Annotated in this window: 49 protein-coding genes and 4 tRNA genes (1 of these 53 running past the window's edge); 34 read left to right on the top strand and 19 right to left on the bottom strand. The window is 64.1% G+C overall.

Going from position 1 to position 56,108, the window contains the following annotated elements:
- Together uraD and puuE are read right to left on the bottom strand one after the other, a co-directional pair.
- Window positions 1-388, bottom strand: the 5' portion of a protein-coding gene (gene uraD / locus NGM28_RS20290) for a 2-oxo-4-hydroxy-4-carboxy-5-ureidoimidazoline decarboxylase (RefSeq protein ID WP_011532944.1). 128 nt of this gene lie to the left of the window's left edge; the window shows 388 of its 516 coding nt (coding positions 1-388); its start codon is at window positions 386-388; the stop codon falls past the left edge of the window.
- Complete coding sequence (puuE, locus tag NGM28_RS20285; protein WP_252091235.1) at window positions 388-1,314, bottom strand: allantoinase PuuE; 927 nt, start codon at window positions 1,312-1,314, stop codon at window positions 388-390. Before puuE ends, uraD begins: the two co-directional genes overlap by 1 nt.
- Before the next feature lie 400 nt (window positions 1,315-1,714).
- Between puuE and uraH the strand changes: the two genes are divergently transcribed.
- The 17 genes from uraH (at window position 1,715) to NGM28_RS20200 (ending at window position 17,242) form a co-directional block, all read left to right on the top strand.
- Window positions 1,715-2,068, top strand: a complete 354-nt coding sequence (uraH, locus tag NGM28_RS20280; protein ID WP_252091234.1) for a hydroxyisourate hydrolase — start codon at window positions 1,715-1,717, stop codon at window positions 2,066-2,068.
- A gap of 449 nt (window positions 2,069-2,517) precedes the next feature.
- Window positions 2,518-3,522, top strand: coding sequence for an aspartate-semialdehyde dehydrogenase (locus tag NGM28_RS20275; RefSeq protein WP_252091233.1), 1,005 nt, complete (start codon window positions 2,518-2,520; stop codon window positions 3,520-3,522).
- A gap of 71 nt (window positions 3,523-3,593) precedes the next feature.
- Window positions 3,594-6,263 (top strand): motility hub landmark protein FimV, encoded by a 2,670-nt coding sequence (locus NGM28_RS20270; RefSeq protein ID WP_252091232.1) that lies wholly within the window; start codon window positions 3,594-3,596, stop codon window positions 6,261-6,263.
- A 144-nt stretch (window positions 6,264-6,407) separates the two neighbouring features.
- A complete protein-coding gene (truA, locus tag NGM28_RS20265; RefSeq protein ID WP_252091231.1) occupies window positions 6,408-7,262 on the top strand; it encodes a tRNA pseudouridine(38-40) synthase TruA in 855 nt (284 codons plus the stop codon).
- 60 nt (window positions 7,263-7,322) lie between these two features.
- Window positions 7,323-7,943 carry a phosphoribosylanthranilate isomerase gene (locus NGM28_RS20260; RefSeq protein ID WP_240065163.1) on the top strand — a complete coding sequence of 207 codons (621 nt, stop codon included), beginning with the start codon at window positions 7,323-7,325 and terminating at the stop codon, window positions 7,941-7,943.
- Window positions 7,944-8,169: 226 nt separating this feature from the next.
- Window positions 8,170-9,063: an acetyl-CoA carboxylase, carboxyltransferase subunit beta gene (accD, locus tag NGM28_RS20255; protein ID WP_240065164.1), complete on the top strand. Its 894-nt coding sequence runs from the start codon at window positions 8,170-8,172 to the stop codon at window positions 9,061-9,063.
- Window positions 9,063-10,370, top strand: coding sequence for a bifunctional tetrahydrofolate synthase/dihydrofolate synthase (gene folC, locus NGM28_RS20250; RefSeq protein WP_252091230.1), 1,308 nt, complete (start codon window positions 9,063-9,065; stop codon window positions 10,368-10,370). Before accD ends, folC begins: the two co-directional genes overlap by 1 nt.
- The gene (locus NGM28_RS20245; RefSeq protein WP_252091229.1) at window positions 10,354-11,034 is read left to right on the top strand and encodes an SPOR domain-containing protein; all 681 of its coding nucleotides are present in this window, start codon (window positions 10,354-10,356) and stop codon (window positions 11,032-11,034) included. Before folC ends, NGM28_RS20245 begins: the two co-directional genes overlap by 17 nt.
- A 259-nt stretch (window positions 11,035-11,293) precedes the next feature.
- A complete protein-coding gene (locus tag NGM28_RS20240) occupies window positions 11,294-11,848 on the top strand; it encodes a CvpA family protein (RefSeq protein ID WP_011532954.1) in 555 nt (184 codons plus the stop codon).
- Window positions 11,849-11,890: 42 nt separating this feature from the next.
- On the top strand, window positions 11,891-13,396 hold the full coding sequence (purF, locus tag NGM28_RS20235) for an amidophosphoribosyltransferase (protein WP_011532955.1): 1,506 nt from the start codon (window positions 11,891-11,893) through the stop codon (window positions 13,394-13,396).
- Between the two features lie 15 nt (window positions 13,397-13,411).
- The gene (locus tag NGM28_RS20230; protein ID WP_240065167.1) at window positions 13,412-14,623 is read left to right on the top strand and encodes an O-succinylhomoserine sulfhydrylase; all 1,212 of its coding nucleotides are present in this window, start codon (window positions 13,412-13,414) and stop codon (window positions 14,621-14,623) included.
- Window positions 14,620-15,393: an SDR family oxidoreductase gene (locus NGM28_RS20225; RefSeq protein ID WP_213660226.1), complete on the top strand. Its 774-nt coding sequence runs from the start codon at window positions 14,620-14,622 to the stop codon at window positions 15,391-15,393. Before NGM28_RS20230 ends, NGM28_RS20225 begins: the two co-directional genes overlap by 4 nt.
- A gap of 235 nt (window positions 15,394-15,628) precedes the next feature.
- A tRNA-Val gene (locus NGM28_RS20220) sits at window positions 15,629-15,704 on the top strand.
- 81 nt (window positions 15,705-15,785) lie between these two features.
- Window positions 15,786-15,862: transfer RNA gene (locus NGM28_RS20215), tRNA-Asp, on the top strand.
- An 84-nt stretch (window positions 15,863-15,946) separates the two neighbouring features.
- Window positions 15,947-16,023: transfer RNA gene (locus NGM28_RS20210), tRNA-Asp, on the top strand.
- Between the two features lie 136 nt (window positions 16,024-16,159).
- Window positions 16,160-16,236 (top strand) — tRNA-Asp (locus tag NGM28_RS20205).
- Between the two features lie 196 nt (window positions 16,237-16,432).
- Complete coding sequence (locus NGM28_RS20200) at window positions 16,433-17,242, top strand: DUF2242 domain-containing protein (RefSeq protein WP_240065168.1); 810 nt, start codon at window positions 16,433-16,435, stop codon at window positions 17,240-17,242.
- 230 nt (window positions 17,243-17,472) lie between these two features.
- Here the strand turns inward: NGM28_RS20200 and NGM28_RS20195 are convergent, their stop codons facing one another.
- Together NGM28_RS20195 and NGM28_RS20190 are read right to left on the bottom strand one after the other, a co-directional pair.
- The gene (locus NGM28_RS20195; RefSeq protein WP_240065169.1) at window positions 17,473-18,513 is read right to left on the bottom strand and encodes an AraC family transcriptional regulator; all 1,041 of its coding nucleotides are present in this window, start codon (window positions 18,511-18,513) and stop codon (window positions 17,473-17,475) included.
- Window positions 18,514-18,517: 4 nt separating this feature from the next.
- Window positions 18,518-19,636, bottom strand: a complete 1,119-nt coding sequence (locus NGM28_RS20190) for a nitrilase-related carbon-nitrogen hydrolase (protein WP_240065170.1) — start codon at window positions 19,634-19,636, stop codon at window positions 18,518-18,520.
- A gap of 194 nt (window positions 19,637-19,830) precedes the next feature.
- Between NGM28_RS20190 and NGM28_RS20185 the strand changes: the two genes are divergently transcribed.
- A complete protein-coding gene (locus tag NGM28_RS20185) occupies window positions 19,831-21,867 on the top strand; it encodes an NADPH-dependent 2,4-dienoyl-CoA reductase (protein ID WP_252091228.1) in 2,037 nt (678 codons plus the stop codon).
- A gap of 173 nt (window positions 21,868-22,040) precedes the next feature.
- Window positions 22,041-22,934 (top strand): 1-aminocyclopropane-1-carboxylate deaminase/D-cysteine desulfhydrase, encoded by an 894-nt coding sequence (locus tag NGM28_RS20180; RefSeq protein WP_252091227.1) that lies wholly within the window; start codon window positions 22,041-22,043, stop codon window positions 22,932-22,934.
- Here the strand turns inward: NGM28_RS20180 and NGM28_RS20175 are convergent.
- A complete protein-coding gene (locus NGM28_RS20175; RefSeq protein ID WP_240065173.1) occupies window positions 22,925-23,470 on the bottom strand; it encodes a cytochrome b in 546 nt (181 codons plus the stop codon). The genes NGM28_RS20180 and NGM28_RS20175 overlap by 10 nt on opposite strands.
- A gap of 174 nt (window positions 23,471-23,644) precedes the next feature.
- On the opposite strand from NGM28_RS20175, the gene NGM28_RS20170 reads away from it, so the two are divergent.
- Complete coding sequence (locus NGM28_RS20170; protein WP_252091226.1) at window positions 23,645-25,264, top strand: WG repeat-containing protein; 1,620 nt, start codon at window positions 23,645-23,647, stop codon at window positions 25,262-25,264.
- Between the two features lie 40 nt (window positions 25,265-25,304).
- On the opposite strand, the gene NGM28_RS20165 is transcribed toward NGM28_RS20170, so the two are convergent.
- A complete protein-coding gene (locus NGM28_RS20165; RefSeq protein WP_252091225.1) occupies window positions 25,305-26,285 on the bottom strand; it encodes a DUF1853 family protein in 981 nt (326 codons plus the stop codon).
- Window positions 26,286-26,329: 44 nt separating this feature from the next.
- Between NGM28_RS20165 and NGM28_RS20160 the strand changes: the two genes are divergently transcribed.
- From NGM28_RS20160 to NGM28_RS20110, 11 genes are all read left to right on the top strand, one after another.
- Window positions 26,330-27,220 carry an NAD(+) kinase gene (locus NGM28_RS20160; protein ID WP_011532967.1) on the top strand — a complete coding sequence of 297 codons (891 nt, stop codon included), beginning with the start codon at window positions 26,330-26,332 and terminating at the stop codon, window positions 27,218-27,220.
- A complete protein-coding gene (locus NGM28_RS20155) occupies window positions 27,220-28,191 on the top strand; it encodes a metallophosphoesterase (protein ID WP_213660235.1) in 972 nt (323 codons plus the stop codon). Before NGM28_RS20160 ends, NGM28_RS20155 begins: the two co-directional genes overlap by 1 nt.
- A complete protein-coding gene (locus tag NGM28_RS20150; RefSeq protein WP_252091224.1) occupies window positions 28,188-29,066 on the top strand; it encodes a rhomboid family intramembrane serine protease in 879 nt (292 codons plus the stop codon). The genes NGM28_RS20155 and NGM28_RS20150 overlap by 4 nt, the downstream gene beginning before the upstream one ends.
- Window positions 29,067-29,079: 13 nt before the next feature.
- Window positions 29,080-29,340: a YeaC family protein gene (locus tag NGM28_RS20145; protein ID WP_011532970.1), complete on the top strand. Its 261-nt coding sequence runs from the start codon at window positions 29,080-29,082 to the stop codon at window positions 29,338-29,340.
- Entirely contained in the window at window positions 29,337-30,167 is an 831-nt protein-coding gene (locus NGM28_RS20140; protein ID WP_252091223.1) for a DUF2797 domain-containing protein, read from the top strand. The genes NGM28_RS20145 and NGM28_RS20140 overlap by 4 nt, the downstream gene beginning before the upstream one ends.
- A 12-nt stretch (window positions 30,168-30,179) precedes the next feature.
- Window positions 30,180-32,837 (top strand): aminopeptidase N, encoded by a 2,658-nt coding sequence (gene pepN, locus NGM28_RS20135; protein WP_252091222.1) that lies wholly within the window; start codon window positions 30,180-30,182, stop codon window positions 32,835-32,837.
- Window positions 32,838-33,114: 277 nt separating this feature from the next.
- A complete protein-coding gene (locus tag NGM28_RS20130) occupies window positions 33,115-34,131 on the top strand; it encodes a WD40/YVTN/BNR-like repeat-containing protein (RefSeq protein ID WP_240065179.1) in 1,017 nt (338 codons plus the stop codon).
- Entirely contained in the window at window positions 34,128-36,530 is a 2,403-nt protein-coding gene (locus NGM28_RS20125) for an efflux RND transporter permease subunit (RefSeq protein ID WP_252091221.1), read from the top strand. Before NGM28_RS20130 ends, NGM28_RS20125 begins: the two co-directional genes overlap by 4 nt.
- A 106-nt stretch (window positions 36,531-36,636) precedes the next feature.
- Window positions 36,637-36,924 carry a DUF5629 family protein gene (locus tag NGM28_RS20120; protein ID WP_252091220.1) on the top strand — a complete coding sequence of 96 codons (288 nt, stop codon included), beginning with the start codon at window positions 36,637-36,639 and terminating at the stop codon, window positions 36,922-36,924.
- A complete protein-coding gene (locus NGM28_RS20115; RefSeq protein WP_252091219.1) occupies window positions 36,890-38,017 on the top strand; it encodes a lactonase family protein in 1,128 nt (375 codons plus the stop codon). The genes NGM28_RS20120 and NGM28_RS20115 overlap by 35 nt, the downstream gene beginning before the upstream one ends.
- A 231-nt stretch (window positions 38,018-38,248) precedes the next feature.
- Window positions 38,249-38,425 carry a hypothetical protein gene (locus tag NGM28_RS20110; protein ID WP_248919334.1) on the top strand — a complete coding sequence of 59 codons (177 nt, stop codon included), beginning with the start codon at window positions 38,249-38,251 and terminating at the stop codon, window positions 38,423-38,425.
- 157 nt (window positions 38,426-38,582) lie between these two features.
- Here the strand turns inward: NGM28_RS20110 and NGM28_RS20105 are convergent, their stop codons facing one another.
- The 3 genes from NGM28_RS20105 to NGM28_RS20095 are packed head-to-tail and all read right to left on the bottom strand — an operon-like array spanning window position 38,583 to window position 44,052.
- Window positions 38,583-39,176: a glutathione S-transferase gene (locus tag NGM28_RS20105; RefSeq protein WP_252091249.1), complete on the bottom strand. Its 594-nt coding sequence runs from the start codon at window positions 39,174-39,176 to the stop codon at window positions 38,583-38,585.
- Entirely contained in the window at window positions 39,173-42,817 is a 3,645-nt protein-coding gene (locus NGM28_RS20100; RefSeq protein ID WP_252091218.1) for an AAA family ATPase, read from the bottom strand. The genes NGM28_RS20105 and NGM28_RS20100 overlap by 4 nt, the downstream gene beginning before the upstream one ends.
- Window positions 42,814-44,052 (bottom strand): exonuclease SbcCD subunit D C-terminal domain-containing protein, encoded by a 1,239-nt coding sequence (locus NGM28_RS20095; protein ID WP_252091217.1) that lies wholly within the window; start codon window positions 44,050-44,052, stop codon window positions 42,814-42,816. Before NGM28_RS20095 ends, NGM28_RS20100 begins: the two co-directional genes overlap by 4 nt.
- 333 nt (window positions 44,053-44,385) lie before the next feature.
- On the opposite strand from NGM28_RS20095, the gene NGM28_RS20090 reads away from it, so the two are divergent.
- The gene (locus tag NGM28_RS20090; protein ID WP_252091216.1) at window positions 44,386-44,805 is read left to right on the top strand and encodes a DUF2628 domain-containing protein; all 420 of its coding nucleotides are present in this window, start codon (window positions 44,386-44,388) and stop codon (window positions 44,803-44,805) included.
- A 71-nt stretch (window positions 44,806-44,876) separates the two neighbouring features.
- Here the strand turns inward: NGM28_RS20090 and NGM28_RS20085 are convergent, their stop codons facing one another.
- From NGM28_RS20085 to NGM28_RS20060, 6 genes are read right to left on the bottom strand one after another with little or no spacing between them, the layout of a single operon-like run.
- Window positions 44,877-46,502 carry a BatD family protein gene (locus NGM28_RS20085; RefSeq protein WP_252091215.1) on the bottom strand — a complete coding sequence of 542 codons (1,626 nt, stop codon included), beginning with the start codon at window positions 46,500-46,502 and terminating at the stop codon, window positions 44,877-44,879.
- Window positions 46,499-48,217, bottom strand: coding sequence for a vWA domain-containing protein (locus NGM28_RS20080; RefSeq protein WP_252091214.1), 1,719 nt, complete (start codon window positions 48,215-48,217; stop codon window positions 46,499-46,501). The genes NGM28_RS20085 and NGM28_RS20080 overlap by 4 nt, the downstream gene beginning before the upstream one ends.
- The gene (locus NGM28_RS20075; protein ID WP_240065189.1) at window positions 48,214-49,290 is read right to left on the bottom strand and encodes a vWA domain-containing protein; all 1,077 of its coding nucleotides are present in this window, start codon (window positions 49,288-49,290) and stop codon (window positions 48,214-48,216) included. Before NGM28_RS20075 ends, NGM28_RS20080 begins: the two co-directional genes overlap by 4 nt.
- Window positions 49,283-49,777, bottom strand: coding sequence for a DUF4381 domain-containing protein (locus NGM28_RS20070; protein ID WP_240065190.1), 495 nt, complete (start codon window positions 49,775-49,777; stop codon window positions 49,283-49,285). Before NGM28_RS20070 ends, NGM28_RS20075 begins: the two co-directional genes overlap by 8 nt.
- A complete protein-coding gene (locus tag NGM28_RS20065; protein ID WP_240065191.1) occupies window positions 49,774-50,718 on the bottom strand; it encodes a DUF58 domain-containing protein in 945 nt (314 codons plus the stop codon). Before NGM28_RS20065 ends, NGM28_RS20070 begins: the two co-directional genes overlap by 4 nt.
- Window positions 50,719-50,723: 5 nt before the next feature.
- A complete protein-coding gene (locus tag NGM28_RS20060) occupies window positions 50,724-51,683 on the bottom strand; it encodes an AAA family ATPase (RefSeq protein WP_011532987.1) in 960 nt (319 codons plus the stop codon).
- A gap of 766 nt (window positions 51,684-52,449) precedes the next feature.
- Between NGM28_RS20060 and NGM28_RS20055 the strand changes: the two genes are divergently transcribed.
- Together NGM28_RS20055 and NGM28_RS20050 are read left to right on the top strand one after the other, a co-directional pair.
- On the top strand, window positions 52,450-52,692 hold the full coding sequence (locus NGM28_RS20055; protein ID WP_252091213.1) for a hypothetical protein: 243 nt from the start codon (window positions 52,450-52,452) through the stop codon (window positions 52,690-52,692).
- 123 nt (window positions 52,693-52,815) lie between these two features.
- The gene (locus NGM28_RS20050) at window positions 52,816-53,085 is read left to right on the top strand and encodes a DUF3077 domain-containing protein (protein ID WP_248918865.1); all 270 of its coding nucleotides are present in this window, start codon (window positions 52,816-52,818) and stop codon (window positions 53,083-53,085) included.
- Window positions 53,086-53,169: 84 nt separating this feature from the next.
- Here the strand turns inward: NGM28_RS20050 and NGM28_RS20045 are convergent, their stop codons facing one another.
- From NGM28_RS20045 to NGM28_RS20030, 4 genes are all read right to left on the bottom strand, one after another.
- On the bottom strand, window positions 53,170-53,445 hold the full coding sequence (locus tag NGM28_RS20045) for an Imm53 family immunity protein (RefSeq protein WP_252091212.1): 276 nt from the start codon (window positions 53,443-53,445) through the stop codon (window positions 53,170-53,172).
- Window positions 53,446-53,732: 287 nt separating this feature from the next.
- Window positions 53,733-54,167: a hypothetical protein gene (locus NGM28_RS20040; RefSeq protein WP_252091211.1), complete on the bottom strand. Its 435-nt coding sequence runs from the start codon at window positions 54,165-54,167 to the stop codon at window positions 53,733-53,735.
- 242 nt (window positions 54,168-54,409) lie between these two features.
- A complete protein-coding gene (locus NGM28_RS20035) occupies window positions 54,410-54,877 on the bottom strand; it encodes a Cdi1I family immunity protein (protein ID WP_252091210.1) in 468 nt (155 codons plus the stop codon).
- A gap of 6 nt (window positions 54,878-54,883) precedes the next feature.
- On the bottom strand, window positions 54,884-56,108 hold a 1,225-nt coding region (locus NGM28_RS20030), incomplete at its 5' end, for an RHS repeat-associated core domain-containing protein (protein WP_252091209.1).

The raw sequence follows: 56,108 nt of genomic DNA, 5'->3' as shown, positions 1-56,108 counted from the left end.
TGACCGCCATGATGAACGGGAACTGGAACTTGGCCTTGTAGGCATCGTTCAGTTCGGTGAAGCGGGCGAATTCTTCGGCGGTGCACTGGTGGATGCCGGCGCCGGCTTGCTCGTTGGTGCTCGACTCGGTCAGCTCGCCCTGGATGGCGGCCTTGCCGGCGAGGTCCGGGTGGGCGTTGATCAGTGCCAACTGATCCGCCTGGTTGGCGCTGAGCAGGATGTCGCTCATGCGCTGGTGCAGCGCCTCGATCTCGTCCAGCTCGGCCAGTTGCCCCAGGTCATAGGCTTTTTCGGCGACCCACGGCGAGTGCTCGTAGATGTCGGCGAAGGCCTCGACGAAGGCGGCGCGGTCCAGGGTGGAGGGCTTGAGGGTGTTGAAGGCGGTCATCAGGCGTTCTCTTTCTTGTACGGGTGAGTGGCGTGCCAGTGGCGGGCGATATCCACGCGACGGGCGAACCAGACCTGCTCGTGGCTCTTGGCATAGTCGACGAAGCGCTTGAGCGCGGCCAGGCGCGCCGGGCGGCCGACCAGGCGGCAGTGCAGGCCGATCGACAGCATTTTCGGGGCGTCGGCACCTTCGGCGTAGAGCACGTCGAAGGCGTCTTTGAGGTATTGGTAGAACTGCTCGCCGCAGTTGAAGCCCTGGACCTGGGTGAAGCGCATGTCGTTGGTGTCCAGGGTGTAGGGGATCACCAGGTGCGGCTTGTCGGTCGGGTTGTTGGGTTCCCAGTAGGGCAGGTCGTCGTCGTAGGTGTCGCTGTCGTAGAGGAAGCCGCCTTCCTCCATCACCAGGCGCCGGGTGTTCGGGCCGGTGCGGCCGGTGTACCAGCCCACTGGGCGCTCGCCGGTGATCTCGGTGAGGATGCGGATGGCCTCGAGCATGTGCTCGCGCTCCTGCGCCTCGTCCATGTTCTGGTAGTCGATCCAGCGGTAGCCGTGGCTGCAGATCTCGTGGCCGGCCTGGGCCATGGCACGGATCACGTCGGGGTGGCGCTGGGCGGCCATGGCCACGGCGAAGATGGTCAGCGGCACGCCGCTGTCCTTGAACAGCTTGAGCAGGCGCCAGACGCCGGCGCGGCTGCCGTACTCGTAGAGCGACTCCATGCTCATGTTGCGCTGGCCCTGGAGCGGCTGGGCGGCGACCATTTCGGAGAGGAAGGCTTCGGATTCCTTGTCGCCGTGCAGGATGTTGCGCTCGCCACCTTCCTCGTAGTTGAGCACGAAGGACAGCGCAATGCGGGCATTCCCCGGCCATTGCGGATGAGGTGGGTTGTTGCCGTAACCGATCAGGTCGCGAGGGTAGTCAGCGCTCACTGCAGTCTTCCTTCTTGTACGTTAATGCGAGTGGTGGGCGGGGCCGCGTCGGGATGTCGCACCACTGGATGGGCTGATTGTATACAACTTCTCAACTCTTTTGTAAGCCTGTTTTTCTGCATTTCTTCCCATTTGTCGCCTTGGAATGGCTTGCAAGAAACTTGCCCGATTGGTCAGTTAATGACAGGGGTGTCGTTACCCTGCCTGAGTTCAAGACTGGTGGGCTTTATATAGGAGGGTGAGCGGAGGCAGGCGGGCGCTCAGGCGGGATGGCTGAAAAAATTGTGTACAATTTATCGCTAAACTGTCTTAATGGCGCCATTCCCGCACGCCGTTGGCCTTGCCGCCCGGTAAGTGCCGTGTATTTTTTGCCCACGCATACGACAAGAGGCGATTACAAATGGGACGTTTGACCACACACGTACTGGATGCCGCTCACGGCTGCCCGGGCAGCTCGATCAAGGTCGAGCTGTACCGCGTCGAAGGCCAGCAGCTGGAGCTGGTGAACACTGCCCTGACCAACAGTGATGGCCGCGTCGACGCGCCACTGTTGCAGGGTGACGATTATCGTACCGGTGTATACCAGCTGCAGTTCAGCGCGGGGGACTACTACCGTGCCCGCGGTGTGAAGCTGCCGGATGCCGCGTTCCTCGACGTCGTCGTGCTGCGTTTTGGTATTGACCAGAACCAGGAGCATTACCACGTGCCGCTGCTGATCTCGCCGTACAGTTACTCGACCTACCGTGGAAGCTAGTTGGTCGCTAGAAGAATCTTCGTAGGTCCTTGCCCGCTCTCACACTGGCGGGCTTTTTTTTGCCTGGGTGTCTGGCTTTTCAAGGTGTTCGACGTTACAGGTCCAGTGCCTATGAGATCGAGCGCCACCCGCGCGGCGCATCGCGGATGAATCTGCTCCTACAGGTTTGTTTCGGGCCAGTTATGCCTGGGCGGGCCCGACGCGGCATTTTTGGCGCAAACCCAGGCAGGCAGCCATGGCCTCACAGGTGCGACACGTTGCAACGAATGTAGGAGCGGATTCATCCGCGATGTGCCGCGCGGGCGGCGCTCGATCTCAAGAGCGCTGCTACTCTCCCGGCGAACACCTTGAAAGCTCCGCGCCTCACCAGAAACCTCTGCCGGGTACCCAGCGCCCTACAATCCAAGTAAAGTGCCGCCCCCGCCGTACCCGCAGAAGGAACCGAAGCCATGACCACCTCCCTTGATATCGCCGTCGTCGGCGCCACCGGCACTGTCGGTGAATCCCTCGTGCAGATCCTCGAGGAGCTGGCGTTCCCGGTGGCGACCCTGCACCTGCTGGCCAGCATGGAGTCAGCCGGCAGCAGTGTCATGTTCGCCGGCAAGAAACTGCGTGTGCGCGAAGTGGACAGTTTCGATTTCACCCAGGTAAAGCTGGTGTTCTTCGCCGCCAGCCCAGCCGTCAGCCGTAGCTTCGCGCCCAAGGCACAAGCAGCTGGCTGCACTGTCATCGATCTGTCGGGTGCCTTGGATGGCGCTCAGGCCGTGGTTCCCGAAGCGAATGGCGAGCGGGTGGCGGACCTGGCGATGCCAGCGCTGATCACCAGCCCCAGCTCGGGTGCCGTGGCCCTGGCCGTGGCGTTGGCACCGCTGAAGGCGTTGCTGGATATCGAGCGGGTACAGGTCAATGCCTGCCTGGCCGTGTCGGCGCAGGGCCGGGAGGCGGTCAGCGAACTGGCGCGCCAGACTGCCGAGCTGCTTAACGCGCGGCCATTGGAGCCACGTTTCTTTGATCGTCAGGTGGCCTTCAATGTGTTGCCCCAAGTGGGCGCGCCCGACGAGCAGGGTCATACGACAGTCGAGCGACGCCTGGTCACGGAGCTGCGCCAACTGCTGGACATGCCGCAATTGAAGATTTCCGTGACCTGCATTCAAGTCCCGGTGTTTTTCGGCGATAGCTTCAGTGTGGCGGTGCAGAGCCTCCGTCCGGTCGATCTGGACGCGGTCAACGCGGCGCTGGAGACGGCCGATGGCCTCGAACTGGTCGAGCCAGGCGATTATCCGACCCCGGTGGGTGACGCAGTGGGCCAGGACGTGGTCTATGTTGGTCGTGTACGCCGTGGCGTCGACGAGGCTGAGCAGCTCAACCTCTGGCTGACCACCGACAATGTGCGCAAGGGTGCGGCGCTGAACGCCGTGCAGGTGGCGCAATTGTTGATTAAACACATGGTGTAAAAGATACTGCGAGCAATTTTGTCCTACACCGCGACTGGGTTTTCGGGACCGTTCATACAAGGGAAGAGTTCATGCTTCGAATTCGCAAACTGGTTCTGGCCATCGCGGCAGCCTCGGCGCTGTCGTCCGGCGTGGCGAATGCCCTGGGGTTGGGGGAGCTGACCCTCAAGTCGGCGCAGAACCAGCCGCTGGATGCCGAGATCGAACTGCTCGATGTGCGCGACCTTACCGCCGCGGAAATGGCGCCCAGCCTGGCCTCGCCGGAAGACTTCGCCAAGGCCGGGGTGCCGCTGCCGGCCTACCTCGAAGACCTCACCTTCACGCCGGTGCTCACGCCAAATGGCAAGAGCGTGCTGCGGGTCACCTCCAGCAAGCCGCTGCCGGAGCCGGTGGTCAAGTTCCTGGTCCAGGTCATGTGGCCGCAGGGGCGCTTGCTGCGCGACTACAGTGTGCTGCTCGACCAGGCGCAAGCCCAGGGTAGCCAGCCGGCCCAGGCCAACATCAACCCGGCCGTGAGCGCGGGCAGCTACACCACCAAGCGCCGCGACACGCTCTGGCAGATCGCTGCCCGCAATACCCATGGCGGCTCGGTCCAGCAAACCATGCTGGCAATCCAGGCGTTGAACCCCGATGCTTTCATCGGCAACAACATCAACCAGCTGAAGATCGGCCAGGTCCTGCGCTTGCCCGACCAGCAGCAGATCCAGAACATTCCACGCCCCGAGGCCAATCGCGAAGTCGCCGAGCAGTACGCTGCCTGGCGCGAAGGACGGCGCCTTGGGCCACGTGCCCGCCAGCTGGATGCCACCCGTCGTGGCGAGGCTGGCGCGGCGCCTGCGCGTATTGCCCAGGGCGACAACCTGCGTCTGGTATCCCCGGGCGGCAAAGGGGCTGCCGGTGACGCCAAGGCGATCAACGACAAGCTGGCCGTGGCCCAGGAAAGCCTGGATACCAGTCGTCGTGACAACGATGAGCTCAAGAGCCGCATGGTCGACCTGCAGAGCCAGCTGGACAAGCTGCAGCGTCTGATCCAGCTGAAGAACGACCAGTTGGCACGCCTCGAGGCGCAGGGTGCGGCGCAGCCCGAGCCGCCCGCCGCCTTGCCTGGCGAGCCAGCCCCGGCCCAGCCGGCGGTAAACGCCCAGTTGACCCCGGCCGAACCAGTGGTCGCCCCGGCACCTGCTGCGGTCGATACCGCGCCGGCGCCAGAGCCAGCCACCGAAGCACCTGTCGCAGAAGAGCCTGGCATGCTCGACCAGTTGCTGGGCAACCCGCTGTTGCTGGGGCTGGTTGCTGGTTCCGCGTTCCTGGTCTTGCTGTTGCTGCTTCTGCTTCTGGCGCGCAAGCGCAAGGCCCAGCAGGAAGCCGAGAAGCACCTGCGCATGGCTCGGGCGTTGTCCGAGGAAGGCGAGCGAGGTCCGGACCTGGATCTGCCGCCAAGCAGTTTCGATGGGCTGGACGTTTCGGCCCCTAGCGTAACCCTGTCGCCTGCCGTCGTGGCCGCCTCGGCCGCAGCCGCCACCGCTGCGGAGAAACCGCTGCCGGCGGTCGCTGCCGAGCCCGCCCAGGATCCGCGTGCTGCGTTGTTCGCCGAGGTCGATGAAAGCATCGCCCGTGGTCGCCTCAACCATGCCGCCGATCTGCTCGAGGCTGCCGTGGCGTCCGAGCCGCAGCGCAGTGACCTGCGCCTGAAACTGATGGAAGTCTATGCCCGCCAGGGCGACCAGACCGCGTTCGTCGATCAGGAGCGCAAGCTGGCGCCCAGCGACGCAAGCCAGGCCGAAGTCGCCTCGCTCAAGGAGCGTTACCCCGGCATGCTGGGGGTAGCGGCCGTGGCCGCAGGCGCCGCTGGCGCGGCAGCCCTGGCCGCGGAGCTGGACGAGCAATATGTCCAGGAACTGCTGCAGGACCAGGAGCCGGCAGCGCCTGTGGCACAGGTCGAGCCAGAGCCGCAGGTTGAGCCTGCTCCGGAGACTGAGCCGGCTGCGTCGCTCGAGCCCGAGTTGGAATCCGAACTGTCCCAGGCGCCCGAACAGGATGACCTTGATAGCGCCTTCGACTTGAGCCTGGGCGACGATCTGCCGGCCGACGAGCCACTCGACCTGCCGGTGCTGGACGACACCGCGCCGCTGGAAGCCGCGCTCGAAGCTGAAGCGGCGCCGGTGGCCGAGACCGATGCCGACGATGATTTCGAAGCGTTGCTGGCACAGGCGCAGTCGGAGCCAGAGCCGCAGAGCGTCGACGACCTCGCCGAGTTCGACCTCGACGTCGGTGAGCCTGCCACCCCGGCCAGCAATGAGGAAGCGCCGGTGGACGTGGCGGCCGAACTGGCGGCCTTCGACGCTATTCCAGAATTCGACCCGATCTCCGAGTTGGAACTGCCGGACGACTTCGACCTGTCGCTGTCCCTGGACGACGATTCGCCGGCGGCGAAGAACTTCGCTTCGGAGCTGGATGACGTCAACGCCGAGCTCGACAAGCTGTCGCAGAACCTCGAGTCGCCGTCACTGGAGCCGCAGTTCACCGCCGAGGACGCGGCCCAGGAGCCGGAGCCGCTGGATGACCTGGACTTCGACTTCTTCTCCGGCTCTGACGAAGTGGCCACCAAGCTCGACCTGGCCCGCGCCTATATCGACATGGGTGACCACCAGGGTGCCCGCGACATCCTCGACGAGGTGGTCAAGGATGGCGACGAAGGTCAGCGCCAGGAAGCCAATGAGATGCTCTCGCGCCTGGTCTGACGGTTGCCTCGTCGCCCGTAGGAGCCGGCTTACCGGCGAAAGGGGCCGATCAGGCGTCGCGTTCCACCCGTAACGGCAGCCCACCAGGGCTGCCGTTGCCTTTATAATCCCGCCACTTTGTCTTACTCCACAGGTTTCAAGCGCTTGGACATCATCGACAACGCCGCCACCGAATCGGCGGCCGAAGGCTACACCCGCATCGCCCTGGGCGTGGAATACAAGGGCTCGCGCTACCGCGGCTGGCAGCGCCAGGCCAGTGGCGTGCCCAGTGTCCAGCAGGCCCTGGAGCAGGCGCTGTCGACGGTGGCCAACGAACCAGTCACGGTGGTGTGCGCGGGGCGCACCGACGCCGGCGTGCACGGTTGCGGGCAGATCGTGCATTTCGACACTCGCGCGGTGCGTGACGAGCGCGCCTGGACCCTGGGCACCAACTTCAACCTGCCCCACGACATCAGTGTGGTCTGGTCCGCGCCCATGCCGGCGCATTTCCACGCCCGCTTCAAGGCCACGGCGCGGCGCTACCGCTATGTGATCTACAACGATCCGATCCGCCCGGCGCATCTGGCTGAAGAGGTGACCTGGAACCACCGGCCACTGGATGTGGCGCGCATGGCCGAAGCTGCGCAGTATTTGCTCGGCACCCATGACTTCAGCGCCTTCCGCGCCAGCCAGTGCCAGGCCAAGTCGCCGATCAAGCATATCCACCACCTGCGCGTCACCCGCCACGGCCAGATGATCGTGCTGGACGTGCGCGCCACTGCGTTCCTGCATCACATGGTGCGTAATATCGCCGGCGTGCTGATGACCATCGGTGCCGGTGAGCGGCCGGTGGAGTGGGCGCGCGAAGTCCTGGAAGGGCGAAACCGCCGGGAAGGCGGGGTGACGGCCCACCCGTACGGCCTGTACCTGGTCCAGGTGGAGTACCCTCAAGAGTACGCGTTGCCGCAGCGTTACATCGGCCCACACTTTCTTACCGGCTACGAGGCCCTGGCAGACTGACGGGCCAAAAGTCATTTGCTAACATCGGGCCTTTCACCGATCACTCAAGGTTCGCCCTCCATGAGCAACGTGCGCAGCAAGATCTGCGGGATTACCCGTCTAGAAGACGCCCTGGCGGCCGTCGAGGCCGGTGCCGATGCCATTGGCTTCGTCTTCTATGCGAAGAGCCCGCGCGCGGTGGATGTGCGCCAGGCGCGGGCGATCATCGCCGAACTGCCGCCGTTCGTGACCACCGTGGGTTTGTTTGTCAATGCCAGCCGTTGCGAGCTCAACGAGATCCTCGAAGTGGTTCCGCTGGACCTGCTACAGTTCCACGGCGATGAAACCCCGGCCGACTGCGAAGGGTATCACCGGCCCTGGATCAAGGCCCTGCGCGTGCGCCCTGGTGACGACCTGCAGGCCGCCTGCAAGCACTACGCCGGTGCCAGCGGCATCCTGCTGGACGCCTATGTGCCGGGCGTGCCGGGAGGAACCGGAGAGTCATTCGACTGGTCATTGATTCCGCAGCGCCTGAGCAAGCCGATCATCCTTGCCGGTGGGCTGTCGGCTGACAACGTCGCCGAGGCCATCCGCCAGGTGCGCCCGTACGCGGTGGATGTCAGTGGCGGTGTGGAGCAGCAAAAGGGCATCAAGGACGCCGCGAAGATCGAGGCTTTCATGCGTGCGGTAAGGCAGGCGTGAGGGCGGATGTGACGGCTGGCTGCGCGCCATCGTCCATAGCTTTCGCAGCCCGATGCTGCCAGGCCATGAGGCCGGCCCAGGCATCGGCGTAAAAATTGGAGATGGGGCGGTGCGTGGCGAATCCATGGCCGGCCCATCGTCGTTTCACAGCAGAATTTGAGCTCAAGGGCAGGGGTGGGGCCGGTAATTCCAGGCCCGCCGCCCGCCGATACTGGAGAGAGAAAGCATGAGCAACTGGTTGGTAGACAAACTGATCCCTTCGATCATGCGTTCCGAGGTGAAGAAGAGCTCGGTGCCCGAAGGCCTGTGGCACAAGTGCCCGTCCTGCGAAGCCGTGCTGTACCGCCCGGAGCTGGAAAAGACCCTCGACGTCTGCCCCAAGTGCAACCACCACATGCGCATCGGCGCACGTGCGCGTATCGACATCTTCCTCGACAAGGACGGCCGCGCTGAACTGGGCGCCGACCTGGAGCCGGTCGACCGCCTGAAGTTCCGTGACGGCAAGAAGTACAAGGACCGCCTGACCGCCGCCCAGAAGCAGACCGGCGAGAAAGACGCGCTGATCTCCATGAGCGGCAACTTGATGGGCCTGCCGGTCGTGGTCAGCGCCTTCGAGTTCTCCTTCATGGGCGGCTCCATGGGCGCCATCGTCGGTGAGCGCTTCGTGCGCGCCGCCAACTACGCCCTGGAAAACCGTTGCCCGATGATCTGCTTCTCCGCCTCCGGCGGTGCGCGCATGCAGGAGGCACTGATCTCGCTGATGCAGATGGCCAAGACCTCGGCCGTGCTGGCGCGCCTGCGCGAAGAAGGCATTCCGTTCATCTCGGTGCTGACCGACCCGGTCTACGGCGGTGTTTCCGCCAGCCTGGCGATGCTCGGCGATGTCATCGTCGGTGAACCCAAGGCACTGATCGGCTTCGCCGGCCCGCGCGTGATCGAGCAGACCGTGCGCGAGAAACTGCCGGAAGGCTTCCAGCGCAGCGAATTCCTGCTGGAGCACGGCGCCATCGACCTGATCATCTCCCGTGAAGAACTGCGTCCGCGCCTGGCTCGCCTGTTGGCACAGATGACTGGCCAACCTACTCCGGAAGAGGCCAAAGAGGTCGCCGCAGTCGCGTGATGAACCAGCGCTCCCTGGGCGAGTGGCTCGCCTACCTCGAACAGCTGCACCCTTCGGCCATCGATATGGGGCTGGAGCGCTCGCGGCAAGTACTGGCGCGCCTGGGACTGGGCAAGCTGGCGCCTCGTGTGGTGACGGTCACCGGCACCAATGGCAAGGGTTCGACCTGCGCCTTCGTGGCTATGCTGTTGCGCGCCCAGGGGCTCAAGGTGGGTGTGTACAGCTCTCCGCACCTGCTGCGTTACAACGAGCGGGTGCTCATCAATGGCGTCGAGGCCAGCGATGAGCAACTGTGCGAGGCCTTCACCGCCGTCGAAGCGGCGCGTGGCGAAATTTCGCTGACCTATTTCGAGATGGGCACCCTCGCGGCGTTCTGGCTGTTCAAGCAGTCCGAGTTGGATGCCGTGGTGCTCGAGGTCGGCCTGGGCGGCCGCCTGGATGCGGTCAACCTGGTGGATGCCGACGTTTCATTGGTCACCAGTATCGGCGTCGATCATGCCGACTATTTGGGAGATACCCGTGAATCGGTCGCTTTCGAAAAGGCCGGTATCTTCCGTCAGGGCAAGCCTGCGTTGTGTGGTGATCTCGACCCGCCGCAACCTTTGCTCGACAAGGTGCGTGAGCTGGCTTGCCCGTTCTTCCTGAGGGGGCGTGATTTCGACCTGGGCAGCACCGACAATCACTGGCAATGGCGAGGCAGCAGGCTGGACGGCTCCGCCGTAGAGTTGCGTGACCTGCCGCTGCTCGACCTGCCCATGGAAAACGCGGCGCTCGCCTTGCAGGCCTTCCTCCTCATGGATCTGCCCTGGGACGAAGCGCGGGTGCGCCAGGCGTTGCTGGATACCCGCATCACCGGGCGTCTCGACAGGCGAGCAGTGCACTTCGCCGGCAAGCGTGTAGAGCTGTTGCTGGATGTTGGTCACAATCCGCATGCCGCCGAGTACCTGGCGCGCCGCTTGGCGGCGCAGCCGCTCAAAGGGCGACGCCTGGCGGTATTTGGCTTGCTTGCCGACAAGGACCTGGACGGAGTGCTTGCGCCGTTGCATGGGCTGGTCGATGAATGGGCGGTGGCACCGCTGGCCACTCCCCGCAGCCGTCCGGCCGCAGAGCTGGCCGACGCCTTGACGAACCTCGGTGCGCCAGTGAAGTCTTACGCCAGCGTCGATGCTGCCCTGGAGGGGCAGTGCACCCAGGCGACGGCGGATGATCAGATCCTGCTGTTCGGTTCGTTTTTCTGCGTCGGCGAGGCCCTGGCCTGGCTCGAACGGCAGGCCCTCGAGGATGGAGTAGATGGCAGTGCTGGATAAAGGGATGAAGCAGCGCATGGTCGGTGCGCTGGTGCTGGTGGCGCTGGCGGTGATCTTCCTGCCGATGTTGTTCACTCGTGAAGACGAGATGCGCCAGGTGCGTGTCGAGGCGCCTGAGGCGCCAGCCATGCCAAGCCTGCCCCTGGTGCAGGTAGAGCCTGTGGCGGTGCCGGAGCCGCAACCGTTGCCGGACCCGGGCGAGCAGTCGCCCGTGGTGGTCAATGAGTCCGCGGCGCCAGTGACTGCGCCAAGCCAGCCAATCGCGCCCGCGCCCGCCGTGCAGCCACTACAGCCTAAACCGCAGACGCCAGTGCCGACTCCCGCGGCGCCGAAGGTTGAACCCCGCCCGGCGCCAGCACCGACAGTGGCGCCTGTCGCACCGGTAGCCAAGCCTGCCGCGCCATCGAAGATCGATGCCAACGGTCTGCCGGTGAGCTGGTCGATCCAGCTGGCCAGTCTGTCGAATCGGGCTGGGGCCGAAAACCTGCAGAAGACCCTTCGCAGCCAGGGTTACAACGCCTATATCCGTTCGGCGGATGGCATGAACCGGGTATTCGTGGGGCCGTTGATCGAGCGTGCCGAGGCCGAGCGCCTGCGCGATGTAATCAATCGCCAGCAGAACCTCAAAGGCATCGTAGTGCGTTTCCAGCCTGAGCGCGGTTAGCAACTGTCGCTTTAATCCATTGATATTTTGCGAATTCCTGTAGGAGCGGCTTTAGCCGCGATCACCCGCGAAGCGGGTGCCTGGCACCGTGTTGCCAGCATCGCGGCTAAAGCCGCTCCTACAGAGAATGCTGCATTTTCAAGCCCGCAAAGCTGTCCCCAGAGTCAGCCTGCAGCCCTTCAAACTCCTGACATTCCGCTTACCCCCAAGCCCTTCGCTCTGGTAAAATGCGCCGCCTCAAACGTCGGCAGGCAGCACCGTGGCATTTACCTGGGTTGATTGGGCGATCATCGCGATCGTCGCCATTTCCTCACTGATCAGTCTCAAGCGCGGCTTCGTCAAGGAGGCCTTGTCCCTGCTCATCTGGATTGTCGCCGGTGCGGTGGCCTGGATGTTCGGCGGCTCGCTCTCGCAGTATCTGGAAAGCTACATCCAGACCCCTTCCGCGCGGGTCATTGCCGGCTGTGCCATTCTTTTCGTCGCCACGCTGCTGGTCGGGGCGATGCTCAACTTCCTCATCGGCGAGCTGATTCGCGTGACCGGGCTGTCCGGCACCGATCGCTTCCTCGGCATGGCGTTTGGCGCCGCGCGCGGGGGCTTGCTGGTGGTGGTGGCCGTCGGGCTGCTCAGCCTGGGGCCGGTGCAACAGGATCCGTGGTGGCAGGAATCACGCCTGATACCACAATTTCTATTGGTAGCCGACTGGTCGAAGAACCTCATACTCGGGTTCGGCGGCCAGTGGATGTCCAGTGGGGTCAGCGCACCCGTTGACCTTCCGTTCAAGGAGCAGCTGCTCGGGCCGAGCAAGCCCTGAGCGCTCTTCACTCAAGTTTCATCAAAGTAGGGGTTGCGTCGCATGTGTGGCATCGTCGGTATCGTCGGTAAGTCGAACGTCAATCAGGCGCTGTATGACGCGCTTACGGTCCTCCAGCACCGCGGCCAGGACGCTGCCGGTATCGTGACCAGCCATGACGGCCGGTTGTTCCTGCGCAAGGATAACGGCCTGGTGCGCGACGTCTTCCAGCAGCGCCACATGCAGCGCCTGGTCGGCAGCATCGGCATCGGTCACGTGCGCTACCCGACCGCCGGCAGCTCCACCTCGGCCGAGGCCCAGCCGTTCTACGTCAACTCGCCCTACGGCATCACCCTGGCGCACAACGGCAACCTGACCAACGTCGAGCAGTTGGCCAAGGAGATCTACGAGTCCGACCTGCGCCACGTCAACACCAACTCCGACTCCGAAGTGCTGCTGAACGTGTTCGCCCACGAGTTGGCCGTGCGCGGCAAGCTGCAGCCGACCGAAGAGGACGTGTTCGCCGCGGTCTCTCACGTGCACAGCCGCTGTGTGGGTGGTTATGCCGTGGTCGCGATGATCACCGGCTACGGCATCGTCGGCTTCCGCGACCCCAACGGCATCCGCCCGGTGGTTTTCGGCCAGCGTCACACCGACGAAGGCGTCGAGTACATGATCGCCTCGGAAAGCGTCGCCCTGGACGTGCTCGGCTTCACCCTGATCCGCGACCTGGCGCCGGGCGAAGCGGTGTACATCACCGAAGAAGGCCAGATGTTCACCAAACAGTGCGCCGAGAACCCGAAACTGCAGCCGTGCATCTTCGAGCATGTGTACCTGGCCCGCCCGGACTCGATCATTGACGGCGTCTCGGTGTACAAGGCTCGCCTGCGCATGGGCGAGAAGCTGGCCGAGAAGATCCAGCGCGAACGCCCTGATCACGATATCGACGTAGTCATCCCGATTCCTGACACCAGCCGCACCGCGGCGCTGGAACTGGCCAACCACCTGGGCGTCAAGTTCCGCGAAGGCTTCGTCAAGAACCGTTATATCGGCCGTACCTTCATCATGCCCGGCCAGGCCGCGCGCAAGAAATCGGTCCGCCAGAAGCTCAACGCCATCGAGCTGGAATTCCGCGGCAAGAACGTGATGCTGGTGGACGACTCGATCGTGCGCGGCACCACCTGCAAGCAGATCATCCAGATGGCCCGTGAAGCCGGCGCCAAGAACGTCTACTTCTGCTCCGCGGCCCCTGCGGTGCGCTACCCCAACGTCTACGGCATCGACATGCCGAGCGCTCACGAACTGATCGCCCACAACCGTACCACCGAGCAGGTGGCCGAGTTGATCGGCGCCGACTGGCTGATCTACCAGGACCTGCCGGACCTGATCGAATCGGTCGGTGGCGGCAAGATCAAGATCGAGCACTTCGATTGCGCGGTGTTCAACGGTGAGTACGTCACCGGCGACATCGACGAAGCCTACCTCGACCGCATCGAGCAGGCCCGTAACGACCTGGCCAAGGTGAAGACCCAGGCCGTCAGCGCGATCATCGACCTCTACAACAACTGATTTGGGAGCGACGGCATGACCGAACAATGGGATGCCGGTCGACTGGACAGTGACCTCGAGGGTGTCGGTTTCGACACCCTGGCGGTGCGCGCCGGTCAGAACCGCACGCCGGAGGCCGAGCACAGCGAAGCGCTGTTCCTGACCTCCAGCTATGTCTTCCGCACGGCTGCCGATGCCGCTGCGCGCTTTGCTGGCGAAACGCCAGGTAATGTCTATTCGCGCTACACCAACCCGACCGTGCGCGCCTTCGAAGAGCGCCTGGCTGCGATGGAAGGGGCCGAGCAGGCCGTGGCCACCTCGACCGGCATGTCGGCGTTGCTCGCCGTGGTGATGTCGCTGTGCAGTGCCGGTGACCATGTGCTGGTTTCGCAAAGTGTATTCGGCTCGACCATCAGCCTGTTCGAGAAGTACTTCAAGCGTTTCGGCGTGCAGGTGGACTATGTGCCGCTGGCCGACCTGAGCGGCTGGGAGCAGGCCATCAAGGCCAATACCAAGCTGCTGGTCGTCGAGTCGCCGTCCAACCCGCTGGCCGAGCTGGTGGATATCCCGGCGCTGGCCGAGATCGCCCATGCCCGTGGCGCCATGCTGGTGGTGGACAACTGCTTCAGCACGCCCGCGCTGCAGCAACCGCTAAAGCTCGGTGCCGACATCGTGTTCCACTCGGCGACCAAGTTCATCGACGGCCAGGGCCGTTGCATGGGCGGTGTAGTGGCGGGGCGCAGCGAGCAGATGAAGGAAGTGGTGGGTTTCCTGCGCACCGCTGGCCCGACCCTGAGCCCGTTCAACGCCTGGGTCTTCACCAAGGGCCTGGAAACCCTCAAGTTGCGCATGCGTGCGCATTGCGAGAGTGCCCAGGCGCTGGCGGAGTGGTTGGAGCGCCAGGACGGTGTGGAGAAAGTTCACTACGCCGGCTTGCCGAGCCATCCGCAGCACGAACTGGCCAAGCGCCAGATGAGTGGCTTCGGTGCGGTGGTCAGTTTCGAGGTCAAGGGGGGCAAGGAGGGCGCCTGGCGCGTCATCGACGCCACTCGGGTCATCTCGATCACCACCAACCTGGGCGACAGCAAGACTACCATCGCCCACCCCGCGACCACCTCCCACGGTCGCCTGACGCCGCAGGAGCGTGAAGCGGCAGGGATCCGTGACAGCCTCATCCGTGTCGCTGTCGGCCTGGAAGACCTGGCCGACCTGCAAGCGGACCTGGCGCGCGGCCTGGCGGCGCTGTGATCGACTGGAAGGCTGGCGAACCCGACCACAATGGTCGGGTGGCCCTGGTGACCGGTGCCGCCCGCGGTATCGGCCTGGGCATCGCCGCCTGGTTGATCTGCGAAGGCTGGCAGGTGGTGCTCAGCGACCTGGACCGCCAGCGTGGCGCCAAGGTCGCCAAGGCGCTGGGCGACAACGCCTGGTTCATCTGCATGGATGTGGCCGACGAAGCCCAGGTCAGTGCCGGGGTTTCCGAAGTGCTGGGGCAATTTGGCCGGCTGGACGCGTTGGTCAGCAACGCGGCCATCGCCAACCCGCACAACCAGACACTGGAAAGCCTGTCGCTGGCCCAGTGGAACCGTGTGCTGGCGGTCAACCTCAATGGTCCGATGTTGCTGGCCAAGCACTGTGCGCCTTACCTGCGTGCCCACGGCGGCGCCATCGTCAACCTGACCTCCACCCGTGCCCGGCAATCCGAGCCGGATACCGAGGCCTATGCGGCGAGCAAGGGTGGCCTGATGGCGTTGACCCATGCGCTGGCCATGAGCCTGGGGCCGGAAATTCGCGTCAATGCCGTCAGCCCGGGCTGGATCGATGCCCGTGACCCATCGCAGCGTCGAGCGGAACCGTTGAGCGAAGCCGACCATGCCCAGCACCCGGCAGGCAGGGTAGGGACGGTGGAGGATGTCGCGGCGCTGGTGGCGTGGTTGCTGTCGCGCCAGGCGGGGTTCGTCACTGGCCAGGAGTTCGTGGTCGATGGCGGCATGACGCGCAAGATGATCTACACCTGAGCTGCAAGCTTCAAGCTTCAAGCTTTAAGAGGGGGCCGTGACGTCCCCTTTGTCTTTACCACGGTCGAATACGGTGGTGCAGGCGACGGGAGCTTTTCCTTGTCGCTTGCAGCTTCAAGCTTGAAGCTGTTTTTCCCCTTTTTGAAAAAAAATTCAATGGGGGTATTGACTTAGCATCGGTACCTGCGTAAATTTCGCGGCCTCAGCGAAGCAAACGCAACAAGCAACATCGCGGGGGTGATTAGCTCAGCCGGGAGAGCATCTGCCTTACAAGCAGAGGGTCGGCGGTTCGATCCCGTCATCACCCACCACTTCCTGAGGACGTTTCTAGTACAGAGTGCTTTGCAAAAAGTACGCTGGCAGAGAGAAACAGGACGCAAGTCCAGCTATGCGCGGCGGTAGTTCAGTCGGTTAGAATACCGGCCTGTCACGCCGGGGGTCGCGGGTTCGAGTCCCGTCCGCCGCGCCATTTTTTCTCCAGATGGGTGTTCACACCGGTCTGAGGCCGCAAGGCCAGATCCCAGTTTCAATCAGGTGCAAGCCTGAACGATACGCAGCGGTAGTTCAGTCGGTTAGAATACCGGCCTGTCACGCCGGGGGTCGCGGGTTCGAGTCCCGTCCGCTGCGCCATCTTCGCGTCGAGTCCCTAGAACAGCTCGAAGCAAAACGGAAAGAGGCAATGCTCTTTTTTCGTTCCTGGTTTTCGCGCCATGTGCGCTTGAGAATCTGGATCCCAGTTTCAATCGGGTGCAAGCCCGGATGATACGCAGCGGTAGTTCAGTCGGTTAGAATACCGGCCTGTCACGCCGGGGGTCGCGGGTTCGAGTCCCGTCCGCTGCGCCATATTCGCCTCAAGGTCCCTTGAACACCTCGAGGCAACAAGAAAGCGACCTTAGGGTCGCTTTTTTCGTTTCTGCCTCATGAAAGGCTAGGGGTCATCAAATACACCCAACTGACACAGTCTTCACCGATCAATGGTTTCAGCAGGTGATCGATGTGATGCACAATACGCCCCATTCGTATCTTCCCGGAATTGGCAATGTCTAGATCAACCGTCTATGGCGCGCTCGGGCTGGCCCTTGTGCTGGCGGGCGTTTCCGGCTGCTCCTCGAAAAAAGCCGCTGTCTACGAGCATGAGAACTTCGATGACTCCGGCACCTTTTCGCGCAGCTTCCCGGTCAGTGAGGCAAGTACCTGCGAAGCTGCCAGGCGTGCACTGCTCAGCCAGGGCTACATCATCACCAGCAGTGATGCGAACCAGGTAGCCGGCAACAAGAGCTTCCAGCAGAACGCCGAAAACCACATGCAGATCAGCTTCAACATCACCTGTGTGCCCGACATGGGCGACAAGCAGCGTTCGACCATGTTCGCCAACGCCCTGCAGGACCGTTACACCCTGAAGAAATCCAACACCTCCGCCAGCCTGGGTGTGGGTGTGCTGGGCTCGGTGTCGATGCCGATCGGCTCCACCGACGACTCGATGGTCAAGGTCGCCAGCGAAACGGTGACCGCGTCGCAGTTCTACGACCGCTACTTCGCGTTGGTGGAAAGCTACTTGCCCAAACCCAAGGCCGCGAAGAAGGCCGAGGCAGCCGTCGAGCCGGCCAAGGTGGAAAAACCAGCTGCCGAGCTGGGCTTGCCGGAGCCTGCGCCGACCGCGCTGGCGCCCGCAACGGCACCGGAGCCGGCAGCACCTGCGCAGCCGGCTGCGCAGGTGCCAGCCAGCGAAGCCCCGGCGACCCCTGTCGTGGATAGCCAAGGCTCCCAGCCGGTCGCGCCACCGGTGGAGGCTGCTCCAATCCAGGTGCAGCAAGCACCGGGCGCCGAACAGGCGCCAGCACCGTTGTGACAGTGGTCATGCACTGTTACAGCTTGCGCGGGTAATGTTTCGGGCGCCTGCTACGTTTACTTGTCACGGGGATGTAACCATTCCTTCATTTGGCCGACCTAGATTGACGGCAGACCCGCGAATGATGAGTGAAGAGGAAGCAGGCTGATGGACGACTACCAGGAAGAACTTCTCGAATTCCAGGCTTATGAACTGGACACGCCAGAGCCCGCGGATGACGCTACCGAGCTCTAGCCCACCTGCCGCTGAAGGCGGCGAAACTCTCCCGGTGTAAGGCCCGTCCAGCGCTTGAACGCGCGCTGGAAGGCTTCCGCCGAAGCAAACCCCAATAGATAGGCGATTTCGCCAAAGGCCAGCTCCGTGTCACGGATGTAGGTCTCGGCAAGGTCCTGCCGTGTGTCGTTGAGCAGGTTGCGAAAGCGCGTACCTTCCTCGGCCAACTTGCGCCGCAAGGTCCAGGTGGGTAGTTGCAGGTGCCGCGCCACTTCCTCCAGGTCTGGTTCGCGTCCACCGTTGAGCAAAGGGCCCAGCAGGTGGGTGATGCGCTCGCCCAGGCTGCGTACCCGGGTGCGCAGGGCCAGTTCCGCTTCGCACAGTTGCAACAGGTGCTGCCAGGTGCTCGGGCAATGGTGCGGGTTGGCCAGGGCAAGCGTGGTCTGGCCCAGGCGCAACTGGTTGGCCGGGGCACCGAACACTACCGTGCCACTGCACAAGCTTTGGTATTGCGCGGCGTAAGTGGGCGACTCGAATTCGATCTCCAGCCGCTCGGCTTGTACCGGGCGCTGCACAAGGGCGCTCAGCTGTGCCAGCCAGCCGGCCAGCAACGAGTCGACCACGAAGCGGTTGTAGGTGTTGTAGGGGCTGATGGAGTAGAAGCGCAGCCAGGCACCCTGATTGTCCTCCTGAAAGCTCGACTGGCCACGGTAGTTGGCGGCATACAGTGGCTCGAAGCGCAGCAGTGTGCGAGCAGCCTCGCCGAGGGTAGGGGCCTGGGCGGCGGTCACGCCCGCGAGCCCGGCTTGGGCCAGCTGGCTCAGGCGGCCCATGCGCAGGCCCAGTGCCGGTTCACCGCTCATCGCGATGGCGGCATGGCCCAGATGCATGTAGCGCGGGATCGACAATCGCGCGCCTGGTTCGGCCAGGCGCTGGGTATCGAGCCCGTAGCGTAGCAGGAGGGGGTGCGGATCATGGCCGAGTTGCGTCAGTGCCTGAGCCAGCGGTTGGACGAATCCTACCGACAGTTCACCCAGGCGCACACGGAGGCGGGGCATGTTGTCACAACCACAGGTTCAGCAGGCGTGCACCATGGCTGGTACTACCCGCCCAGAGGACGCCGGCCTGGCTGGCGAAGCCCTGGCCATCGCCACTGAGCTCCCAGAACTGGCCGCGCAGGAACACGCTCATGCTGGTGACACCCTTGCTGGCAGCTTGGGTCAGTTGTTGCCACGCGGCCTGCTCGCTGACCTGGCCGCGCCGCAGCGGCAACTGCGCCGCCGCAGGCTGGTGGCGGTTGCCACGCCAAGGGGCTTGCCACTGTTGCTGGCCACTGAGGAAAACCGGGTTGGCGATCAGTTGCACCGACTGTTCGGCCAGTTGCTGGTGGTTGGCTGGGTACCAGCTGTCGCTACCCACCAGCACGCCCAGGCGGCCGGCGGGGGTCTGCACGATGTGCAGCGGATGCTGGCGACCCTCATGGATATAGCGTCGGGTTTCGCTATCCGGGTACTGCTGGTGCTGGGGTTGCCCCAGCACGCCGCCATCGCTGCCGAAGACCACGCTGGTGTTGAACAATGGGCCGTCACCCGCATGCAACCGGCCGTTTTCGACATAGGGGGCGGGGAGAACGATCGAGCCGGCCACCAGGGTGACGCCGAATTCCCGCGCCAGGCCGCCGAACAGTTGTTGGTAGTCGTTGGCCATCTGCGCGGCCTTCATGCGCAGGTGCGCATCGCCGCGGCGGTCGTTGCCGCTGGCTGCAAGCAGCGCCAGGCCGTAGCGCAGCGGGTTGCTCAGCTCGAGCCATTGCCAGGCTTCGCGACGGTGGGTGACCTGGTACAGCTCGTTCTTTTCACCTCGGGCCCAGAGCCAGGTGCCGATGTGCTCAGGCAGTACCACCACGGTCCGGGCGTTGACCAGCCCCCTGCCGCGAGCCTGGTCCAGGTAGGCGGATAGTTTGCGGTGCAGGCGCTCGAGGTTCTGGTAGTCGCCTGGGTATAGCAGGGGCTCGACACCCAGCAGGTTGCCCTGGTTCCCAGGCACGCCCTGGTCGAGCGCCAGTTCGATGCGCAGATCAGAAAGGTAATGGCCTTCCGGACGCTGCGAGGTCCAGAAGCCGTAGGCGAACAGCGTGGTGATGACAACCAGTGCCAGGGCGCTGGCAAGCAGTTTTCCCATGGAGCGGTTCTGCGCAATGTGGAATGAGGTGCCCTAGGGTAAGCCTGCTGTGCAGCAGGATCAATAAGTTGTCAGTTTCGATCATTGAGGGTGTTCAAACGCCTGTTTAATGTCGGCATCAGACAAACGACGGGCCCCGCCGGACTGGAAGAGGCGCCCGCATTCCGTGATCACGCCAACTGTGGAGCACCTCCATGGCAAACGCCCATTACCCACACCTGCTGGCCCCCCTCGACCTGGGTTTCACCACTTTGCGCAATCGTACCCTGATGGGTTCGATGCACACCGGACTTGAAGAGCGCCCGGGCGGTTTCGAGCGTATGGCGGCGTATTTCGCCGAGCGTGCCCGCGGGGGTGTCGGGCTGATGGTCACAGGGGGGATCGCGCCGAACGATGAAGGCGGCGTCTACTCCGGCGCGGCCAAGCTGAGTACTGAGGAAGAGTCTGACAAGCACCGTATCGTCACCGAGGCGGTGCATGGGGCCGGTGGCAAGATCTGCCTGCAGATCCTCCACGCCGGGCGTTATGCCTACAGCCCGAAACAGGTGGCGCCGAGCGCCATCCAGGCGCCGATCAACCCGTTCAAGCCCAAGGAGCTGGACGAGGAGGGTATCGAGAAGCAGATCCGTGACTTCGTCACCTGCGCCAGCCTTGCCCAGCGTGCCGGCTACGACGGCGTCGAGATCATGGGCTCGGAAGGCTACTTCATCAACCAGTTCCTCGCCGCCCACACCAACCACCGCACCGACCGCTGGGGCGGCAGCTACGAGAATCGCATGCGCCTGGCGGTGGAGATCGTGCGCCGGGTACGTGAAGCGGTGGGGCCGAATTTCATCATTATCTTCCGCCTGTCCATGCTCGACCTGGTCGAGGGTGGCAGCACCTGGGACGAGATCGTGGTGCTGGCCAAGGCCATCGAGCAGGCCGGCGCGACGCTGATCAACACCGGCATCGGCTGGCACGAGGCGCGTATCCCGACCATCGCCACCAAGGTGCCGCGCGCAGCGTTCAGCAAGGTCACCGCCAAGCTGCGCGGCGCGGTGAAGATCCCGCTGGTCACCACCAACCGCATCAACACGCCGGAGGTGGCCGAGGCGGTGCTGGCCGAGGGCGATGCCGACATGGTGTCCATGGCCCGGCCGTTCCTGGCCGACCCGGATTTCGTCAACAAGGCGGCCGAAGGTCGCGCCGACGACATCAACACCTGCATCGGCTGCAACCAGGCCTGTCTGGACCACACCTTCGGCGGCAAGCTGACCAGTTGCCTGGTCAACCCGCGTGCCTGCCATGAAACCGAACTCAACTACGTGCCGGTGCGTACCGTCAAGCGCATCGCCGTGGTCGGCGCCGGCCCGGCTGGCCTGGCGGCTGCCACGGTGGCCGCCGAGCGCGGTCACAAGGTGACCCTGTTCGACGCGGGCAGCGAGATCGGCGGGCAGTTCAACGTGGCCAAGCGTGTGCCGGGCAAGGAAGAGTTCTTCGAGACCCTGCGCTACTTCCGCAACAAGGTGAAGAGCACCGGTGTCGACCTGCGCCTGAACACCCGGGTCGACGTGGCAGCGCTGGTGGCGGGCGAATACGACGAGATCATCCTGGCGACCGGCATCGCCCCACGCACCCCGGTGATCCCGGGCATCGACAACGCCAAGGTGCTCAGCTACCTGGACGTGCTGCTGGAGCGCAAGCCGGTGGGTGAGCGGGTGGCGGTGATCGGTGCCGGCGGCATCGGCTTCGATGTGTCCGAGTACCTGGTGCACAAGGGCGTAGCCACCAGCCAGGACCGCGAGGCGTTCTGGAAGGAGTGGGGTATCGATACGCAGTTGGAGGCCCGTGGTGGCGTCGCGGGTATCAAGCCTGAACCCCATGCTCCGGCGCGCCAGGTGTACCTGCTGCAGCGCAAGAAGTCGAAGGTCGGCGACGGCCTGGGCAAGACCACTGGCTGGATCCACCGCACCGGCCTGAAGAACAAGCATGTGCAGATGCTCAACAGCGTCGAGTACCTGAGCGTGGACGATGCCGGGCTGCATGTGCGCATCAATGAGGGCGAGCCGCAGCTGCTGGCGGTGGACAACATCGTCGTCTGCGCCGGCCAAGAGCCGCTGCGCGAGCTGCAGGAAGGGCTGGTGGCGGCCGGGCAGTCGGTGCACCTGATCGGCGGCGCCGACGTGGCGGCCGAGCTGGATGCCAAGCGCGCGATCAACCAGGGTTCGCGGTTGGCCGCGGAGTTGTGATAACCCAGTGAGCCTGTGTTGACAGTTCAGGCCCATTCGCCGGCAAGCCGGCTCCTACAGGAATCGCGCCGACCTCACGGTACCTGTAGGAGCCGGCTTGCCGGCGAACACGGGCGCAGCCCGTGCCATCCTTTTCGCGATCCGTCTGCCCGGGCACCTGATAGACTCGCGCCATGCCCGAGTTCTCCCTTCCCCAAGCCCCTCTGCAGCGCCTCGCTCTACCCTGGCTCCAACAAGCCCAGGTCGAGCTCGCCGTCCTGCGCCTGGACCTGATCGACCCACTGATCAGCGGCAACAAATGGTTCAAGCTGCGCCACCACCTGGCTGAAGCCCGTGGGGCTGGAGCACCGGGCTTGATCAGCCTGGGCGGCAACCATTCCAACCACCTCCATGCCCTGGCAGCGGCCGGCAGGCGGTTCGGCTTCGCCACCGTCGGCTTGCTACGTGGGCAGCCGCAGGAGACGCCGACAGTAAGAGACCTGAGGGCACTGGGCATGGCGCTGCACTGGCTGGGTTTCGGTGGCTACCGCGCCCGTCATGAGCCCGGCTTCTGGCAGCCCTGGCAAGCCCGCTATCCGGGCTGGCATTGCATTCCCGAAGGCGGTGGCGGGCTGGCGGGCGCTCGGGGGTGCGGGTTGATCGTCGAGCAGTGCAAGGCACAATTGGCCACGCTGGGCTGGGCGGACTACGACGCCTGGTGGCTGGCGGCCGGTACCGGCACCACCCTGGCGGGCTTGGTGCTGGCGGAGGCTGGTGAGCATGAGGTCCACGGCGCCCTGGCGGTGCCACGGGATCACGGCGTGCCCGAAACGGTCGAGGCACTGGCCGGCTTGCAGGGGTACAGGTTGCACGAGGCCTGCCGGGGTGGTTTTGCGCGTATCGATGACACGTTGCTGGCATTCATCGAGCAAACCGAGCATCTGACCGGCATGCCATTGGAAGCCCTCTACACCGGCAAGGCGCTACTGGCCCTGCGTGACCAGGTGGAGGCCGGGCGTTTTCGCCCGGGCACCCGCCTGGTCTTCCTGCACACCGGTGGCCTGCAGGGGCGCCGGGGTTACTTGTAGGGCAGCATGCGCAGCAGCGTGTTGTCGCGCCGCACATAGTGGTGGTACAGCCCCGCCACGGCATGCAGCCCGATCAGCCAGTAGCCCCAGCTGCCGATGCGTTCGTGCCAGCCCTTGATGAACTTGGCCAGGTCCGGATCGGGCGCGACGATGGCCGGCAGGTCCAGGCCATAGAAGGGGATTGGTTTGTCAGCGGCGCTGAGGATCGCCCAACCCGCCAGCGGCAGGCCGATCATCATCAGGTACAGCAGCAGGTGCACCAGGTGCGACAGGCCGGTCTGCCAGGCCGGGGGCTTGGGCACGATCGGTGGCGTGGGGCGCGACAGGCGCACGGCCAGGCGCAGCCAGACCAGCACGAACACGGTCAGGCCAAGCATGAAGTGCAGGTCTTTCATCAGGTCGCGCTCGGCGCTGCCCTTGGGGAACAGGCCGCGCAGTTCGATGCAGGCGTACACGGCGGCCAGCAGCACCAGCATCAGCCAGTGCAGGGCGATCGACAGCCGCGCGTAGTGGGCCGCAGGGGTGGATGAAACCATGGTGGGTCCTCGTCATCAGGTCGGAATGGGCGCTCTTGCTGGCGCCTGTCTCTCACTCTAATCGCTGGAATGGAAAATTGTTTGCTTCAGATCTATCTAGCACGGCCGACACAGCGGGCTGGGTGGTGGCTTTGGGCCTGCACCCGATTTCCATCGCACAAGGATCCTGTGTCAATGAAACCCCTCATCTCCACCCCTCGGGTCGCGCTGTTCGGCGCCCTGTCCCTGCTGCTCGCCGGCTGTGAGCAAGCCCCGGCGGTCAAGACGCCACCGATTGCCGCCCTGACCATTCCGCTGTGCGTGAACGACGAATGCGCGGTACTGGACCAGAACGGCGCCTTCCGTGTCGCGCCGGGCAGCGAGTTCACCCAGCTCTACACCCAGCCCTTCAGCAACGCCTTCATCTTCGGCCGCGGCGATTACTGGCACCTGGCCAGTGGCGACGGCAAGCAGGTGATCCGTGCCGACCTCACCGATTCGCTCTATACCCTGACCCCGGGCCTGTTCGGCTATGACCACAATGGCAAGGTCGGGGTGATGGACGAGCAGGGCAAGGACGTCCAGCCGGCCATCTTCGACACCGTCTATGTGGGCGGCGACAACGATTTCATCGTCTACGAGATCGGCGAACTGCGCGGCATCCTTACGCCCCAGGGCGAGAAGGTCAGCGAGGCGGTATTCGACTCGATGTACGTGCGTGAAGATTTCGCCAAGCGCGGCAACTGGGTGCTGGCCGAGCGCCAGGGTGAAAACTGGGGCTACAACCTGCAGACCAAGGTGCTGCGCAAGCTCGACTTCGACACCATTGTCAGCGCGGCCGACGGTCACCTGGTGGTTTCCCGCGAGGGCGCTGCCGGCAAGGGCCTGGCGGACGCCGCCGGCAACCTGGTGATCCCGCTCGAGAAGGGTTGGCTGGGTACGCCGGGCGGTGGCCTGGTGGCCTTCCGCGACAGCTACGACAAACCGTGCGGTTACCTGGACTACCAGGGCAAGGTGGTGATCGAGGCGCAGTACCAGAGCTGCGAAACCTTCGGCAAGGTGGGTGGCATGGTGCAGTTGCAGCGCACCGAGGAAGACCGTGGCAAGGCCGGCATGATCGGCCATGACGGCAAATGGCTGATCCAGCCCGAGTACGATTCGATCGGCGACGCCGGCATGGGTCTGCTCGGCATGAGTGGCCATCGCCCGGGCTTCAACCATATTGGCAAGCTGCAGAACATGTTCCTGGCCACCTACGGCACCATCGACCTGGACCATGGCAAGGTGGTGTTCCAGCCCACCTACAAGCAGATCGGCCTGGTTGCGCCGAACCGTTATGCCTTCTCTGAACTGAAATCGCCGAAGAAGATCGTGACGTTCATGGGGGTGCCGGACGAAGCCGTCACCGTGGGCCTGATGGACGAGCAAGGCAAGGTGTTGGTCAAGCCGGAACAGTTCGTGTCGTTCAAGCTGCTGGCTGACGGTCACCACCTGCTGGCGGCCGAGGGCAGCAAGTCGGATGCCGTGCGCGCGCTGTACGATCTGGATGGCAAGCTGCTGGTGCCCGCCAAATGGCAGGACGTGGTGGTCGATGAAGCGCGTGGCGCGATCTTCGCCTATCGGGTCGAGGGCAATGGCGACGACGCGGTGCGCACGCTGCGCGCCCTGTATCGCCTGGACGGCAGCGTGGTGTTCGACACCAACCGCCTGCCTTGCGGCGCGGAGCAGGTGGTCGACGGCAAGGGCCAGGTGCTGTGGCCGAAGGATGCCCAGGCGCATTGCCCGGCGCCTGAGCCGGTGGCCGAAGCGTCCTGACGCTTGAATACCCCGCCGTCAGTGAGGCGGCGGGGCCGTTTCAGCGTGGGGGGAGGTCAGGCCAGTCATCGGCCACCAGGAACATCCGTTCGACTTCTTCCCAGTGCCCTTGCGCCTGCTGCTCCAGTCGGGTCAGCAGGTGTGCATGGGCATCGGGCTCCAGCCCTTCGCGCCAGGCAGCGAAGCGTTCCGTGCTCCAGCATGCCGGTGCTTCGATTCGCGCCGGTGCCAGCCATGCCTGGCGGGGCAGGGGTTGCCAGCACCTGTTGTCGGCGACGTTCCATTCGCCATGGCGCATCCAGCTACCGCGCAGGTGGTCGGGATTGGCTCCTCCCGGCGATTGTGTTCGTCCTGCGTGTGGGTAGAACAGATAACCGCCAAGCCAGAGATGAGCCTGCACCTGGTCCAGGCCCAGCCCGGCCAGCACGGCGTGACTCTGTGGCCCGCTCGACATGGGCAACTGATGTTGTGTCAGGTGTGCCAGCTTTCTTCCCAATCGGTCATGGCAGCCGGGGCCAAGCCATTGGTCCGGGTCGCTGCCATCACCGCTGGGTGGCCCCAGGTAGAGTTTGATCGCCAGCTCCAGGTGATGAACGCCTTCACGGTCGCGCAGCACGATGTCCAGTTCGCCCAGGGTCCGCCCGCCATCGCGAATCGCCAAGTTGGCCGCCAGCAGCTCGATGCCCGGGGCCTGGCGCAGGGCAAACTGCCACAACGCCTCGTAGTAGAGCCCCAGGCGTCGGCTGGTCAGGCGCGACAGCCAGTCCAGCAGCGCTGTGGGGTCATGATCGAGCGCGCGCAGCCAGTCAGCCAGTTGCCCGGGGTCGTCGGCCCAGGCGCTGGCGCTCAGCGGGTGGCGTTGCGGGGCGCAGGCGTCGTCCAGCAGCGGCGGCGACAGGACCGCCCACGCCAGGTCGCGCACGGCAGGCTGGCGCAGCTGGTGGAGCACGGGCTGCAGATCGGCGAAGGGCATCATCCTGCGAGCATAGCCGGTTTGCCGCTGGCCGGTCCTTTCGCCCATAATCGCGGCATTGTCACCCCGCCGCAGAGCCTCGCAGGAGCACCATGGAGCAATTTCGCAATATCGGTATCATCGGACGCCTTGGCAGCTCCCAGGTGCTCGACACCATCCGCCGACTGAAAAAATTCCTCCTCGAGCGCCACCTGCACGTGATCCTCGAGGACACCATCGCCGAAGTGCTGCCCGGCCACGGCTTGCAGACCTCCACGCGCAAGCTGCTGGGCGAGGTGTGCGACCTGGTCATCGTGGTCGGTGGCGACGGCAGCCTGTTGGGCGCCGCCCGGGCCCTTGCCCGGCACAACATCCCGGTGCTGGGGATCAACCGCGGCAACCTGGGGTTCCTCACCGATATCCGCCCCGACGAGCTGGAAGAGAAGGTCGCCGAGGTGCTCGACGGTCACTATCTGGTCGAGAACCGCTTCCTGCTGCAAGCCGAAGTGCGCCGCCACAACGAGGCCATTGGCCAGGGCGATGCGCTCAACGATGTGGTGCTGCACCCCGGCAAGTCGACGCGGATGATCGAGTTCGAGATCTACATCGACGGCCAGTTCGTCTGCAGCCAGAAGGCCGACGGCCTGATCGTCGCCACCCCGACCGGCTCCACTGCCTATGCGCTTTCTGCCGGCGGCCCGATCATGCACCCCAAGCTCGACGCCATTGTCATCGTGCCCATGTACCCGCACACGCTGTCGGGCCGGCCGATCGTGGTGGATGGCAACAGCGAGCTGAAGATCGTCGTGTCCAAGGACCTGCAGATCTACCCGCAGGTCTCCTGTGACGGCCAGAACCACTTCACCTGCGCCCCCGGCGATACCATCACGGTGAGCAAGAAGCCGCAGAAACTGCGCCTGATCCACCCGCTGGACCACAATTACTACGAGGTCTGCCGCACCAAGCTCGGCTGGGGCAGCCGCCTGGGAGGCAGGGACGACTGATGCTCGATCCGGCGCGCAGTTTCGACATCATCGGTGACGTGCACGGTTGTGCGCTCACCCTCGAACGCCTGCTCGACGCGCTCGGCTACAAGCGGGTGGGCGGGGTGTGGCGGCATCCGCGGCGCCAGGCGCTGTTCCTCGGCGACATCGTCGACCGTGGCCCGCGCATCCGCGAGGCGCTGCACATCGTGCATGACATGGTCGAGGCCGGTCAGGCCTTCTGCATCATGGGCAACCATGAATACAACGCCCTGGGCTGGGTTACCCCGGCGCTGCCCGGCAGCGGCAAGGCGTATGTCCGCGAGCACACGCCGCGCCATGCGCGGCTGATCGACGAAACCCTCACCCAGTTCGCCCAGCACCCCGGCGACTGGCACGACTTCATCCAGTGGTTCTACGAGCTGCCGCTGTTCGTCGACGCCGGCCGGTTCCGCCTGGTGCATGCCTGCTGGGACCACCAGTTGATCGAGCCGCTGCGCCAGCAGTATCACGACGGGCGTATCGACGAGCATTTCGTCCAGGCCTCGGCGGTGTCCGGCAGTTTTGCCAGCACGGTGTGCAACCGCCTGCTGCGGGGCACCGACATGCGCTTGCCGGACGGCCTGACGCTCACCGGTGGCGATGGCCTGACCCGCGCCTTCTTCCGCACCAAGTTCTGGGAAGAAGACCCGCAAACCTACGGTGACATTGTGTTCCAGCCCGATGCACTGCCGGATGAGGTGGCCCGTACACCGCTCAGCCACAGCCAGAAAAATGCCCTGCTGCGCTACGCCGAGGACGAGCCGCTGCTGTTCGTCGGCCATTACTGGCGCAGCGGCCGGCCGGCGCCGATCCGCGCCAACCTGGCCTGCCTCGACTACAGCGCGGTGCTGTACGGCAAGCTGGCGGCCTACCGGCTGGATGACGAAACCCGCATCGACCCGCACAAGTTCGTCTGGGTCGATGTCGAACGCCCGCAGGCCAGCCAATGAACGTGATCGAAGTGTTGCGCCTGCCGCTGACGGTCGACCTCGGCGGCTTCGTCGCCCTGCTGCGTCGCCTGCAAGTGCCGCACCGGGTGGTGGAGGAGGGCGAGGAACAGGTGCTCTGGGCGCCCCCCGCGATGGCCGACGACGTGCGCCAGCTGTACCAGCGCTTCCCCGACGGCAACGCCGATGTGGAACTCCCCGTGGCGACCGACTTGCCGGCAAACACCCCTGCGGTGCCTTCTCTCAAGGAACAGGCCCGTGCCTGCAAGGTCACCGCCACGGTCCTGTTCCTGAGCCTGGTGGTGGCCGGCCTGACCAGCCTGGGTGACAACCTGACGACCATCGCCTGGTTCACTTTCCTGCCATTCCAGGTGCAGGGGGACTACATCTACTTCACCTCATTGCCCCAGGCGCTAGCCGAAGGCCAGTGGTGGCGCCTGGTGTCGCCGATGCTGCTGCACTTCGGCGTGCTGCACCTGGCGATGAATGGGCTGTGGTACTGGGAACTGGGCAAGCGCATCGAACTGCGCCAGGGGCCGTGGATGCTGCTGATGCTGACCTTGCTGTTCAGCCTGGTGTCCAACCTGGCCCAGCATTTCAGCAGCGGCCCGAGCTTGTTCGGTGGCCTGTCCGGCGTGCTGTACGGCTTGCTCGGGCATGTCTGGCTGTACCAGTGGCTGGCACCCAATCCACAGTTCAGCCTGCCCAAGGGTGTGCTGGTGATGATGCTGGTCTGGCTGCTGGTCTGCCTGAGCGGCGTGGTCGGCCAACTGGGTTTTGGCCAGATCGCCAACGCCGCCCATGTCGGTGGGTTGCTCATCGGATGCCTGACCGGCCTCTTGGGCGGAGGACTCGCCAGGCGTAGACTGTCGGCCTGACTGAGGAGACACCATGTCCACATTCGCGCAAATGATCGAAAACATCACCCCCGAGATCTACGAGAGCCTGAAAACGGCCGTGGAAATCGGCAAATGGTCCGACGGCCGCAAACTGACGGCTGAACAGAAAGAGCTGTCGCTGCAGGCGGTGATCGCCTGGGAGATGAAAAACCTCCCCGAAGAGCAGCGCACCGGCTACATGGGCCCGCAGGAATGCGCCTCGAAGTCCGCGCCGATCGCCAACATCCTGTTCAAGTCGGACTCGGTACATTGATCGAACTCGCTCGTGGCTCTCTGAGCAAGATGGCGGTGCGCCTGGACGCACCGGTCGTTCAATACAGTTTCCGCCTGGATGACACCGAGGTGCCGGTCAACCCGCTGATCGGCCAGTCGATCCGCCTGGAATACCTCGGCGCGATCCACTGCACCCATTGCGGCAAGCGTACCAAGACCAGCTTCAGCCAGGGTTACTGCTACCCGTGCATGACCAAGCTGGCCCAGTGCGATGTGTGCATCATGGCCCCGGAAAAATGCCACTACGACGCCGGCACTTGCCGTGAGCCGTCGTGGGGCGAGCAGTTCTGCATGACCGACCATGTGGTGTACCTGGCCAACTCGTCGGGCATCAAGGTCGGCATCACCCGCGCCACGCAACTGCCCACCCGCTGGCTCGACCAGGGTGCCAGCCAGGCGCTGCCGATCATGCGTGTGGCCACCCGCCAGCAATCCGGGCTGGTCGAGGATGTGCTGCGCAGCCAGGTGCCGGATCGCACCAACTGGCGCGCACTGCTCAAGGGCGATGCTGAAACGCTCGACCTGCCGGCCATCCGCGAACAGATCTTCGACGCCTGCGCCGACGGTCTCCGTGGCCTGCAGGAGCGCTTCGGGCTACAGGCCATCCAGCCGCTGCCCGACGCCGAGGTGGTGCAGATGCGCTACCCGGTCGAGGCCTACCCGAAAAAGATCGTCAGCTTCAACCTCGACAAGGACCCGGTCGTGGAAGGCACGCTGCTGGGCATCAAGGGCCAGTACCTGATCTTCGATACCGGCGTGATCAACATTCGCAAGTACACGGCCTACCAACTGGCCGTGCTCCAGTAAAGGATCGTCACCATGCGCACTGAACAACCGCAAGTGATCTACCTCAAGGACTATCAGGCCCCCGAGTACCTGATCGACGAGACCCACCTGACCTTCGAGCTGTTCGAGGACCACACCCTGGTGCACGCGCAGTTGGTCATGCGCCGCAACCCCGAGCGCGGTGCCGGCCTGCCGCCGCTGGTACTTGATGGCCAGCAGTTGGAGCTGCTGAGCGTCCAGCTGAATGATCGTGTGCTGGCCGCCAGCGACTACCAGTTGGGCGATGACAGTCTGACCGTGCAGCCGGACGCCGAGAAGTTCACCCTCGACACCAACGTGAAGATCCATCCGGAGAGCAACACCGCGCTGGAAGGCCTGTACAAGTCCGGCAAGATGTTCTGCACCCAGTGCGAGGCCGAGGGCTTCCGCAAGATCACCTATTACCTCGACCGCCCGGACGTGATGAGCACCTTCACCACCACGGTGATCGCCGAGCAGCATCGCTACCCGGTGCTGTTGTCCAATGGTAACCCGGTCGGTAGCGGCCCACAGGAAGATGGCCGCCACTGGGCGACCTGGGAAGACCCGTTCAAGAAGCCGGCCTACCTGTTCGCCCTGGTGGCGGGTGACCTCTGGTGCAAGGAAGACACATTCGTTCGCCAGTCAGGCCGCGATGTGACCTTGCGCATCTATGTCGAGCCGGAAAACCTCGACAAGTGCGACCACGCCATGGTCAGCCTGAAGAAGTCCATGCGCTGGGACGAGGAAGTCTATGGTCGCGAGTACGACCTGGACATCTTCATGATCGTCGCGGTCAACGACTTCAACATGGGCGCCATGGAAAACAAGGGCCTGAACATCTTCAACTCCAGTTGCGTGCTGGCCCGCGCCGAGACCGCCACCGACGCCGCCCACCAGCGGGTCGAGGGCGTGGTCGCCCACGAGTACTTCCACAACTGGTCGGGCAACCGCGTGACCTGCCGCGACTGGTTCCAGCTGTCGCTCAAGGAAGGCTTCACGGTGTACCGCGACGCCGAGTTCAGCGCCGACATGAACTCGCGCACGGTCAAGCGCATCGAGGACGTCGCCTACCTGCGCACCCATCAGTTCGCCGAGGATGCAGGCCCCATGGCCCACCCGGTGCGCCCGGACAGCTTCATCGAGATCTCCAACTTCTACACCCTGACCGTGTACGAAAAGGGCGCGGAAGTGGTGGGCATGGTCCACACCCTGCTGGGCGCCGAGGGCTTCCGCAAGGGCAGCGACCTGTACTTCGAGCGCCACGATGGCCAGGCGGTGACCACCGACGACTTCATCAAGGCCATGGAAGACGCCAACGGCGTCGACCTCACCCAGTTCAAGCGCTGGTACAGCCAGGCTGGCACGCCACGCCTTGAGGTCAGCGAACAGTTTGACGCCGCCGCGCAGACTTACAGCCTGACCTTCCGTCAGAGCTGCCCGGCGACGCCGGACAAGGTCGAGAAGTTGCCGTTCGTGATCCCGGTGGCCCTGGGCCTGCTGGACGCTCACGGCAACGACCTGCCCCTGCGCCTGGGCGGCGAAGCGCAGGCCGTCGGTACTTCGCGCGTGCTGTCGGTGACCGAGGCCGAGCAGACCTTCACCTTCGAAGGTATCTCTGCCAAGCCGCTGCCGTCGCTGCTGCGCGGCTTCAGCGCGCCGGTCAAGCTGAGCTTCCCGTACGACCGCGACCAGTTGATGTTCCTGATGCAGCACGACAGCGACGGCTTCAACCGCTGGGAAGCGGGGCAGCAGTTGTCGGTGCAGGTACTGCAGGAACTGATCGGCCAGCACCAGCGTGGTGAAGCGCTCAAGCTCGACCAGCGCCTGATCACCGCCCTGGGCACCGTGCTGGGCAACGAAGCGCTGGACCCTGCCATGGTCGCCGAGATGCTTTCGCTGCCAGGCGAGGCGTACCTCACCGAGATCAGCCAGGTGGCTGATGTCGATGCAATCCACGCCGCCCGCGAGTTCGCCCGCCAGCAGATCGCCGAGCAGTTGTTCGACGCCCTGTGGGTGCGCTACCAGGCCAACCGCGAGGTCTCGCGCAAGACCGCCTACGTGGCCTCGGCCGAGCACTTCGCCCGCCGCAGCCTGCAGAACATCGCGCTGTCGTACCTGATGCTGGGTGGCAAGCCGCAGGTGCTGGAAGCGACCCTGGAGCAGTTCGACCAGTGCGACAACATGACCGAGCGCCTGACCGCGCTGGCGGTGTTGGTCAATTCGCCGTTCGAAGCCGAGCGGGGCAAGGCGCTGGACGCCTTCGCCGAGCACTTCAAGGACAACCCGCTGGTCATGGACCAATGGTTCAGCGTGCAAGCGGCCAGCGCGCTGCCGGGCGGGCTGGCGCGGGTCAAGGCATTGATGGAACACCCGGCCTTCACTTTGAAGAACCCGAACAAGGTGCGGGCGCTGGTCGGCGCTTTTGCCGGGCAGAACCTGGTCAACTTCCACGCCGCCGATGGGTCGGGGTACCGCTTCCTGGCGGACCTGGTGATCGAGCTCAATGCGCTGAATCCGCAGATTGCTTCGCGTCAACTGGCGCCGCTGACCCGCTGGCGCAAGTATGACGACAAGCGTCAGGCGCTGATGAAGGGCGAGCTGGAGCGGATTCTCGCTTCCGGGGCGCTGTCCAGCGATGTGTATGAGGTGGTGAGCAAGAGCCTGGCGTAAGCCGCTGAGTAGACATTGGGGCTGCTGCGCAGCCCATCGCGGGTAAACCCGCTCCTACAGGGACTGCACAAAACCCTGTAGGAGTGGGTTTACCCGCGAAGGGCCGCGCAGCGGCCCTAATTGTTTTTGTGGTTAACAAAACATAACGTCCCGCTCGTTGTGTTCTGTCGGACAATCCCGATAGCATGGCCCGAAGCTATTCCAGGGCTCTGGAACAGGGTTTTCGCAGTACCTGGCAATAGATTGACCCACCACAAGAACACAACAGGGGGCAGTCATGAGAGAGCGGACAACGGTTCGCCACACGCTGGCAGCCAGCGCAATGCTGGCACTGGCGCTGGGTATCGGGGCAGGCAACGCCCTGGCGGCGGTGGCCGCCGAGCAATACTCGACCGAATCGCCCAAGGCCAGCCAGAGCCTGCTGATCGGCGTCACCCATGCAGGCAAGCGTCTGGTGGTGGTCGGTGACCGCGGCCATATCCTGTTCTCTGACGACCAGGGCAAGACCTGGACGCAAGCCCGGGTGCCCACCCGGCAACTGCTTACCGCGGTGTTCTTCCTCGACGACAAGCGCGGCTGGGCCGTCGGCCATGATGCGCAAATTCTTGCCAGCAGCGATGGCGGCGCGACCTGGAGCAAACAGTTCGAAGACCTCTCCCGCGAAGCCCCCTTGCTCGACGTGCGCTTCCTCGACCCGCAGCACGGCTTCGCCGTCGGCGCCTATGGCGCCCTGCTCGAAACCCTCGATGGCGGCCAGCACTGGCAGGACGTCGCCGAACGCCTGGACAACCCCGACCAACTGCACCTCAACGCCATCACCACGGTGAAGGACGCCGGCCTGTTCATCGTCGGCGAGCAGGGCAGCATGTTCCGCTCCAGCGACAACGGCCAGGTCTGGTCGAAGGTCGAAGGCCCCTACCAGGGTTCGCTGTTTGGTGTGATCGGCACCGCACAGCCCAACACCCTGCTGGCATACGGCCTGCGCGGCAACCTGTTCCGTTCGACCGATTTCGGCGACACCTGGCAACCGATCGAACTGCAGGCCGAACGCGGCCCGCTCGAATTCGGCCTGGCAAGCGCTACGCTTCTCGATGACGGCAGCCTGGTGCTGGTCGGTAATGGCGGCAGCGTACTGCGCAGCCATGACGACGGGCAAACGTTCAGCGTGCGCAACCGCGCCGACCGCATCGCCCTGGCCGGGGTCAGCGGCCTGGCCAGCGGTGGCCTGCTGCTGGTCGGGCAGGGCGGCGTGCACCTGGCTTCGGCCGATGGCACCGGGGAGGTGCGTCCATGACTAGCCGGGAGAGCTTCGACATGCATCAGCAGCACCACAAGGACAAGGCCACGCTGCTCGAGCGGCTGATCTTCAACAACCGCCCCGTGGTCATCGCCCTCTGTGTACTGGTGAGCATCTTCCTGTTCTGGCAGGCCACGCAGATCCGCCCGTCCACCAGCTTCGAGAAGATGATTCCGCTGCAGCACCCGTTCATCGAACAGATGCTCGAGCACCGCAACGACCTGGCCAACCTCGGCAACACCGTGCGGGTGTCGGTGGAGGCGGTCAACGGCGACATCTTCGACAAGGACTACATGGAGACGCTGCGCCAGATCCACGACGAGGTGTTCTACATTCCCGGCGTCGACCGTGCCGCCCTCAAATCGTTGTGGAGCCCCAGCGTGCGCTGGAGCGAGGTCACCGAAGAGGGCTTCTCCGGCGGCGAGGTGATCCCCAACACCTACAACGGCTCGCAGGACAGCCTCGACACACTGCGTGACAACGTGCTCAAGTCGGGCCAGGTCGGGCGCCTGGTGGCCAACAACTTCAAGTCGAGCATCATCGACATCCCGCTGCTGGAAAGCTTCCCCGACCCGCAAGACCCGGGCAGGCAGGTCAAGCTCGACTACCAGCAGTTCTCCCATCAACTGGAAGAAAAGATCCGCGACAAGTTCCAGGCGCAGAACCCGAACGTGAAGATCCACATCGTTGGTTTCGCGAAAAAGGTCGGCGACCTGATCGATGGCCTGGTGATGGTGGCGATGTTCTTCGGCGTCGCCCTGGTGATCACCTGGGCGCTGCTGTACTGGTTCACCTGGTGCATCCGCAGCACCATCGCCGTGCTCATCACCACCCTGGTGGCGGTGGTCTGGCAGCTTGGGCTGATGCATGCGGTGGGCTTCGGGCTCGACCCGTACTCGATGCTGGTGCCGTTCCTGATCTTCGCCATCGGCATCTCCCACGGGGTGCAGAAGATCAACGGCATCGCCCTGCAATCGAGTGACGCCGACAACGCCCTGACCGCCGCGCGGCGCACCTTCCGCCAGCTGTTCCTGCCGGGGATGATCGCCATCCTCGCCGACGCCGTCGGCTTCATCACCCTGCTGATCATCGACATCGGGGTGATCCGTGAGCTGGCCATCGGTGCCTCGATCGGCGTGGCGGTGATCGTCTTCACCAACCTCATTCTCCTGCCGGTGGCGATCAGCTACGTCGGCATCAGCCAGAAGGCCATCGCCCGCAGCAAGAAGGACGCCACCCGCGAGCATCCGTTCTGGCGCCTGCTGGCCAATTTCGCCAGCCCCAAGGTGGCACCGGTGTCGGTGGTGCTGGCCCTGCTGGCCTTCGCCGGCGGCCTCTGGTACAGCCAGAACCTGAAGATCGGCGACCTCGACCAGGGCGCGCCGGAGCTGCGCCCGGACTCGCGCTACAACCAGGACAACAGCTTCATCATCAACAACTACTCCACCAGCTCCGACGTGCTGGTGATCATGGTCAAGACCCCGGCCGAGCAGTGCTCGATCCACTCGACCATGGCACCGATCGACGAGTTGATGTGGACCATGGACAACACCCCCGGGGTGCAGTCGACCATCTCCCTGGTGACTGTGTCGAAGCAGGTCATCAAGGGCATGAACGAGGGCAGCCTGAAATGGGAGACGCTGTCGCGCAACCCGGACATCCTCAACAACTCCATCGCCCGCGCCGATGGCCTGTACAACGCCGACTGCTCGCTGGCGCCGGTGCTTGTGTTCCTCAACGACCACAAGGCCGAAACGCTGGAACGGGTCACCGCGGCCGCCAAGGCCTTTGCCGACAGCCACAACAAGGAAGGCTTGCAGTTCCTCCTGGCGGCGGGTAACGCCGGCATCGAGGCCGCCACCAACGAGGTGATCAAGTCGGCCGAGCTGACCATCCTCATCCTCGTCTACTTCTGCGTGGCGGTGATGTGCATGATCACCTTCCGCTCCTTCGCCGCGACCTTGTGTATCGTCCTGCCGCTGGTACTGACCTCGGTGCTGGGCAACGCGCTGATGGCGTTCATGGGCATCGGCGTCAAGGTCGCCACCTTGCCGGTGGTGGCCCTGGGCGTGGGCATCGGCGTGGACTATGGCATCTACATCTACAGCCGCCTGGAGAGCTTCCTGCGCGCCGGCCTGCCGTTGCAGGAGGCCTACTACGAGACCCTGCGCTCCACCGGCAAGGCGGTACTGTTCACCGGCCTGTGCCTGGCCATCGGCGTGTGCACCTGGATCTTCTCGGCCATCAAGTTCCAGGCCGACATGGGCCTGATGCTGACCTTCATGCTGCTGTGGAACATGTTCGGCGCCCTGTGGCTGCTGCCGGCGCTGGCGCGGTTCCTGATCAAGCCGAGCAAGCTGGCGGGCAAGGAAGGCGGGTCGATCTTCGCCCATTGATGTTGTGGCCTGTTCGCCGGCAAGCCGGCTCCTACGGATCATCGTAGGCGCCGGCTTGCCGGCGAACCTGGCTATAATGGCCACCTTTTGTTCCCCAGGTGCCCCCATGACCCTCGCCACTGCCCTCGAATCCTGCGACATGCTGCTGATCGACGGCCTGCACGCTTTCGACTTCTCCTTCGACGAAACCGGCCTGACCATCGAATGCATGGACGGCCGCCAGTTGCGCCGCTGGGCCTTCACCGCCGACCAGATCGCCGCCGCCACCGGTGCGGGCGACGACTGGAGCCTGAGCAGTGTCGACGGCGAGCATCGACTAGTCTGTATGAGTGCCTTCCGCGCCCCGGATGAAGAAGACGATGAACAGGAAATGGACACGCCTGCTGACCGCTAGCCTGATGACCCTGACGCTCGACGCCCAGGCAGCGACTTTGCTGGTGGGCAGCTATACCGATGGCGACAGCCAGGGGATCTATCGCTACGACTTCGATGAGCACGCAGGCCAGATCGCCAGTCAGCCACGGCAAGTGGTCAAGAGCATCAGCCCCTCATGGCTGGTGCTCTCCGCCGACCAGCGCCTGCTGTTCGCGGTCAACGAAACGCCGCAGGGCCATGTCAGCAGCTTCTCGTTGAGCAAGAACGGTGAGATCACGCTGCTGAACCAGGTGCCCAGCCAGGGTGATGAACCGACCCACGCCAGCCTCAGTCACGACCAGCGCTACCTGTTCGTCGCCAATTACGCCGTCGCCCCCGACCCGGGTGGCAGCCTGGTGGTGATCCCGGTGGCCAGGGACGGCAAGCTCAAGCCGGTGGTGCAGCAGGCGCGGCACACCCCGAGCAAGGTCAACCCCGAGCGTCAGGCCGGTGCCCATGTGCATTCGCTCGTGCAGTCACCCGATGGCCGCCATCTGTACGCTTGCGACCTGGGCGCGGACAAGGTGTTCATCTACCGCTATGACGGTGCCAGCCCCGAGCATCCATTGAGCCCGGCGATTCCGGCTGCGGTCAGCCTACCGCCCGGCAGCGGGCCTCGGCACCTGCTGTTCGACGCCAAGGGTCGGCATGCTTACCTGACCCTGGAAATGAGTGCTGAAGTGGTGGTGTTCGATGTGCAGGACGGCGCCCCGGTCGAACGCCAGCGCTTGCCGCTGACCGACAGCAAGGACGTTGCGGCGAAGGCTGCTGGCGGCCTGCATCTTTCGGCCGATGGCCGTTTCCTCTATGTGAGCAATCGCGGTACTGCCAACGAGATCGTGGTATTTGCCGTGGGCAAGGACGATGGTCGGCTCACCCTGTTGCAGCGCCGTTCGGTGGAGGGTGACCACCCTCGGGAGTTTGCCCTTGATCCGGATGGCAACTACCTGCTGGTGGCGAACCAGAAGAGCAACCAGATCGTGGTCATACGTCGCGATCCGAGTAACGGCAAGTTGGGGGATACGGTGCAGAAGCTGTCCCAGCAGGCGCCTTCGGACCTCAAGTTCCTGTAGGAGCGGCTTCAGCCGCGAAGCAAGCGACGCGGTGCCAGGCACCGGCATCGCCGGTGTTCGCGGCTAAAGCCGCTCCTACAGAGGCCGCCAGCGTTGCACCTTCCAATTATCGATTGCCGTGATAATCGTTACTGGCGCAATGAATTTCTGTGGGCGAGCCCATCGGCGTAAGTTTTGACCCAAGGCCCCGACGGGCCACTGTCAAACCACCTGATGTCGAGGACCGCCAACATGAACTTCAATCTCTTCCCGGTCATTGCCGCCTCCGCCATTTCCGCATCCGTCGTGCTGCCAGCCCACGCCCAGGTGGAGTCGAGTGGCAAGGTGTCGAGCACCCACAGCTACACCCAGAAGTACCTGCAGCAGAGCGCGCACTTCCACGCCGCCCTGAGCAAGCACTCCAATTGAATGTGTAAAGGCATTGGTAATAGCACAAAGCCATGTGATTTAATTTGACGCTGGATTTTTGACTGGCCAAAGGGGCAGATCATGATGTGGCGTATCACGGCGGTAGTGCTGTTGTTGATGTCCGCGCCAATCCTGGCGCTTTGAGCAACCGGCTGTTTCACTTGGCCATCACGGCCTTGAACAGGTCCGACGCCAACCAACCCTGCAACCAGCTCCGCAGCCGCGGATAAGCCGCCTCGGCGAACCACTCGGGTTCGACCCCGGCAAACTGGCGCATCAAGGGCAACAGGGCGGCATCGGCCAGGCTCGGGTGGTCGGCGAGCAGGTAGGGGCGGCCATCGAGCATCCCCTCGAGTTCCGCCAGCCACGGTTCGGCCTGCTGTCGGTAATGCGCCCGCGTGTGCTCGGGGTAACGCTCGGCATACTTGTACAGGTTCACCTGCGCCTTGAACGTGCTGTCGTTGCGGGCGATCAGCGTGTCGGCCAGCCGTGCTGCCGCCGAGTCGGCCTGCAGGCGCCAATCCTCCGGATCATGTCGGTCGAGCGCCCAGCGCATGATGTCCAGGCTTTCCTCCAGCACGCCAGCCCCGGTGTCGAGCACTGGCACCGTGCCCTTGGGTGACAGCGCCAGCAGCTCGGGCGGCTTCTCTTTCATCTTCACTTCCCGGACCTGCACATCGCACTGGGCATAGTGCAGGGCCAGGCGCGCGCGCATGGCCCAGGGGCAGCGGCGGAACGAGTAGAGAATCACCCGCATACCTCCACGTCGCTCAGGCCGTTGCCCTGGCGGCGCACCTGGATCTGCACCGGGATGCGCTCGTGCATTTCCTGCACGTGGGAGATCACCGCCACCTTGCGCCCCTGGGCCTGCAGGCCGTCGAGGGCGTCCATGGCCAGTTGCAGCGACTCGGGGTCGAGGCTGCCGAAGCCTTCGTCGATGAACAGCGACTCGATGCGCAGGGTGCTCGAAGCCATTGACGCCAGGCCCAGGGCCAACGCCAGCGAGACCAGGAAGGTTTCGCCGCCGGACAGCGAGTGCACCGAACGCAGTTCGTCGCCCATCTCGGTGTCCAGCACCAGCAGGCCCAGGGCACTGCCGCCGCGTTTGAGGCGATAACGTTTCGCCAGTTGGCGCAGTTGGCTGTTGGCGTGGTGCAGTAGCAGGTCGAGGTTGTAGCCCTGGGCGATCTTGCGGAACACATCGCCCGAGGCCGAGCCGATCAATGCGTTCAGGCGTGCCCAGCGTTGCCACTGGCGATAGGCCCGGTCGATCTGTTCGGCCAGGGCTTGATGCGCCTGTTGCCGGCGTTGGTCATCGGCCTGTCGGGCGCGCAGCTCGGCGCAGTGTTGTTCTTGTGCCGCCAGCTGCTGTTGGAGCTCGGCGAGCGTCTGCTCCAGCGTTTCAACCGGCATGTCGGCCTGCGCCTGGGTGGCGTGCTGCTGCAAGCGTTGTTCGCGTTCCTGCATCAGCACGCGGTTTTGCTCGATGGCTTTTTCTGCGGCTTGCAGGCGCTGGCGCAGTTCGCCCAACTGAGCGTCGTCGATGGCCAGCAGGCGATCGAGGCCGGCGTCGTCCAGCTCGGGGTGCTCGCCGCGCCATTGGCTGATCTCACCTTGAAGGTGCAGGTGCTCCTGCTCCAGTGCTTGCTGGCGCTGGTGATTGGCCTTCAGCTCACCGGCCAGCTCCAAGGCCTGGGTGTGGAGTGCCTGGAGGCGCTGCGCGGTGTCCGCTTCGACGGCGCGGGCCTGCTCCAGCTGCGTATCCATGTGCTGTTGCCAGGCTTCGGCAGTGGGGTGTTCGCCCAGCAGTTCGCCCAATGTGGTGCGTGCCAGCTGGTGCTGTTCGTCCAGGGCGGTGAGCTTGTGTTGCAGCTGCTGCAGGTTGTGCTGGCGGTTCTGCTGTTGATCGCGCAGCTTGTCCAGCTGGCCCTGGCGGGCCTGCTGTTCTTCCTGTTCGTCGTTGCGCTGGTCGAGCTGTTGCCGGCGCAGGGCGATCTGCTGGTCCAGGCCGAGGAAGGCGTTGGCCGGGTCGTCGCGCAGCGCCTGGAGGATGTCCTGTGGCAGCACGCTGGCCAGGTCGTTCAGGCTTTGTTCAAGCTGCTGCTCGTCGGTGGCCAGGGCCTGGTGCTGCTGCTCGAGGTGGCGCTGGGCTTGCTGTTGGGCGTCGCTGGCGGCCTGCAACTGCTGGTTGAGGCGCGCTGCATCCTTCTGCAGGGCGAGCAGGGCGCCCTGGCGTTTCTCGTCGCGGCTGACTTCTTCTTCCAGGCGGCGCAACTGGCCATCGAGCCAGGCACTGCGGGCCTTGTCGTCCTGCGGGGCGAGGGCGGGCCACAGCGTGTGGGCCTGGACCTGCTCGACCACAGGTTGCAGCTGCTCGCCCAATTGCACCTGTTGTTGCTGGTAGTCCTTGAGCTGGGCGTTGACCACGCCCAGCTGGGTGCGCAGTTCCACCAGCGTTGCGCCGAGTTGTTCTACACGCTTGTGCGCGGCGTCCTCTTCAGCCTGGTCATGGCGGCCAAGGCTGTGCAACAGGGCCTCTGGCTGATGGAACGGGTGCTCGGCGCTGCCGCAGACCGGGCAAGGTTCACCATCGCGCAATTGGGTGCGCAGTTCCTCGACGCTGGTGTTGCGTGCCAGGCGCTGGCGCTCCAGCAACTGGCGGGTGAGGGCCAGGGCCTGTTCGGCCGCTTCCAGTTCGGCCTTGGCGGCGGTGCCTTCGGTGATCAACTGCTGGCGCTGCTGCATGGCCTGCTGCTGGCGTTCACGCAGCGCGGCGATGCCTTGGCGCAGTTCCAGCTCGCGACCGTGCAGGCGCGCGGCTTCCTCTACGGTGCGTTGTTGCTTGCGGTTTTCCTGGAGCATGCCGCCGAGCAAGTCGATCTGTTCGGCCAGGGCCTGGGGCTCAGCCCCGGCTTCACGGAACAGCAGCTCGAAGGTGTCGCGTTGGCTTTGCAATTGGGCGTTGGCCTGGCTGGCCAGCGCTTGCAGGCCGGGCAGTTCTTCACGGCCTTTGGCCAGGCGCCCGCCGATCAGCATCACCTGCTTCAACTGTGGCAGGTAAGCCTGCCAGGCATCGGCAAGGCTGCCCAGGTGTTCGCTTTCGGCGAGGGCGGTATCGATCTGAGCCAACTGCTGCTGGCTGCGTTGCTGGTTTTCTTCAAGCTGTTGCAGTTGTAGCTGGTTTTCGCCGACGGCCTGTTCGGCGTGCTGGCAGGTATCACGTTGTTCGGCCAGTTCCTTGCCGAGGCGGGCGAGGTCGCCCTGGGTGGTAAAGGCTTGACGCAGGTGCGGGGCGTTTTCGCTGTGCTGGGCCTGGTGCCGGGTCAGGGCCTGGCGTGCGGCTTCCAGTGCCTGTTCAAGTTCGCTGGTGCGGGCTTGCAGTGCGTTCTGCTGGTGCTGCTGCTGATCGATCGCCGTCAGCAGGGGCATCAGTTGCGCAGCAAGTGTCTGCTGGCGGTGGAACTGGTGGCGCTGCGGGGCCAGGCGCTCCAGGCGTTGCAGGTCCAGGCGCTGCTCGGCCAATTGCTGCCAGTCATGCTCGGCGGCTTGCAGCGCCTCGCCAGCCTCAGTGTGCTGGGCTTGCAGACGGCGCTGCTCGTCGAGCCAGGTGCGTTGCTGCTCCAGTTGACGCTGGCGTGCCTGGTCGGCCTTGAACTGTTGCTGGGCCTGCTCCAGTTGCTGGTCTAGCGCGACGCGGGCTTCGCCTTCCATCGGCAGCAGGTGTTCGGCCTGCTTTTGTAGGTCGTTGTGGAACTCGTCGGCTTCCTTCGTTTTGTTGAAAGCACGCTTACCCAGGCGACTATAGATCGAGGTATTTGTGAGCTTTTCCAGCAGTTCACTGCGCTCTCTGTCCTCAGCCTTGAGGAATGCGCCGAACTCACTTTGGGCCAGCATCACTGCGCGGGTGAACTGCTCAAAGTTCAGTCCCAGACGTGCCTCAAGCAGTGGCTTGTATTCCTTCTTGCCACTGACCAGCAGTTGTTCGCTGTCTAAGTCGTAAAGACTCTGGCGACTGTTTTGCAGCTTACCATTGGCTTTTTCACGGGCACGGTTGGTCTCCCACCGAGCGCGGTAGCGCCGGCCATCAACACCAAGGAAATCTACCTCGGCGTAACCGCTGCCAGTGCCGCGGCGAAGTAGGTTTCGTGGGTCGCTGGTGAGGATTTCACCATCGGTGTCGGGCACCTTCGCTTCTTGGGCGACTTTGCCCAGTCGTGGGACGCTTCCGAACAGCGCCAGGCACAGGGCATCGAGCAAAGTGCTCTTGCCGGCACCGGTGGGGCCGGTGATGGCGAACAGCCCGGCACTGGCCAGGGGCTCGGCGGTGAAGTCGATTTCGACCGGGCCGGCCAGTGATGCCAGGTTCTTCAGGCGGATGGCGAGAATCTTCATGGCTGCTCTTCCTCGTGCAGGACGTCTTGCAGCAGTTCGGCGAAATCGGCCAGGGCCTGCTCGTCGGCGGCGCTGCCGTAGGCCTGCTCCCAGGCGCGACCGAACAGGTCTTGCGGGGTCATCTGGGCCAGTTCGACGAAGGCCTGTTCGTCATCTTCATCACGGCCACTGCCGGCATATTCGGCGCTGATGCGCGCCAGGCGCACGGCCTTGCCCTGCAGGGCACTTTCAATCTGCTGGCGCAGGTCCGGCTGTGGCTCATCCAGGCGCACGCGCACCTCCAGCCAAGGCTGGCGATTGGGGTCTTCGAGCAAGTCGATCACTGGCAGGTCGGCCAGCTGTTCCAGCAGTTCACCCAAGGGCGCCGGGCCGACCCGGCGCAGCGCCACGGCGCGTGGCACTGGCCGCGCCTCGACGCTGACCAGTTCGCTGCCGTCCAGCTCCACTTCGAGCACCTGGTGCGGGTAGTTGATCTCGGCGAACGACAGCGGGATCGGCGCGCCGCTGTAGCGGATGCGTTCCTCGCGGTTGACCTTTTGCGGCTTGTGCAGGTGGCCGAGGGCGACATAGCTGATGGCCTTGTCGAACAGGCGCGCCGGCAGGGCTTCGGCGTTGCCGATGATCAGGCTGCGTTCGGAGTCCTCCGAAATGCTACCGCCGGCCATGTGCGCATGGCTGATGGCGACCAGCGCCTGGTCTTTCTTGCGCTTTGCCTGCGCGGCGGCGATCAGTTGTTCGTGCACCTGGGTGATGCCTTGCAGGTAATCGTCGCCCAGCGCGGGGCCAGTGACTTCGGCGGGGCGCAGGAAGGGCAGGGCCAGGCACCAGGCGCCGACCTTGCCGCGGGCGTTGGTCAGCGGGATCAACAGCCGCTCGGTATCCAGCTGGCCTTCGTCGAGCCAGTGCACCCGGCCCAGGGCGTGGGTACGCAGGCGCCGCATCAGCGGCGCGGGCAGTTCGATGCGCGAGCCGGAGTCGTGGTTGCCGGCGATCATCACGATATCCAGCTTGGGCTGTTGCTCGTGGGCCTGGACGATGAAGTCGTACAGGCGTTCCTGGGCTTTGACCGGCGGGTTGACGGTGTCGAAGATATCGCCCGCGATCAGCAGTGCGTCGGGCTGGCGCAGGCGCAGCTGGCCGAGCAGCCAGTCGAGGAAGCAGGCGTGTTCGAAGTCGCGTTCCTGGCCGTGCAGGCTCTGGCCCAGGTGCCAGTCGGAGGTGTGAAACAGACGCATGGGTGACCTGTAGGTTGTCGAGTCGGGCGGCCTGAATGGGCTCTCGGAAGGGCGGCTATGTTAACCCAACTCGCGCCTTTGGATCGGCCTGCCAACTCCTGGCTTGTCCGGTTTTTACCCGAGTGTTTTAATATTTTGAAACAAGGATGTTTTATGAAGCCCTCGCAGACCCTCCATTCCGTCTTTTCGCCATTACCTTCCCAGGCTTTGCTGCCCGAGGCATGCGCGTGGGCGTTGGAAAAATGCTTCATCTTCCACGTGAATGGAGGCAGGGACGCAGTCGCGACGCAGAATTCGGCTGATAGCCCTTCTGACAGTCCTTAAGGAATGAAAATGGAAAGTACTCCCAAGACCCACGCCGAACTGCCCCGCTACAAGCTGAAGTGGCAGGAGCGTTTCGCCTTCTTCGCCCAGCACGGCGACCCGCAGAGCCCAGCGTTCAAGGCGGCGTTCAAGGCTCTGCCAATGGGCAAGCGCATGCTGATCAACATGAACTTCATCGCGTTCTTCTTCGGCCCGATCTACCTGTTTGTCCTTGGCCTTTGGAAGAAAAACCTGGCGCTGCTGGGTATCTCCCTGGCCGTGGGCCTGGTGCTGGGCATCTATGAAGGCTTCACCGGCACTGAGTTGCCGCGAGCGTTGGACACGGGTGTCAACATGGGCCTTGCGGCACTGTGGGCGACCGTGACCAACTACGCCTATTACCTGAAGGAAGTGAAGGGCCAGCAAAGCTGGAACCCGTTCGAGAAGTAACCTCTTCGAGTCGCTCGCACCCCGGTTTCGTCATCAGCCGCCGATGACGAAACCGGGGCAGGTCGCACGGCCTACTTCGGATACAGCGGTGGCAGGTTGCCGCTCTCTGCCGAAGGCACTAGCACCTGTTCGGCGGGCGGAATGGTCCCGATCGCCCGCCACAGCTCATCCCCGTGCCAATACTGGCCACTCTCGCTGTACAACGCCCCGTTCAAACCATCCAGCGCATCCGACAACGGCACGAACCGCGCTGCCATCTCGGCCAGGGTTTCCGGTTGCTGGCGCGCCCAAGCATCCAGGGCCTGGCGCGTGGCCTGGGGGTCGTTGGCCTGGCAGGCGCGCTTGAGGTCGTCGAGCAGGGTGCGCGGGCTGGGGCCGGCCTGCGCCGCGCGCAGCACCGCCGGTTGCGAGCGTGCGCGCCACCACAGGGCAAAGCCGAGCAGGGTGGTCAGGGCCAGGACCAGTGTGGCCAACTGCCACGGCCACAGCAGTGCCGTGCGACCCCTGCTGTCGCTGACCGGTGTGTCGGCACTCAGGGCCGGGTTGTCCTGCACTTCCAGGGTACGCGCCGGCAGGCTGCTGTGTTCCAGGTGGTCCTCGCGGGTGTTCCACCAGGTCACTTCCAGCGCCGGCAGGGCCAGTTGGCCGCTGTGGGTCGGCACTAGCGCCTCGCGCTCCTCGCGATTGGCGGCCATGCCGCGTTCGTCGATTTCGTTGCGTAGCAGGGGCTGGTCCGGGTAGCGGCGCAGGCCCACGGTTTCGGTAGCTGGCAGCGGTGGCAGTTGGGTGCTCGACAGCCCCTCGGCGCGCAGGGTGATGTTGCGGGTCAGTGAATCGCCGATCTGCGTGGGCTGGCTGGCCGGGTCCGGGTTCCAGTGCTCTTCCAGGGTCAGGCTGCGCGCCGGCAACCAAGGGCGGTCACTTGGGTAGCTGGTGGGGATCGGCTTGACCGTCAGGCGCAACGGCAGCGAGTTGACCTGGACCTGGCGCCCCACCCGTGGCGTGCCAGCCGCCTGTTCGCCGTTGTCGGCCGCGGTGGCGGTGAAGCTCAGTGGCGGGATTTCGACGGTGCCGCTTTGCTGCGGATAGATCGCGTAGCGGGTCTCGATCACCCCGTGACGCACGCCGTTGATCTCTTTCTCGTAGGTACGCGACTCACCCAGCGGGTCGACCTTGGCGTTGTCCAGCTGCAACGGGCTGAGGCTGCTGTCGTCGTACAGCGCCACCGAATGGTAGATGCGCAGGGTGAGCACGGCCTGGGCCTGGACGTAGACAGTGTCGCTGTCCAGGGTTGCCTCGACGAACACCTGCGAGGCCGCGTCCGGGCGCTGGCTGTCGGCCTGCTGTACCTGCAGGTCGATGGGCTGGCTGTACGATTGACCCAGTTGCAATTCAGGGATGCGCAGGCTGCCGCTGCGCCGGGGCAGCAGGGTGATGATCCAGCGCGTGCTGGCGCGGGTCTCGCCGTCGAGGCTGTGCAGGCTGTTGAGCTGGCGGGTGCCACGCACCTCGAAATCGGCGTCGAGGGCGTGCAGGTCGGGTTTGCCGAACTGGGTCACGTCCTGGCTTTCGAGGGTCAGCTCGAGGGTCTCGCCGGCCTCCAGGCGCGTGCGGTCGACGCTGGCTTGCAGCATGGGGGCAGCCTGGGCCAGAAGGCTCCAGAGCAGGCTTAGGAGAAAGACGCCGAAGCGACTCATCGTGAGGGTTCCTGATGCAATTGCTGTTCGTACCAGAATTTGCGCCGCAGCAGCTCTGCCGGGTTGTCGGGGATCTCCCGCAGCCATTGTTCCAGGGCCTGGCGCTGTTCGGCGTCGAGGCTGCTGGACTGCGGCCGTTGGGGCGGCTGCGTGATGCTGTCGTCGTCGCCACCCGCCGTGGCGGGCGGCGCCTGGGTGTTGCCGTTGTTCTCGCCGGATTGCTGGGCCTGGGCCTGCTCGTCGCTGCCCGGCGTGCCCTGGGCCTGGCTGCTGGTCGAGCTGCTGTTGCCTTCACTGTCGGCGTCCGGGGTACCTTGATCATCGGCGTTGGCCGGTTGCTCCTCGGCTTTGGCCTGTTGTTGCTGCAACAGTTGCTGGACCAGCGCCTGGTTGTCCAGGGCAGGCTTGAAGTCGGGCTGGCGCTCCAGCGCCTGTTCGTAGGCGTCCAGCGCGGCTTCCAGTTCACCGGCGCGGGCGAGGGCATTGCCTCGATTGTAGTGGGCGGCGGCCGTGTTGCCCTGGGCGAACGCGGCGGCGGCGCCCTCGAAGTCACCCGCCTGGTACAGGGCCATGCCGCGCCATTGCGAATCTTCGAAATGCCGGGCGGCCTCGGCCGGTTGCTGGCGCTCCAGCAGGCGCTGGCCCTGCTGGTCGGGGCGCAGCCACAGGTCATTGAACTCGAATGCCTGGCTCGGTTGCGGCAAGGCCAGCAGCAACGGCAGGCAGAACAACCAGCCGCGGCGGCCGGCACAGGCGGCGAGCAGCAACAGTGGCAGGAGCAGCCAATAGCCCTGGTCGGCCCAGCTGTCCAGTTGCACGGTCTGGCCGTCGTTGCGCAGCAGTCGTGGGTTGTCGAACAGGCCCAGGCCGCGCAGGTCGAGGTCGTCGATGCGCGCGTGGCGGTAGCGCCCGCCGGTGCCGTTGATGAAGCCCTTGAGCGAGGCGCTGTCCAGGCGCGGCAGGAGGATGCCGCCGTGGTCGTCCTTGAGGTATTCACCGTTGGCCTGGCGCACCGGCGCACCTTCGGCGCTGCCCACACCGAGCATCAGCAGGCTCGGGCCTTGGCGCCCGAGGACCTGGAGGATGCCTTCGCGCTCGGGGTTGCTCAGGGAGGAGCCGACCAGCAGCAGACGGCCCTGGCCCAGGCCGCTCTGGGCCAGCAGCGCCAGGCCTTTTTGCACGGCCAGGTCGGCGCGCTGGCCGGGCTGCGGCATGATCGACGGGTCGATCGCCTCCAGCAGGTTGCGCGTGGTGCCCAGGTCGTCGGACAGCGGCACCAGGGTGTGGGCGGAGCCGGCGTAGACGATCAGCGCGGTCTGGCTGTCCTGGCGGTGCTCGAGCAGGTCGAGGATCTTGCGTCGGGCCTGCTCCAGGCGGTTGGGCGCGCTGTCCTCGGCCAGCATCTGCGGGGTCAGTTCGAGCAGGATCACCAGCGGGTCGGCCGGGCGTTGGCGGGTTTCCTCAAGGCGCTGCCAGCTCGGCCCGAGCAGGGCCAGCACGATCAGCAGCCAGGCCAGGCCCAGGGCGATCCACGGCAACTTGCTGGTGCTGCCGCTGCCGCCCCCGAGCAACACGGCGTGAAACTGCGGCGGCAGGATCATCTGCCAGCGACCGGCGCGCTTGCGCCGGTGCCAGAGCTTGAACAGCAGCCAGCCGAGCAGCGGGATCACCAGCAGCCAGAGCGGGCGCAGCCATTGCGGCCAGAGGTCGATCATCGCCGCCTCCTCAGGCGCAGGCGCTTGAGGCGCTGGCGCCATTCCGGGTGGGGCTGCAGGAAGCTCGGTTTGCGCAGTTGGCGAAGCAGCAGGTTGTCGGGCCATTGCACCGCCACCACCAGCAGCACGCTGAGCAGCAGAGCCAGCCCCAGGGGCCAGGCGTACAGTTCGGTGGCGGTGCGCGCCTGGGTGGGCTGCTGGGCCACCGGCTCGAGCTGGTCGAGGGTGTCGCCGATGGCGTTGAGCTCGGCGCCGTCATGGGCGCGGAAGTAGGTGCCGTGGGTGATGCCGGCGATCTCCTTGAGCGAGGCTTCGTCCAGGTCCAGGCTCGGGTTCAGGCCGAGCAGGCCGGGAGTGCCGCTGGCTTCCGGGTTGGCGCCAATGCCGATGGTGTAGATGCGCACGCCTTCCTGGGCGGCCAGGCGCGCGGCGGTCAGCGGGTGGATCTGCCCGCCGTTGTTGGCGCCGTCGGTGATCAGGATCAGCACCCGGCTCTGCGCCGGGCGCTGGCGCAGGCGCTTGACCGCCAGGCCGATGGCGTCGCCGATGGCGGTGTTCTTGCCGGCGATGCCGATCTGCGCCTCGTCGAGGAAGGTGCGCACGGTGCGCCGGTCGAAGGTCAGCGGTGCCTGCAGGTAGGCCTGGCTGCCGAACAGGATCAGGCCGACCCGGTCGCCCTGGCGGTCCTGCAGGAAGTCGCCCATCAATGCCTTGACCAGGTCCAGGCGGCTGATTTCATCGCCCTGCCACTGCATGTCGGGGAAATCCATGGAGCCGGAAACGTCCACCGCCACCAGCAGGTCGCGGCCGCTGGCCGACACCGGCACCGGGTCGCCCAGCCATTGCGGGCGGGCGGCGGCCAGCAGCAGGAGCGCCCAGATCAGCACGAACGGCGCCTGCTGGCGCCAGGTCGGCAGGTTCAGGCGCGCGCGGCGCCCGGCCAGGCCTTCGAGCTCGTCGAGGAAACCCACCTTGAGCACCGGCTCGCCGCTGTCGGCGGCCGGCAACAGCAGGCGCATCAACCAGGGCAGCGGCAGCAGCGCGAAGATCCACGGCCAGGCCAGTTCAAACATGCTTGCGAATCCAGGTTTCGACCGCCTGGGCAAGCCCGGCGATGGCCTTGTCGTCGAGCTTGCACTCGGGCTTGTAGGCGCCTTCGACCAGCACCATCCAGCGGGTCAGGCCGGCGGCTGGGCAGCGGTTGTCGAGAAACGCCAGCCATTGCCGGCCGTTCAGCGTATGGCTGTTGGCACCGGGGTAGTGGATGCGGCACAGGCGCTTGAGCAGGGCGTTGATCTGCTGCAGCCAGGCGCCGGCCGGGGCACCGTCGTAGGGGCGCGGCAGGCGTGCGAGTTCGGCCAGGGCTTCGACGCGCAGCGGGTCCAGCGGTTGTTCGGCGCGCACGATCTTGCGCTTGCTCGGGCGCCAGCGGCGCAGGCGCCATGCTCCCCATGCCAGCAGCGGCAGCAGGGCGAGCAGCAGCCACCAGCCGGGCGCCGGTGGCCAGAAGCCGACGGCGGGCGGGGCGACCAGCGGTTGCAACTGATCCAGCGGGTTCATTTGCTGTTCCCCGGGCGCTGGGCGTTCAGGTACTCGCGCAGTTGCTCGATCATCTCGCTCTGGGTGCTCAGCGGCATCAGCACCACGCGCAGTTTCTGCGCCAGCAGCTCCCAGCGCTCGATGCGCGCCTCTGCCTGCTGACGGTAGGCCTGGCGCAGGTTGGCGTCCAGGGTATCGAGCTCCAGCTGCGCGCTGCGTTGGGCGAAACGCAGCAGGCCGGCGGCGGGCAGGGCATGGTCGAGCGGGTCGCTGACCGGCATCAGCAGCACATCGCAGTGACGCGAGAGCATTGCCAGGTGCTGCTCGACGCTGGCGCTGAGGGCGCGTTCGTCGCAAATGACGATGGCCAGGCTGCCCGGGCGCAGCACCTCGCGTGCCCGGCGCAGGGCCAGGCCGAGGCTGTCGGGGTGCGGCAGCGCTTCGGTGTGCAGCGCCTGGTTGACCTTGGCCAGGCGGTTGAGCAGTTGCAACAGGCTCTGCTTGCTGCGCCGCGGCTTGACCTCGTGGTGCTCGTTGTCGCCGAACACCAGCCCGCCGATGCGGTCGTTGTGGCCCAGCGCGGCCCAACCGAACAGCGCTGCGGCCTGGGCCGCGAGCACCGACTTGAACTGCAAGCCCGAGCCGAAGAACAGCCGCTGGCTCTGCTCGACCATGATGAAAATCGGCCGCTCGCGCTCTTCGTGGAACAGTTTGGTGTGGGGCTCCTGGGTGCGTGCGGTGACGCGCCAGTCGATATTGCGCACATCGTCGCCGGCCTGGTAGACCCGCACCTGGTCGAAGTCCACCCCGCGCCCACGCAGCTTGGAGTGGTGCAGGCCCACCAGCGGGCTGCGCTGGCCGGGGCGCGAGAACAGCTGGATCTCGCGCACGCGGTGGCGCATGTCGATCAGCTCGGACAGGCCGATGCGGATGCCGTGCTCGGCCAGGTGGGTGGTGGGCATGCCGGTCAGGCGACGGCCACGACGTCGAGGATGCGCTGGACCACACGGTCCTGGTCGACCCCCGCGGCCTCGGCCTCGAACGAGAGGATGATGCGGTGGCGCAGCACGTCGAACAGCACGGCTTGGATATCCTCGGGGCTGACGAAGTCGCGCCCGGCCAGCCAGGCGTGCGCCCGTGCGCAGCGGTCCAGGGCGATCGAGCCGCGCGGGCTGGCGCCGTAGGCGATCCAGTCGGCCAGTTCGCTGTCGAACTTGGCCGGGGTGCGGGTGGCCATCACCAATTGCACCAGGTACTCCTCCACCGCGTCGGCCATGTACAGGCCGAGGATTTCCTTGCGCGCGGCGAAGATCGCCTGCTGGCTGACCCGGCGCTCGGGTTTCACCTCGCCACCCAGCGCCTCGCCCCGGGCCTGCAGGAGGATGCGCCGCTCCACCGCGGCGTCGGGGAAGCCGATTTTCACGTGCATGAGGAAGCGGTCGAGCTGGGCTTCGGGCAACGGGTAGGTGCCTTCCTGCTCGATCGGGTTCTGCGTGGCCATCACCAGGAACAGCGGCGACAGTTCGTAGGTGCTGCGCCCGACACTGACCTGGCGTTCGGCCATGGCCTCGAGCAGGGCGGACTGTACCTTGGCGGGGGCGCGGTTGATTTCGTCGGCCAGCACCAGGTTGTGGAAGATCGGCCCCTGCTGGAACACGAAGCTGCCGGTTTCCGGGCGGTAGATCTCGGTGCCGGTGATGTCGGCGGGCAGCAGGTCGGGGGTGAACTGGATGCGATGGAACTGTGCCTCGATGCCTTCGGCGAGCTCCTTGATGGCCTTGGTCTTGGCCAGGCCCGGGGCGCCTTCGACCAGCATATGGCCGTCGGCCAGGAGCACGATCAGCAGGCGCTCGACCAGTTTCTCCTGGCCGAGGATCTGGGAAGAGAGAAAGGTGCGCAGCGCGATCAGCGCCTCACGGTGTTCCATCGTCGACGGTTCCTGGGAATGAGCCGGCGCAAACGGGTGGAAGCGACTGCCGGGCAAGGGCTGATACTTTAATCCATCCGGGGGGGCGGGGACCAATGGAGGTTTGCAAAAATCGTGTAAAGCAGGGAAGGGGGGAGGGGCGCAGTGGCTGGCGGGTGTTCGGCGAGAGCCTTGCAGCGCCCTTCAGATCGAGCGCCGCCTGCGCGGCGCATCGCGGATGAATCCGCTCCTACGTCTGTTGCAACGTGCCGCACCTGTCAGGCCATGGTTGCCAGCCGAAATATCGCGTCGTACAAACAAGGCGAACAACCATGGCCTATCAGGCATAGGCACGTTGCAACGAATGTAGGAGCGGATTCATCCGCGATGCGCCGCGCGGGCGGCGCTCGATCTTGAGAGCGCTGCAAATCTATCGTCCAGCACCTAGCCGCCACCCCCAATAAAAACCAGCCCGCAAAGCGCTCAGTTTTTAAGACTTTCCCCATTCCCTGTAGTCCATTTCCCAAACATACTCCCAGGCCCTTACAAGCCATTGCGGTGCTCTGGGTTGGCCTCTAGTCTCGGGCGGTCGCTGCGAAATCAGTGATCGGCTTTGACAGGCCGTCGAGAACCAACCGTACGGCTTGTGCCTTTCATGGTGGCTGTACGTGGGGCACCTTTGCGTGCGCCGGATTTTGGTTCTCTCGCCGGTCTGTCAACCCATGTACAGCTGCCACCCTTTTGTTTGACAGCAGAGGGTAGCGGCCCTTTCTTGAGAGAGCCCTACATGCTGAAGATTGTCCCCGATCCACCCCACCACCCTCATTCCCTCGAAGACACCCTCATCCAGGCCACCGAATACGCCCTGTGCGCCCTGACCGTGGCCCATCAGGCCGTGCACGCCCAGCCCAGGTCACCGGCCACGATCCTGATGATGGCGTCGATCCACGAAGTCGAATCGCTGCGTCTGTTACTCGAATCGGCGTTGATCCAGATGCAGATGCCGGCGCAGCCACAGACGCTGCATTAGGCCCTGGCCGGGCCTGTTCGCCGGCAAGCCGGCTCCTACGAAAAACGCCACGCTCCGCCTGTAGGAGCCGGCTTGCCGGCGAAAGGGCCCGCCCAGGCCCCCACCACTTCAGGGAGAAAAACAATGACCACAGACGACACCACCCCCAACACCACCGCAGGCAAAACCAAGTTCTACCAAGGCGAAGGCCAGACCGCCCCGCTGTTCTGCATCGAACCCGGCATCCCCTGCCAGCACGCCCGCGAACAAGCCTCGGAACTGATGGGCTGCGTGCGCGACCTGACCATTGCCGGGATCATGGAAGAAAAGCCGCAACTGCTCTGGGCGTCGTACTACCTGAGCGCGCTGGCCAAGGCGCTGATGGATGATGCGGAGCTGGGTATGAGGCACTGAAGCAGGAACTGAAATTCGCGAGTTCCGACAGTACGAGAAAAAATTACGCAGGGCGACAAATGTCGCCCTTCCTGATAAGCAAGGTCACTCAAGCCATTTAACCGCCGCCTCCAGAAGCTCTTGTAGATTTAGTGAGCCGCCATATGCTTGAAATGCTGTGTCGTCTGCGTTGATTACTATCCAGTCCGCGTCGCTTCTTTCGACGTTAATAGTTAGGTGGCTTTTGTTATTTGCACCTGTGATTTTGATTTTCCAGCCTGGGTTGTCAATGTTGGAAATTTCAATGCCGAATGAATGCTCCCAAACATCATTGCATTGACTGCCGTACCAACTTTGTAGATTTTCGATCAGGTTTTTCATCTGCAAAGTCCTTGCTGTCTTGCGAGTTCGCAAGCCAATCGCACATCTTGTTTTGTAGCTACTGTTGCTACTTCGGTTTTCTTGTAGGCCATTCTCATACCGTTAGGGCACAATTTGGGATAGATATATTTTTTCTGCTGAATCAGGCTGCAATTGTGGTGAGTTCGCAGTAGGTCATGATGGTTTGTGTATTTTTTATTAATGGTTGACGCGCATAAGCGGTAGCCACAGTCGCTGTGGATACCGGTGAGTTCCGGTCTGGCGCGGGGAAAGCTCATGTCGGAAGTTTAAGCTTGTGGTTCGAAGTACCAGGTTAAAAACTCGTTAAAGCTTTTCCAGCGAGCAGGGAGCTTGCCATTAATGAACTCATTAAGGTGCGAAATGTCGAGGTCGTAAACGGCGCCGTCGTTTATTCCGTACAAGTACACTCCCTCACTTTCGTCGGAAGATAGTGCGAGGTAGTTTGTCGGTATCTCGTACCTGCCCCAGACATAGTCAGTTTGATCTGGGATTGCAGGGATGTCTGGGCCTTCAATATCAAGGAGTTCGGCGGCAGGTCGGGGGCTTATAAAACTACCTTGATACTTAAGGTAGAAGCGTCCGAATTCAGAGTCTGTCGCCACTCCTAGAAGTTGAAGTGCCGACGCCGCTCTACTTTGATCCGCCCTGGCGATATCACCCTTGTAGCCGCTTAAGTATTTTGTAACTTCCAGTGGAATCATATGCTGCCGCCTCCAGTTCTCGATTTATTTGCTTCGAGAAAAAGGGGGAATTTATTTTTTCTACTCTAGTTTCGGTCCGCCCTGCTTCATCTTCTCAATAAATTTTCGATGAGTCGCATAGGGTCACCTATTGAATAGGGCTGCTCTCTTCAGCCGGTATCACCTAAGTTTCGTGGCCCTTAGGTCCCGCTTAGGCAGCAATTAGAGTAAAGATTAAATTCATCCGCTTTCCGCTTAGCCTTTCAACCCAAGGGCCCTAAAGTATTACCAGTAAAATATCTAGTATCAATATCCGCTGCAGGCTCAAGCCCGCCGTAGAACTCCTTTATATGAAATTTCTTTGATAGCTCATCGGCATACCCCTGCATAACAAGCATTACGCGGTCAATATCAAGCGACGGGACATCATTGAAAGACAGTTCGACATCCACTTCGCCCTTATACTTGATGACTCTCAAAAATACTAGAGGGAGGCGTATGACTCCTGAAACATTAAATTCATGCAAATGCTCCGTCAGGCACACATCTCCCTCATGGGCAACAATAGCATCAATCAAATTCTTGTTAATTCCCGCCGAGCCGACCTCTCCGAATTCTTCAGAAACAGCTAGACCAGAGAGAGTTTGAGATCCCATCTCTATATATTCCAGCAGCACTTGCAAGTCGCCTTTCGCAACTTGCTGGAGAACAACCTCATAAGACTCAGACATAAATATTCAATCAATAAATCCTTTGAAAGTTCCGTCCATATTCAACCGAACACCGCGCCCATCAGGCAGCCGCTTCTCCATAAAGTTAAGCCCTTTATCGGTTGTAACTTGCTTGAACTCACCTGGAGCCCGTGAGATTTCCCGCAAGTGCTTCATGGCTTGATCGTTCCAGGTAGCCATTGACCCTGTAGTTTTACCCCAGATGTGTGGATTTCTACCGGCATGCTTAGATAGTCCGTGACCGATTACCGTGCTGCCCTTGTAAGGAGCTTGGGCAGATTTAAGAACCGTTTTTACTTCCCTGAAAGACGCAGTTCCTTTTGCACAAGCGCAAAGGCCTAATGGGTCTACCCAAGTTACAGGGTTTCTCGCATACGAATATAGATTTATGCCCCCTGCATAACTAATTGGGTCCTGACCCACGAATCTTCCGACCTTTGGATTATAGTACCTATAGCGGTTGTAGTGCAGCCCGGTCTCATGATCGTGGTATTGACCCTGGAAGAGCAGCGGGTTGCCCAGGCCGTGCTGTTTGGCCCACGCCGAGCGCTCTTCACGGACTTCACCCCAGGCCTTGTACTGCCCCGCCCAAGCGACATTGCCCTGCTCATCGGTCAGCTCCATCGGCGTACCGAGGTGGTCGCAGTGGTACCAGGCAATCGCGTCGAACGCATGTGGTTTCACCTCGGTGTGCCACAGCGGATCCTGATCGAAGTCGTATTCGCGCTGGCTCCAGTCTGGTTGCTTGTGCAAGCGGATCGGGCTCTTGCGCAGGGCCTGGGCAACCGGCACAAAACTGTTTGGCTCGTACAGGTAATGCACGGTGCGCCCGGTGTCGCCCTCGTCGCGTGGCGGTGAGCTTTCCCAGGCCAAGGTGTCGCCATCCCAGCCGAACAGGGTGAAGCCACAGCCAAGTTCGCGTTGCCGCTTGGCCCGTTGCAGTTGGTTCCAGCCGGTGCCCGCTTCCGGGCGATCCCAGAAATGCGCCACCGAATGCTTGTGCAGGCGCCGGCCCAGGGCGTCGTAGCTGTAATCGACCTTGAGCTGGTCATCGTTGTAGCTGGCCAGACGGTCGAACAGGTCCCAGGTGAAGTGCGCGTGGGAGCCGTTATGCAGGCGGTGGATCAGGTTACCGCGTTCGTCGTATTTGTAGTGGGTGCCGGCGTACTCGCGCAGTAGGTTGTCCATCAGCTTGTTGCGGCGTGGATCGGCTTCCAGCGGACGGTTCAGT

The sequence above is a fragment of the Pseudomonas sp. MWU13-3659 genome, assembly GCF_023757525.1.
GTDB lineage: Bacteria > Pseudomonadota > Gammaproteobacteria > Pseudomonadales > Pseudomonadaceae > Aquipseudomonas > Aquipseudomonas entomophila_E.
Note: the sequence above shows the minus strand (reverse complement) of the source record. Positions and strands in the feature narration are given on the sequence as shown.

Excerpts from the sequence above, each read along its gene's own strand:
- uraH (WP_252091234.1), top strand. The coding sequence starts at position 1,715 with ATGGGACGTTTGACCACACACGTACTGGATGCCGCTCACGGCTGCCCG.
- NGM28_RS20275 (WP_252091233.1), top strand. The coding sequence starts at position 2,518 with ATGACCACCTCCCTTGATATCGCCGTCGTCGGCGCCACCGGCACTGTC.
- NGM28_RS20270 (WP_252091232.1), top strand. The coding sequence starts at position 3,594 with ATGCTTCGAATTCGCAAACTGGTTCTGGCCATCGCGGCAGCCTCGGCG.
- NGM28_RS20260 (WP_240065163.1), top strand. The coding sequence starts at position 7,323 with ATGAGCAACGTGCGCAGCAAGATCTGCGGGATTACCCGTCTAGAAGAC.
- accD (WP_240065164.1), top strand. The coding sequence starts at position 8,170 with ATGAGCAACTGGTTGGTAGACAAACTGATCCCTTCGATCATGCGTTCC.
- folC (WP_252091230.1), top strand. The coding sequence starts at position 9,063 with ATGAACCAGCGCTCCCTGGGCGAGTGGCTCGCCTACCTCGAACAGCTG.
- NGM28_RS20245 (WP_252091229.1), top strand. The coding sequence starts at position 10,354 with ATGGCAGTGCTGGATAAAGGGATGAAGCAGCGCATGGTCGGTGCGCTG.
- purF (WP_011532955.1), top strand. The coding sequence starts at position 11,891 with ATGTGTGGCATCGTCGGTATCGTCGGTAAGTCGAACGTCAATCAGGCG.
- NGM28_RS20230 (WP_240065167.1), top strand. The coding sequence starts at position 13,412 with ATGACCGAACAATGGGATGCCGGTCGACTGGACAGTGACCTCGAGGGT.
- NGM28_RS20200 (WP_240065168.1), top strand. The coding sequence starts at position 16,433 with ATGTCTAGATCAACCGTCTATGGCGCGCTCGGGCTGGCCCTTGTGCTG.
- NGM28_RS20195 (WP_240065169.1), bottom strand. The coding sequence starts at position 18,513 with ATGCCCCGCCTCCGTGTGCGCCTGGGTGAACTGTCGGTAGGATTCGTC.
- NGM28_RS20190 (WP_240065170.1), bottom strand. The coding sequence starts at position 19,636 with ATGGGAAAACTGCTTGCCAGCGCCCTGGCACTGGTTGTCATCACCACG.
- NGM28_RS20185 (WP_252091228.1), top strand. The coding sequence starts at position 19,831 with ATGGCAAACGCCCATTACCCACACCTGCTGGCCCCCCTCGACCTGGGT.
- NGM28_RS20180 (WP_252091227.1), top strand. The coding sequence starts at position 22,041 with ATGCCCGAGTTCTCCCTTCCCCAAGCCCCTCTGCAGCGCCTCGCTCTA.
- NGM28_RS20175 (WP_240065173.1), bottom strand. The coding sequence starts at position 23,470 with ATGGTTTCATCCACCCCTGCGGCCCACTACGCGCGGCTGTCGATCGCC.
- NGM28_RS20170 (WP_252091226.1), top strand. The coding sequence starts at position 23,645 with ATGAAACCCCTCATCTCCACCCCTCGGGTCGCGCTGTTCGGCGCCCTG.
- NGM28_RS20165 (WP_252091225.1), bottom strand. The coding sequence starts at position 26,285 with ATGGGCGAAAGGACCGGCCAGCGGCAAACCGGCTATGCTCGCAGGATG.
- NGM28_RS20160 (WP_011532967.1), top strand. The coding sequence starts at position 26,330 with ATGGAGCAATTTCGCAATATCGGTATCATCGGACGCCTTGGCAGCTCC.
- NGM28_RS20155 (WP_213660235.1), top strand. The coding sequence starts at position 27,220 with ATGCTCGATCCGGCGCGCAGTTTCGACATCATCGGTGACGTGCACGGT.
- NGM28_RS20150 (WP_252091224.1), top strand. The coding sequence starts at position 28,188 with ATGAACGTGATCGAAGTGTTGCGCCTGCCGCTGACGGTCGACCTCGGC.
- NGM28_RS20145 (WP_011532970.1), top strand. The coding sequence starts at position 29,080 with ATGTCCACATTCGCGCAAATGATCGAAAACATCACCCCCGAGATCTAC.
- pepN (WP_252091222.1), top strand. The coding sequence starts at position 30,180 with ATGCGCACTGAACAACCGCAAGTGATCTACCTCAAGGACTATCAGGCC.
- NGM28_RS20130 (WP_240065179.1), top strand. The coding sequence starts at position 33,115 with ATGAGAGAGCGGACAACGGTTCGCCACACGCTGGCAGCCAGCGCAATG.
- NGM28_RS20125 (WP_252091221.1), top strand. The coding sequence starts at position 34,128 with ATGACTAGCCGGGAGAGCTTCGACATGCATCAGCAGCACCACAAGGAC.
- NGM28_RS20120 (WP_252091220.1), top strand. The coding sequence starts at position 36,637 with ATGACCCTCGCCACTGCCCTCGAATCCTGCGACATGCTGCTGATCGAC.
- NGM28_RS20115 (WP_252091219.1), top strand. The coding sequence starts at position 36,890 with ATGAACAGGAAATGGACACGCCTGCTGACCGCTAGCCTGATGACCCTG.
- NGM28_RS20110 (WP_248919334.1), top strand. The coding sequence starts at position 38,249 with ATGAACTTCAATCTCTTCCCGGTCATTGCCGCCTCCGCCATTTCCGCA.
- NGM28_RS20100 (WP_252091218.1), bottom strand. The coding sequence starts at position 42,817 with ATGAAGATTCTCGCCATCCGCCTGAAGAACCTGGCATCACTGGCCGGC.
- NGM28_RS20095 (WP_252091217.1), bottom strand. The coding sequence starts at position 44,052 with ATGCGTCTGTTTCACACCTCCGACTGGCACCTGGGCCAGAGCCTGCAC.
- NGM28_RS20090 (WP_252091216.1), top strand. The coding sequence starts at position 44,386 with ATGGAAAGTACTCCCAAGACCCACGCCGAACTGCCCCGCTACAAGCTG.
- NGM28_RS20085 (WP_252091215.1), bottom strand. The coding sequence starts at position 46,502 with ATGAGTCGCTTCGGCGTCTTTCTCCTAAGCCTGCTCTGGAGCCTTCTG.
- NGM28_RS20080 (WP_252091214.1), bottom strand. The coding sequence starts at position 48,217 with ATGATCGACCTCTGGCCGCAATGGCTGCGCCCGCTCTGGCTGCTGGTG.
- NGM28_RS20075 (WP_240065189.1), bottom strand. The coding sequence starts at position 49,290 with ATGTTTGAACTGGCCTGGCCGTGGATCTTCGCGCTGCTGCCGCTGCCC.
- NGM28_RS20070 (WP_240065190.1), bottom strand. The coding sequence starts at position 49,777 with ATGAACCCGCTGGATCAGTTGCAACCGCTGGTCGCCCCGCCCGCCGTC.
- NGM28_RS20065 (WP_240065191.1), bottom strand. The coding sequence starts at position 50,718 with ATGCCCACCACCCACCTGGCCGAGCACGGCATCCGCATCGGCCTGTCC.
- NGM28_RS20060 (WP_011532987.1), bottom strand. The coding sequence starts at position 51,683 with ATGGAACACCGTGAGGCGCTGATCGCGCTGCGCACCTTTCTCTCTTCC.
- NGM28_RS20055 (WP_252091213.1), top strand. The coding sequence starts at position 52,450 with ATGCTGAAGATTGTCCCCGATCCACCCCACCACCCTCATTCCCTCGAA.
- NGM28_RS20050 (WP_248918865.1), top strand. The coding sequence starts at position 52,816 with ATGACCACAGACGACACCACCCCCAACACCACCGCAGGCAAAACCAAG.
- NGM28_RS20045 (WP_252091212.1), bottom strand. The coding sequence starts at position 53,445 with ATGAAAAACCTGATCGAAAATCTACAAAGTTGGTACGGCAGTCAATGC.
- NGM28_RS20040 (WP_252091211.1), bottom strand. The coding sequence starts at position 54,167 with ATGATTCCACTGGAAGTTACAAAATACTTAAGCGGCTACAAGGGTGAT.
- NGM28_RS20035 (WP_252091210.1), bottom strand. The coding sequence starts at position 54,877 with ATGTCTGAGTCTTATGAGGTTGTTCTCCAGCAAGTTGCGAAAGGCGAC.